At 68.4% G+C, this 57,671-nt stretch carries 47 protein-coding genes (2 of these 47 only partly in view); 26 read left to right on the forward strand and 21 right to left on the reverse strand.

What is annotated here, in order from left to right:
* The 4 genes from WHX56_RS22520 to WHX56_RS22535 form a co-directional block, all read right to left on the reverse strand.
* Positions 1-195: the 5' end (the start) of a tripartite tricarboxylate transporter substrate binding protein gene (locus tag WHX56_RS22520; protein ID WP_338879067.1), read on the reverse strand. It extends 792 nt beyond the left edge of the window; 195 of the gene's 987 nt are visible here — the first part of the coding sequence; it begins with the start codon at positions 193-195; its stop codon lies off the left edge, out of view.
* A 220-nt stretch (positions 196-415) separates the two neighbouring features.
* Complete coding sequence (locus WHX56_RS22525) at positions 416-973, reverse strand: DUF1415 domain-containing protein (RefSeq protein ID WP_129242191.1); 558 nt, start codon at positions 971-973, stop codon at positions 416-418.
* A gap of 69 nt (positions 974-1,042) precedes the next feature.
* Positions 1,043-2,515 (reverse strand): M20 family metallopeptidase, encoded by a 1,473-nt coding sequence (locus WHX56_RS22530; RefSeq protein ID WP_338879068.1) that lies wholly within the window; start codon positions 2,513-2,515, stop codon positions 1,043-1,045.
* A 297-nt stretch (positions 2,516-2,812) separates the two neighbouring features.
* Positions 2,813-4,441: a methyl-accepting chemotaxis protein gene (locus tag WHX56_RS22535; RefSeq protein ID WP_338879069.1), complete on the reverse strand. Its 1,629-nt coding sequence runs from the start codon at positions 4,439-4,441 to the stop codon at positions 2,813-2,815.
* A gap of 212 nt (positions 4,442-4,653) precedes the next feature.
* Between WHX56_RS22535 and WHX56_RS22540 the strand changes: the two genes are divergently transcribed.
* The 3 genes from WHX56_RS22540 (at position 4,654) to WHX56_RS22550 (ending at position 8,650) form a co-directional block, all read left to right on the forward strand.
* The gene (locus WHX56_RS22540) at positions 4,654-5,124 is read left to right on the forward strand and encodes a sigma-70 family RNA polymerase sigma factor (protein WP_244235085.1); all 471 of its coding nucleotides are present in this window, start codon (positions 4,654-4,656) and stop codon (positions 5,122-5,124) included.
* A gap of 5 nt (positions 5,125-5,129) precedes the next feature.
* A complete protein-coding gene (locus WHX56_RS22545; RefSeq protein ID WP_338881819.1) occupies positions 5,130-6,083 on the forward strand; it encodes a FecR domain-containing protein in 954 nt (317 codons plus the stop codon).
* A gap of 170 nt (positions 6,084-6,253) precedes the next feature.
* On the forward strand, positions 6,254-8,650 hold the full coding sequence (locus WHX56_RS22550; protein ID WP_338879070.1) for a TonB-dependent siderophore receptor: 2,397 nt from the start codon (positions 6,254-6,256) through the stop codon (positions 8,648-8,650).
* Positions 8,651-8,719: 69 nt separating this feature from the next.
* On the opposite strand, the gene purL is transcribed toward WHX56_RS22550, so the two are convergent.
* Positions 8,720-12,769: a phosphoribosylformylglycinamidine synthase gene (purL, locus tag WHX56_RS22555; protein ID WP_338879071.1), complete on the reverse strand. Its 4,050-nt coding sequence runs from the start codon at positions 12,767-12,769 to the stop codon at positions 8,720-8,722.
* Positions 12,770-13,131: 362 nt separating this feature from the next.
* Between purL and WHX56_RS22560 the strand changes: the two genes are divergently transcribed.
* The 3 genes from WHX56_RS22560 to WHX56_RS22570 all read left to right on the forward strand — a co-directional run bounded on the left by WHX56_RS22560 (position 13,132) and on the right by WHX56_RS22570 (position 16,089).
* Entirely contained in the window at positions 13,132-13,689 is a 558-nt protein-coding gene (locus WHX56_RS22560; protein ID WP_129242184.1) for a TRAP transporter small permease, read from the forward strand.
* Positions 13,686-14,984, forward strand: coding sequence for a TRAP transporter large permease (locus tag WHX56_RS22565; RefSeq protein ID WP_129242183.1), 1,299 nt, complete (start codon positions 13,686-13,688; stop codon positions 14,982-14,984). The genes WHX56_RS22560 and WHX56_RS22565 overlap by 4 nt, the downstream gene beginning before the upstream one ends.
* Before the next feature lie 76 nt (positions 14,985-15,060).
* On the forward strand, positions 15,061-16,089 hold the full coding sequence (locus tag WHX56_RS22570) for a DctP family TRAP transporter solute-binding subunit (protein WP_129242182.1): 1,029 nt from the start codon (positions 15,061-15,063) through the stop codon (positions 16,087-16,089).
* Between the two features lie 232 nt (positions 16,090-16,321).
* On the opposite strand, the gene greB is transcribed toward WHX56_RS22570, so the two are convergent.
* The 3 genes from greB to WHX56_RS22585 all read right to left on the reverse strand — a co-directional run bounded on the left by greB (position 16,322) and on the right by WHX56_RS22585 (position 18,799).
* Positions 16,322-16,873 (reverse strand): transcription elongation factor GreB, encoded by a 552-nt coding sequence (gene greB / locus WHX56_RS22575; protein WP_129242181.1) that lies wholly within the window; start codon positions 16,871-16,873, stop codon positions 16,322-16,324.
* A gap of 71 nt (positions 16,874-16,944) precedes the next feature.
* Positions 16,945-17,790: a 3',5'-nucleoside bisphosphate phosphatase gene (locus WHX56_RS22580; protein ID WP_129242180.1), complete on the reverse strand. Its 846-nt coding sequence runs from the start codon at positions 17,788-17,790 to the stop codon at positions 16,945-16,947.
* Between the two features lie 73 nt (positions 17,791-17,863).
* Positions 17,864-18,799, reverse strand: a complete 936-nt coding sequence (locus WHX56_RS22585; protein WP_338879072.1) for an alpha/beta hydrolase — start codon at positions 18,797-18,799, stop codon at positions 17,864-17,866.
* Between the two features lie 313 nt (positions 18,800-19,112).
* Between WHX56_RS22585 and cfa the strand changes: the two genes are divergently transcribed.
* Positions 19,113-20,294, forward strand: coding sequence for a cyclopropane fatty acyl phospholipid synthase (gene cfa / locus WHX56_RS22590; protein WP_129242178.1), 1,182 nt, complete (start codon positions 19,113-19,115; stop codon positions 20,292-20,294).
* A gap of 168 nt (positions 20,295-20,462) precedes the next feature.
* Here cfa and WHX56_RS22595 read toward each other — a convergent pair whose 3' ends face one another.
* The 8 genes from WHX56_RS22595 to WHX56_RS22630 form a co-directional block, all read right to left on the reverse strand.
* Positions 20,463-21,437, reverse strand: a complete 975-nt coding sequence (locus WHX56_RS22595; protein ID WP_338878794.1) for an IS110 family transposase — start codon at positions 21,435-21,437, stop codon at positions 20,463-20,465.
* A gap of 272 nt (positions 21,438-21,709) precedes the next feature.
* Positions 21,710-23,368, reverse strand: coding sequence for a GMC family oxidoreductase (locus WHX56_RS22600; RefSeq protein WP_338879073.1), 1,659 nt, complete (start codon positions 23,366-23,368; stop codon positions 21,710-21,712).
* Positions 23,369-23,629: 261 nt separating this feature from the next.
* A complete protein-coding gene (locus WHX56_RS22605; protein WP_129242176.1) occupies positions 23,630-24,610 on the reverse strand; it encodes a Bug family tripartite tricarboxylate transporter substrate binding protein in 981 nt (326 codons plus the stop codon).
* A gap of 38 nt (positions 24,611-24,648) precedes the next feature.
* Positions 24,649-24,981 (reverse strand): carboxymuconolactone decarboxylase family protein, encoded by a 333-nt coding sequence (locus tag WHX56_RS22610; RefSeq protein ID WP_129242175.1) that lies wholly within the window; start codon positions 24,979-24,981, stop codon positions 24,649-24,651.
* 61 nt (positions 24,982-25,042) lie between these two features.
* A complete protein-coding gene (locus tag WHX56_RS22615; protein WP_338879074.1) occupies positions 25,043-25,807 on the reverse strand; it encodes an enoyl-CoA hydratase/isomerase family protein in 765 nt (254 codons plus the stop codon).
* Between the two features lie 11 nt (positions 25,808-25,818).
* Entirely contained in the window at positions 25,819-26,559 is a 741-nt protein-coding gene (locus WHX56_RS22620; RefSeq protein ID WP_338879075.1) for an IclR family transcriptional regulator, read from the reverse strand.
* 11 nt (positions 26,560-26,570) lie between these two features.
* Complete coding sequence (locus tag WHX56_RS22625) at positions 26,571-28,151, reverse strand: class I adenylate-forming enzyme family protein (protein WP_338879076.1); 1,581 nt, start codon at positions 28,149-28,151, stop codon at positions 26,571-26,573.
* 13 nt (positions 28,152-28,164) lie between these two features.
* A complete protein-coding gene (locus tag WHX56_RS22630) occupies positions 28,165-29,145 on the reverse strand; it encodes a Bug family tripartite tricarboxylate transporter substrate binding protein (protein WP_228468488.1) in 981 nt (326 codons plus the stop codon).
* Between the two features lie 209 nt (positions 29,146-29,354).
* On the opposite strand from WHX56_RS22630, the gene WHX56_RS22635 reads away from it, so the two are divergent.
* From WHX56_RS22635 to WHX56_RS22665, 7 genes are all read left to right on the forward strand, one after another.
* The gene (locus tag WHX56_RS22635; RefSeq protein ID WP_338879077.1) at positions 29,355-30,242 is read left to right on the forward strand and encodes a LysR family transcriptional regulator; all 888 of its coding nucleotides are present in this window, start codon (positions 29,355-29,357) and stop codon (positions 30,240-30,242) included.
* A 332-nt stretch (positions 30,243-30,574) separates the two neighbouring features.
* Positions 30,575-33,124, forward strand: a complete 2,550-nt coding sequence (gene nirB, locus WHX56_RS22640) for a nitrite reductase large subunit NirB (RefSeq protein WP_338879078.1) — start codon at positions 30,575-30,577, stop codon at positions 33,122-33,124.
* The gene (gene nirD / locus WHX56_RS22645; RefSeq protein WP_129242169.1) at positions 33,124-33,474 is read left to right on the forward strand and encodes a nitrite reductase small subunit NirD; all 351 of its coding nucleotides are present in this window, start codon (positions 33,124-33,126) and stop codon (positions 33,472-33,474) included. Before nirB ends, nirD begins: the two co-directional genes overlap by 1 nt.
* A 52-nt stretch (positions 33,475-33,526) precedes the next feature.
* Positions 33,527-34,339: a formate/nitrite transporter family protein gene (locus tag WHX56_RS22650; RefSeq protein WP_129242168.1), complete on the forward strand. Its 813-nt coding sequence runs from the start codon at positions 33,527-33,529 to the stop codon at positions 34,337-34,339.
* Positions 34,340-34,351: 12 nt separating this feature from the next.
* On the forward strand, positions 34,352-36,100 hold the full coding sequence (locus WHX56_RS22655; RefSeq protein WP_338879079.1) for a bifunctional protein-serine/threonine kinase/phosphatase: 1,749 nt from the start codon (positions 34,352-34,354) through the stop codon (positions 36,098-36,100).
* A 17-nt stretch (positions 36,101-36,117) separates the two neighbouring features.
* On the forward strand, positions 36,118-36,885 hold the full coding sequence (gene cobA, locus WHX56_RS22660; protein WP_338879080.1) for a uroporphyrinogen-III C-methyltransferase: 768 nt from the start codon (positions 36,118-36,120) through the stop codon (positions 36,883-36,885).
* A 28-nt stretch (positions 36,886-36,913) separates the two neighbouring features.
* Positions 36,914-38,170: a nitrate- and nitrite sensing domain-containing protein gene (locus tag WHX56_RS22665; RefSeq protein ID WP_338879081.1), complete on the forward strand. Its 1,257-nt coding sequence runs from the start codon at positions 36,914-36,916 to the stop codon at positions 38,168-38,170.
* A 52-nt stretch (positions 38,171-38,222) separates the two neighbouring features.
* Here the strand turns inward: WHX56_RS22665 and WHX56_RS22670 are convergent, their stop codons facing one another.
* Positions 38,223-39,284 carry a LacI family DNA-binding transcriptional regulator gene (locus WHX56_RS22670; RefSeq protein ID WP_129242164.1) on the reverse strand — a complete coding sequence of 354 codons (1,062 nt, stop codon included), beginning with the start codon at positions 39,282-39,284 and terminating at the stop codon, positions 38,223-38,225.
* 112 nt (positions 39,285-39,396) lie between these two features.
* Between WHX56_RS22670 and WHX56_RS22675 the strand changes: the two genes are divergently transcribed.
* The 8 genes from WHX56_RS22675 (at position 39,397) to phbB (ending at position 48,785) form a co-directional block, all read left to right on the forward strand.
* The gene (locus tag WHX56_RS22675; RefSeq protein ID WP_129242163.1) at positions 39,397-40,416 is read left to right on the forward strand and encodes a TRAP transporter substrate-binding protein; all 1,020 of its coding nucleotides are present in this window, start codon (positions 39,397-39,399) and stop codon (positions 40,414-40,416) included.
* A gap of 9 nt (positions 40,417-40,425) precedes the next feature.
* Complete coding sequence (locus tag WHX56_RS22680) at positions 40,426-42,306, forward strand: TRAP transporter large permease subunit (protein ID WP_129242162.1); 1,881 nt, start codon at positions 40,426-40,428, stop codon at positions 42,304-42,306.
* A gap of 68 nt (positions 42,307-42,374) precedes the next feature.
* On the forward strand, positions 42,375-42,914 hold the full coding sequence (locus WHX56_RS22685; protein ID WP_338879082.1) for a VOC family protein: 540 nt from the start codon (positions 42,375-42,377) through the stop codon (positions 42,912-42,914).
* Positions 42,915-42,948: 34 nt separating this feature from the next.
* The gene (locus WHX56_RS22690; protein ID WP_338879083.1) at positions 42,949-44,226 is read left to right on the forward strand and encodes a ribulose-bisphosphate carboxylase large subunit family protein; all 1,278 of its coding nucleotides are present in this window, start codon (positions 42,949-42,951) and stop codon (positions 44,224-44,226) included.
* Entirely contained in the window at positions 44,223-45,572 is a 1,350-nt protein-coding gene (locus WHX56_RS22695; RefSeq protein ID WP_338879084.1) for a four-carbon acid sugar kinase family protein, read from the forward strand. The genes WHX56_RS22690 and WHX56_RS22695 overlap by 4 nt, the downstream gene beginning before the upstream one ends.
* A 189-nt stretch (positions 45,573-45,761) precedes the next feature.
* The gene (locus tag WHX56_RS22700; RefSeq protein WP_338879085.1) at positions 45,762-47,501 is read left to right on the forward strand and encodes a PHA/PHB synthase family protein; all 1,740 of its coding nucleotides are present in this window, start codon (positions 45,762-45,764) and stop codon (positions 47,499-47,501) included.
* A 77-nt stretch (positions 47,502-47,578) separates the two neighbouring features.
* Positions 47,579-48,055 (forward strand): hypothetical protein, encoded by a 477-nt coding sequence (locus WHX56_RS22705; protein ID WP_287756148.1) that lies wholly within the window; start codon positions 47,579-47,581, stop codon positions 48,053-48,055.
* Entirely contained in the window at positions 48,045-48,785 is a 741-nt protein-coding gene (gene phbB / locus WHX56_RS22710) for an acetoacetyl-CoA reductase (protein ID WP_338879086.1), read from the forward strand. Before WHX56_RS22705 ends, phbB begins: the two co-directional genes overlap by 11 nt.
* A 63-nt stretch (positions 48,786-48,848) precedes the next feature.
* Here phbB and WHX56_RS22715 read toward each other — a convergent pair whose 3' ends face one another.
* The 4 genes from WHX56_RS22715 to WHX56_RS22730 all read right to left on the reverse strand — a co-directional run bounded on the left by WHX56_RS22715 (position 48,849) and on the right by WHX56_RS22730 (position 53,100).
* On the reverse strand, positions 48,849-50,126 hold the full coding sequence (locus WHX56_RS22715; RefSeq protein WP_338879087.1) for a M28 family peptidase: 1,278 nt from the start codon (positions 50,124-50,126) through the stop codon (positions 48,849-48,851).
* Between the two features lie 86 nt (positions 50,127-50,212).
* The gene (locus WHX56_RS22720) at positions 50,213-51,202 is read right to left on the reverse strand and encodes a Bug family tripartite tricarboxylate transporter substrate binding protein (protein ID WP_129242154.1); all 990 of its coding nucleotides are present in this window, start codon (positions 51,200-51,202) and stop codon (positions 50,213-50,215) included.
* A gap of 121 nt (positions 51,203-51,323) precedes the next feature.
* A complete protein-coding gene (locus WHX56_RS22725; RefSeq protein ID WP_129242153.1) occupies positions 51,324-52,244 on the reverse strand; it encodes a LysR substrate-binding domain-containing protein in 921 nt (306 codons plus the stop codon).
* Positions 52,245-52,380: 136 nt separating this feature from the next.
* Positions 52,381-53,100, reverse strand: coding sequence for a GntR family transcriptional regulator (locus WHX56_RS22730; RefSeq protein WP_129242152.1), 720 nt, complete (start codon positions 53,098-53,100; stop codon positions 52,381-52,383).
* Between the two features lie 127 nt (positions 53,101-53,227).
* Between WHX56_RS22730 and WHX56_RS22735 the strand changes: the two genes are divergently transcribed.
* From WHX56_RS22735 to WHX56_RS22750, 4 genes are all read left to right on the forward strand, one after another.
* Entirely contained in the window at positions 53,228-54,223 is a 996-nt protein-coding gene (locus WHX56_RS22735; RefSeq protein WP_338881820.1) for an Ldh family oxidoreductase, read from the forward strand.
* A gap of 31 nt (positions 54,224-54,254) precedes the next feature.
* The gene (locus WHX56_RS22740; RefSeq protein ID WP_129242151.1) at positions 54,255-55,481 is read left to right on the forward strand and encodes an iron-containing alcohol dehydrogenase; all 1,227 of its coding nucleotides are present in this window, start codon (positions 54,255-54,257) and stop codon (positions 55,479-55,481) included.
* A 31-nt stretch (positions 55,482-55,512) separates the two neighbouring features.
* On the forward strand, positions 55,513-56,961 hold the full coding sequence (locus WHX56_RS22745; protein WP_338879088.1) for an NAD-dependent succinate-semialdehyde dehydrogenase: 1,449 nt from the start codon (positions 55,513-55,515) through the stop codon (positions 56,959-56,961).
* 69 nt (positions 56,962-57,030) lie between these two features.
* Positions 57,031-57,671, forward strand: partial view of an isocitrate/isopropylmalate dehydrogenase family protein gene (locus WHX56_RS22750; RefSeq protein ID WP_129242149.1) — the 5' portion only. Its footprint extends 448 nt past the window's final position; only the first 641 of its 1,089 coding nucleotides appear in the window; its start codon is at positions 57,031-57,033; its stop codon lies off the right edge, out of view.

Consider the following 57,671-nt stretch of genomic DNA (forward strand, 5'->3'; position numbering starts at 1 on the left):
GACCACGCTCTGCTTCAGCGTCTTGCCCATGCGTTCGGCCAGGGCGCGCGCCGCGATGTCGGTCAGCCCGCCCGGGGCGAAGCCCACCAGCAAGCGCACGGGCCGGGTGGGAAAAGTGTTCTGGGCCCAGGCCGGGCGCGAAACGAGGGGCAGCGCGGCAAGCGCGCCCAGGGCATGGCGGCGGGTAAATCGCATACGGCTCTCCGGCAAGGACTACGCCCGCGCGCGCGACCGGCGGCGGGCCAAAGCAATGGAAGGGGAAGGTCCCGCAGCCCCCTCCGCTGAACGGCGGATGGCCCGGGAAAGCGTATGTTGTATGCAATACCAGGGATGGGCTATCTAGGGATATCCCGATACTCCCTGGGAGTCATATTCCGCAGAACGGTATTTGGTATGCGATCTGGCCTTGTCCGGATCAGGACTTGGCCATGAGCTTCTTCCAGCCCTCGATACCCAGGCGGCGCATCGTGTCGATGTTCTTCTCGTAGATTTCGGCGGCGTCCGGGAACGATTCCACCGCGCGGTCGATGCTGTCTTCGCGCAACAGGTGCAGGATGGGGTACGGCGAGCGGTTCGTGTAGTTGGTGATGTCGTCCGGCTCGGTATCCGCGAACTGGAACTGCGGGTGGAACGTCGCCACCTGAAGCTCGCCCACCAGGCGCATGCGCTTTAGCAGGCGGTCCGCCAGGTCCTCGAAGTCGTTGAACTCCAGGAAGTCGTCCAGCGTGTCGGGCAGGATCAGCAAGGTCGTGTCGATCTGCCCGGGATCGGTTTCGGCCAACAGCGCCAGTTCGTCCTGCAGGTCCGTCAGGACGCCTTCGGCGTCGGTGGCGTCGCTGACGGCAAAGCGGATCTGGTCCTTGACCTGAACCGCCTTGGCGAACGGACAGAGGTTCAGGCCGATCACGGCCTTGGTCAGCCAATCGCGGGTTTCGGCAACCACGTTGGCGTAGGCGTCGGAAGTGGAAATCATCGGGTCAGTCCTGAAAAAAGAAAGAGCGCAAGACCGGACGGCCCGCGCTCTGTGGGGCGTGCGCGCCTGTCAGGCGCCCGGCATGGCCGCCATGGTCTGGGCGACCGCCGCGGTCAGCTTCTTGCCGTAGGGCACGTGCAGGAATTCATTGGGGCCGTGGGCGTTGGACTTGGGGCCCAGCACGCCGCAGACCATGAACTGGGCCTTGGGGAAGCCCTTCTGCAGGATGCTCATCAGCGGAATCGTGCCGCCCTGGCCGATATAGCCGCAAGGGGCGCCGTAGTACTGCTGGGACGCGACGTCCAGCGCCTGCGTGAGCCAGGCCTCGGACGCCGGCGCGTTCCAGCCGGTGGCCGCGCCTTCGTTGGCCTTGAAGATCACCTTGGCGTTATAGGGCGCGTCGGCTTCCAGCAGCGCCTTGATTTCCTGCGACGCGGCCACGGCGTCCACCAGCGGCGGCAGGCGCAGCGACAGCTTGAACGCGGTGCGCGGACGCAGCACGTTGCCAGCGCTAGACAGCGGCGGCAGGCCTTCGGCGCCGGTCACGGACAGGGTCGGACGCCAGGTGCGGTTCAGCAGGGCCTCTTCGGGCTCGGTCGTCATGGGCAGCACGAAGCCGCCCTCGGCGCCGCAGCTCCAGGGGAAGCGGCGCCAGACCTCGTCGCCCAGGATGCGCGCGGCGGCGTGCACCTGTTCGATGCGGTCGGCGGGAATGTCGCAATGCAGGCTTTGCGGCAGCAGGCGGCCGGTGCCGCTGTCTTCCAGGCGGTCCAGCAGATGGCGCAGGATGCGGAACGACGAGGGCACGACGCCGCTGGAGTCGCCCGAGTGCACGCCTTCGTCCAGCACCTGGACTTCCAGCGTGCCGGCCACCATGCCGCGCAGCGAGGTCGTCATCCATAGCTGGTCGTAGTTGCCGGCGCCCGAATCCAGGCACACCACCAGCGCCACGTTGCCCAGGCGGTCGCGCAGCGCGTCCACGTAGGGCAGCAGGTCGTAACTGCCGGATTCTTCACAGGTTTCGACGATGCCCACGCAGCGCGGGCGCGGGATGCCCTGCTTGTCCAGCGCCATGATGGCGGTCAGCGAGGCGTACACCGCATAGCCGTCGTCCGCGCCGCCGCGGCCGTACAGCTTGCCGTCTTCGTACTTGGGCGTCCACGGGCCCAGGCCGGCGCGCCAGCCCGAGAATTCGGGCTGCTTGTCCAGGTGGCCGTACAGCAGCACGGTATCGCCGTTGTCGCTGCGGGTGGCGGGCGCGTCGAAGAAGATGACGGGCGTGCGGCCCGGCAGGCGCACCACTTCCAGCTTCAGGCCCGAGACCTTCTGCGCCTCGACCCACTGCGCGGCGTCGCGCACCACGCGCTCGATGAACGCGTTCTTTTCCCAGTCGGCGTCGAAGGCCGGACTCTTGGCGGGAATGGCGATGTAGTCGGTCAGCGCCGGGATGATCTCGTTGTCCCACTTGTCGTCCACAAAAGCCTGCAGAGCCTTCGGATCGAGGGTGGGAGGAAGAGCGTCTTCGGGGATGCGTGCGTTCATGGCGCGGGATCCTGTGCGGGTGGGATGGGCAAACCGCTATTTTATGCCTGCGCGCCGGGGCTGGCATCTTTTGTCCCTGATTGATTCTTGGGGGGGGGGGTGTGGGTGTCAGACACCCGCGGGACGTCGGGGGCAGCCTGGAGGTTATCTCGTACGGGTGTCAGACACTTGGACTGGGCAGGGTATCAGACACTTGGACGGAGCACGTGTCTGTCAGTCCAGGTGTCTGACACCCGTACGAAACGCACGTCCCGCTGACGCCAACCTACCCGGGTGTCTGACACCCCCCCAGTCAAATCAAGCCCCAATCAACGCCGCAGCCCCGCCACGCCCCAGCACCGGCGCCTCGGCGTCGATCACCTGGCCGCCCGTCTGCAGCTTGAACACCGCCACCGCCTCGCGCAGGCGCTGGGCCTGGGTTTCCAGCGACGCCGCGGACGCCGCGGCCTGTTCCACCAGCGCCGCGTTCTGCTGCGTCACGCTGTCCATCTGCGACACGGCCTGGTTCACCTGCTGGATCCCCTGCGATTGCTCCTCGGACGCGCTGGAAATCTCGTTGATGATGTCCGTCACGCGGCGCACGGAGGTAACGATCTCCTGCATGGTGGCGCCGGCGGCCTCCACCTGGTCCGAACCGATCGACACCTTCTGCACCGAATCGTCGATCAAGCCCTTGATTTCCTTGGCGGCGGCGGCGCTGCGCTGCGCCAGGGCACGCACTTCGCTGGCCACGACCGCGAAGCCCTTGCCCTGCTCGCCCGCCCGAGCCGCTTCCACCGCCGCGTTCAGCGCCAGGATGTTGGTCTGGAAGGCGATGCCGTCGATCACGCCCACGATGTCCGCGATGCGGTTGGAGCTGTCGGCGATGCCGCGCATCGTGCCGACCACGTCGCCCACCGCCCGGCCGCCGCGCGTGGCCACCTCGGAAGCGGCCATCGCCAGTTCCGACGCGCTGCGCGAGCTTTCGGCGTTGTTGCGCACGGTGGACGACAGTTCGTCCATGCTGGCGGCGGTCTCTTCCAGGGACGCCGCCTGCTGCTCGGTGCGGGAAGACAGGTCGATGTTGCCCGCGGCGATCTCGCGCGAGCCGGTATGGATCTCTTCCACGCCCAGGCGCACGGCCGACACGGTGCGGGCCAGGCTGTCCTGCATGCGCTTGACGGCGCCGTACAGAATGCCGATCTCGTTGTTGCCGCGCTGCTCGATGCGATTGGTCAGGTCGCCGGCGGCGATGCGGTCGAACAGGCGGCCGGCCTCGTGCAGCGGACGGAAGACCGAGCGCGCGAACACGGCGTACAAGCCCACCACCAGCACGCCCACGACGATCAGCAGGCCGACCAGCACGGCGATCGCGCCGTTGATGCGGGTGGAGGCGTCGCGGGCCACGCGCTGGCCGACCTCGTCGGCGTAGTCCACGTACTTCTGGATGGCCGCGGTGAAGATCAGGCCCAGCGGCGTCACCTTCTCGAGGTTCAGCCGGCCGGCGTCCTGGGCATTGCCCGCGCGGATGGCGGCGATCATCGGAACGATGGCATCGCGCTGGTAGACGTCGTAGGCCGCCAGCGCGGCATCGAACAGCGGCTTGCCTTCGGCCGAGGTCTCGGGCGTCTGGCGCGCCGTCTGGATCAGGTCGCCGGCCTTCTTGGTATAGCCGTCCAGCCGCTGCATGCTGGCCAGATTGGCGATGCCCTTGCCTTCCATCAGCGCCGTCTGCGCCGCCAGCAGCACCAGCCGGGCGCGCAGCAGCTCGGCGCCCGCGCCGTCCACGGCGTTGGCGCGGACCAGGTTGGTGTCCATCAACACTTCGATGGAACTGCGGTTGGAGGTGAGCTGCTGGTGGACCGCGATGCCGGTCGCCAGGAAAAGCGTGAAGAAAACGACTAAAGCGGTCGTCAAGACCGCGCGGATACTTAAATTCTTGAACATGGGGGGCACTCCGGGGGGTTGCGTAAAGCTTCCCCCTATTACGGCGTAATGCAATGAAAAGTTAAATATCTCATTGGGTTACATACCGCCCCTCCGACAAGCCTGATTTCACGGCTTGTCTAACCAAATTAACAACGATTATCATTATCAACCCTTAAGATCAGCGAGACATCATCGTGACGGCGGCGAACCAGCCTGCGGCGCAACATGCCTTGAGCGCGCTTTACCGCGACCATCATGGATGGCTGGCGGGATGGCTGCGGCGCCGGCTCGGCTGCGCGCACGATGCCGCCGACCTTTCGCACGACACCTATGAACGGCTGCTCAGCTCCGGCCGGCTGCCCGAGGCCGGCCAAGCGCGCGCGTTCCTGACCCAGATCGCCAAGGGGCTGGTCATCGACCTGTTCCGCCGCCGCTCCCTGGAAGCCGCCTACCTGGAGGCGCTTGCCCAACTGCCCGAGGCGCACATGCCGTCCGCCGAAGCCCGCGCGCTGGCGCTGGAGACGCTGGTCGCTGTGGACGCCGCGCTGGATGCGCTGCCGGCCCGCGCGCGGCAGGTCTTCATCCTGTCGCGCTTCGAAGGGCTCAAGTATTCCGAGATCGCCCAGCGCCTGGACGTGTCGGTCGCCCTGGTGCGCAAGCACATGCTGCGCGCCGCGCAGGCCTGCATGGCGGCGCTGTGACCGCGATGGAGCACGGCATCCCCGAACCCGCATTGGCGCAGGGCCTGCACTGGCTGGTGGTCATGTGGTCCGGCGAAGTCAGCGACGACGAGCGCGCGGCCTGGCAGCGCTGGCTTGCGGCCCACCCCGACCATGAGCGCGCATGGCAGCACGTGCAGCGCATCGACGCGCGCCTGCTGGGCGTGTCGCCCGAGGCCTCGGCCCGCGCCCTGGCCGTCTCGGGCCGCAAGGCCGGCCGGCGCCAGGCGCTGCGCCTGATGGGGTTCGGCCTGCTGGGCGCCGGCGTCGCCGGACTGGCCGCCCGCCAGGTGCCCTGGTCCGCGTATGCGGCCGACTACCGCAGCGCGGTGGGCGAGCGGCGCAAGGTGGTGCTCGACGACGGCACCCTTCTGATGCTCGGCGGCGACAGCGCCGTGGACATCCATTACGGCCCCGACGCGCGGCGCGTCGCGCTGCGCCGCGGCGAACTGTACATCGAGACCGGCCACGGCCCGCGGGCGCAAGGCCGTCCGTTCATCGTCACCACCGATCTGGGCAGTATCCGCGCGCTGGGCACGCGCTACAGCGTGGACCGCCGCCGCGGCGACGTGGCGGTCGCCGTCTATGAGGGCGCGGTCGAGATCCAGCCGTCGCAGGGCCGCCCGATGGTGCTGGCCGCGGGCCAGGCGGCCTCGTTCACCGCGGCGGGCGCCGAGCCGGCCCGGACAGTGAGCGGGCAACAGCCCTCCTGGCTGAACGATCAACTGGTGGCCGAGCGCATGCGCCTGGCCGACTTCCTGGAGCAGGTCGGGCGCTACCGCCGCGGCGTGATCCGCTGCCACGCGGACGTGGCCGACCTGATCGTGTCGGGCGTTTATCCGCTCGGCGATACGGACCGCATCCTGGCATCGCTCTCCGCGGCCCTGCCCTTGCGGATCGCGCGCTACACGGACTACTGGATCGTAGTAGAAGCGGGGTGAGCCCCCACGCTGCGCACGCTACGCGCGCTTGCTGCCCCCCAAGGGGGCGCTTTTTTGCCTTGGGACGGCCCGGCGGCAAAAAAACTCGCCGCGACCGTAGCACTTTTTCAATCTCGTTCGGGATACGTGAATAACCCTGCTATTCCCACACCCCGACGAGAACTCCCGATATGCAATTCCGCTTCCCCCTCACGGCTACCCGGCGCGCCGTGGCGCTTGCCCTGGCTTCGCTGGCTGTGGCCGCGCCCGCGCCCGGCGCGGCCGCCGACGCGCAGCCGTCCGCTTCGCGCAGCCTGGCTCCGATCGTCTACGACATTCCCGCCGGCACGCTGGACCAGGTCCTCAACGCCTATGCGCAGCGGGCCGGAGTCATGATCACCATCGACGGCTCCCTGACCGCCGGCGCCAGCAGTCAGGGCCTGCGCGGCGCCTATGGGGTGCGCGAAGGGTTCGCCGCGATCCTGGCCGGCAGCGGCCTGGCGGCCCAGCCCCAGGGCGGCGGCTATGTCCTGCGCCGCGTGCCGGTGGGCCAGACCGGCGTGGCGACGCTGGAAGCCGTCACCGTGAGCGGCGCCGGTGTCGCGCCCGACAGCTATGTCGCCCAGGAGTCGCGCGCCGGCACCAAGACGGACACGTCGATCCTGGAGACGCCACAGTCCATTTCCGTGGTGACGCGCGCGCAGATGGAAGCGCAGAATGCGCAGAGCGTGACGGAAGTCCTGCGCTACGTACCCGGCGTGGCGGTCGAGACCTATGGCGTGGATCCGAAAGGCTTCGACTGGGTCATGATGCGCGGCTTCAATGCGCAAGCCACCAGCGACTACAAGGACGGCTTGCGCCAGGCCGCCACCGGCTACACGCTGTTCCGCAGCGAACCCTACGCGCTCGAGCGCGTCGAAGTGCTGCGCGGCCCGTCCTCGGTACTCTACGGCCAGGGCGACGCCGGGGGCCTGATCAACCGGGTCAGCAAGCTGCCTTCGGCCACGCCGCAGTACGAGACCGAACTGGAATACGGCAGCTTCCAGCGCAAGCAGGCCGCGGTGGACCTGACGGGGCCCGCGAACGAAAGCGGCACCCTGCTCTACCGCCTGGTGGGCGTGGCGCGGGACTCCAACACGCAATTCACCTATCCCAACGGCGACCGCATCTCCGACGACCGGCTCTTCGCCGCCCCGTCCCTGACCTGGGCGCCCTCGGCCGCCACGCGTTTCACCCTGCAGACGGAATTCCTGCATGACCGCTCCGGCGGCACCATAGGCACCGTCACGGTGAACGGCAAACCCACCGATCTGCGCAACGGCGATCCCAGCTTCAACCGCTACGACCAGAAGCAGAAGACCATCGGCTACCTGTTCGAACACCGGTTCAACGACACCGTGCAGGTGCGCCAGAACCTGCGCTACGGCCGGGTCGACGCCCTGCTGGACAACGTGCTGGTGGTGGGCCTGGACCCGGCCGGGCTGACGCGCTCGGCGCGCCGCTTCGACGAAAGCATGACCGCGCTGGCGCTGGACAACCAAGTGCAGCTCGACCTGCGCACGGGGCCGCTGTCCCACACGCTGCTGACCGGCCTGGACTTCAACCGCAGCAGCGCGGACGTGTCGCGCACCATGGGCCCCGCGCCCAGCCTGAACCCCTACGATCCGGTGTATGGCGTGGACGTCCCCACGCCCTCGACGCCGCTGGCGAACTATCTGGAGCGCACGCACCAGACCGGCCTGTATCTGCAGGACCAGATCCGGTTCGCCGAACGCTGGGTGGTAACGCTGGGCGGGCGCTACGACTGGTACAGCCAGAAGACCGAGAACCGGCTGCTAAACGACGATACCGACCAGGACGGAACGCGCTTCAGCGGCCGCGCCGGCCTGAACTACGTCATGCCCAACGGCGTGGCGCCCTACGTCAGCTATGCCCAGTCCTTCCTGCCGAATACCGGCGTGTCGGCCCCCGTCAACGGCAGCGCTCCCTTCGCGCCGTCCCGCGCGCGCCAGTGGGAAGCGGGCGTCAAGTACCAGCCGCCCGGCTCGGATTCGCTGTACACGGTGGCGGTGTTCGACATCAAGAAAAGCAACGTCCTGACCAACGACCTGTTCAACCCCGGCTTCCAGGTCGCGTCCGGCGAAGTCCAGTCGCGCGGCGTCGAAGTCGAGGGCAAGTTCAGCCTGGCCGACGGCTGGGACTTCACCGGTTCCTATACTTATGTAAACGCCGAGATCACCCGCGCCAACAATGCCACCCAGGGCAACCGCCCGGCGCTGGTGCCCGAGCACACCGCATCCGGCTGGCTGAACTACACGGTGCGCCGTTCCGCGCTGGCCGGACTGAGCCTGGGCGTGGGCGCGCGCTACGTGGGCTCGACCTACGGCGACAACGACAATACGCTGAAGATCGCGGCCCACACGCTCATCGACGCGGGCGTCTCGTATGCCGTGGACAAGCACTTGACCCTTTCCGTCAACGCCACCAACCTTTTCGACAAGGAATACCTGGCAACGTGCTCCGACCTCACGGATTGCTACCCGGGCAGCCGCCGCAGCGTGATCGGACGGGTCAAGTACAGGTTCTAGGCGGCAAAAGAAAACCCCCATCGCGAGCGATGGGGGGTTTGCAAGGGGCGCCGCCGCGCGCCGCCACACTTATTTCAACCAGACCCGCGCATTGCGGAAAATGCGCATCCACGGGCTGAACGCGCCGCCCGTGTCGGCGGCGCCCCATTTCTCGGGCGCCCACGACATCATGACGTTGCGGGTCACGCGTTCCGGGTGCGGCATCATGACGGTGAAGCGGCCGTCGGCCGTGGTGACGGAGGTCAGGCCGCCGGGGCTGCCGTTCGGGTTGAACGGATAGGCTTCGGTGGCGCGGCCGGCGTTGTCGATATAGCGGGCGGCGGCCAGCACGCGGCCGGCGTCGCCCTGCTGCGAGAAGTCGGCGTAGCCTTCGCCGTGGGCCACGGCGACCGGCACTCGGGCGCCTTCCATGCCGGCGAAGAAGATCGACGGCGACTTGGCCACTTCCAGCATGGACAGGCGCGCTTCGTACTTTTCCGACTGGTTGCGCGTGAAGCGCGGCCAGAATTCGGCGCCCGGGATCATCGGCGCCAGCGCGGCCATCATTTGGCAGCCGTTGCACACGCCCAGCGCGAAGGTGTCGGGGCGCGCGAAGTACGCGGCGAACTGGTCCGACAGCTTGCCATTGAAGCGGATGGTGCGCGCCCAGCCCTCGCCGGCGCCCAGCACGTCGCCGTAGCTGAAGCCGCCCACGGCCACCAGGCCCTGCGCCTGCGCCAGGTCCACGCGGCCGGACAGCAGGTCGGTCATGTGCACGTCGATGGCTTCGAAGCCCGCAGTGTCGAACGCCCAGGCCATTTCGACCTGGCTGTTGCAGCCCTGCTCGCGCAGGATCGCCACACGCGGGCGCTTGCCCGTGTTGATGAAGGGCGCGGCCACGTCTTCCTGGGGGTCGAAGGCGACGTTCGGGCTCATGCCCGGGTCCGTGGCGTCGTTCCAGACGTCGAGTTCGGCCTGGGCGCAGGCGGGGTTGTCGCGGCGCGACATGATGCGGTAGGACACTTCGCTCCAGGCGCGGCCGAGTTCGGCGCGGGGCTGGCTCCAGACCTTCTTGCCGTCGCGGTAGAACTCGACTTCGTCCGCGCCGTTCAGGCCGCCGATGACGTGCGAGTGGGCCGACAGGCCCGCGCCGCGCAGCACCTGCATGACGGCGTCGCGCTGCGAGGCCGGCACCTGGATCACGGCACCGGCTTCTTCCGAGAACAGCGCCTTGAGCGTCAGCTCTTCGCGCTGCACCGCCACCTGCTCGGGACGGATCTTGTAGTCGCCCCAATCCGCCGATTGCGGATCGAAGGTCAGCATGTCCAGGTTCACCGAGATGCCGGTGCGGCCGGCGAAGGCCATTTCGGTCAAGGTGGCGAACAGGCCGCCGTCGGAGCGGTCGTGGTAGGACAGGATGGTGCCGGCCTCGGCCAAGGTGCGGATGGTGACGAAGAACGCGCGCAGGTCCTGCGGGGCGTCGATGTCGGGCACGGTCTCGCCGACCTGGCCGTAGGCCTGCGCCAGGATCGAGCCGCCCATGCGGTGGCGGCCGCGGCCCAGGTCGATCAGGATCAGCACGCTGTCGCCGGCGTCGGTGCGCAATTGCGGGGTCAGGCTGGCGCGCACGTCGGCCACGGGCGCGAAGGCCGTGACGATCAGCGAAACCGGCGCCACCACCTGGCGCTGCTCGCCGTCCTGTTCCCAGGACGTCTTCATGGACAGGGAATCCTTGCCGACCGGGATGGACAGGCCGGTGGCCTGGCACAGTTCGCTGACGGCGGACACGGTGTCGTACAGCGCCGCGTCCTGGCCGTCCACGCCGCAGGCGGCCATCCAGTTGGCCGACAGCTTGATGTCTTCCAGGCGCGCCACGTCGGCGGCGGCCAGGTTGGTCAGGGCCTCGGCCACGGCCATGCGGCCCGAGGCCGGGGCGTCCAGCATGGCGATCGGGGTCCGCTCGCCCATGGACATGGCTTCGCCGCGGAAGCCTTCGTAGTCGGCCAGCGTGACGGCGCAGTCGGCCACCGGCACCTGCCACGGGCCGACCATCTGGTCGCGGCTGGACAGGCCGCCGACCGTGCGGTCGCCGATGGTGATGAGGAAGGACTTGTTGGCCACCGTGGGGTGGCGCAGCACGCGGTAGGCGGCTTCGGTGAGGTCGATGCCGGCCAGGTCCAGCGGCGCGGACACGCCGGGCAGGTGCTTCACGTCGCGCGTCATGCGCGGCGGCTTGCCCAGGATCACGTCGATCGGCACGTCCACCGGGCGCACTTCGGCGTCGCCTTGCGGGCGGATCGTGTCCAGGCCGGGCAGGCCTTCGCCATCCACCACGCGCAACTGGCGTTCCTCGGTGGCCACGCCCACCACCGCGTAGGGGCAGCGTTCGCGGCGCGCGATGGCGTCGAAGCGTTCGAGGTCCTTGGGCAGGATCGACAGGACGTAGCGCTCCTGCGATTCGTTGCTCCAGATTTCGGCGGGCGACAGGCCCGACTCTTCCAGCGGCACGCGCTTCAGGTCGAAGATGGCGCCGCGGCCGGCGTCGTTGACCAATTCAGGGAAGGCGTTGGACAGGCCGCCCGCACCCACGTCGTGGATCGCGATGATGGGGTTGTTCTCGGCCTGCTGCCAGCAGCGGTCGATGACTTCCTGCGCGCGGCGCTCGATCTCGGGGTTGCCGCGCTGGACGGAATCGAAGTCCAGTTCGGCCGAGTTGCTGCCCATGCTGATGCTGGACGCGGCGCCGCCGCCCATGCCGATACGGAAGCCCGGGCCGCCCAACTGGATCAGCAGCGCGCCGGGGGGGATCACGTCTTTGTGCGTCAGGCCGGCGTCGATGCTGCCCAGGCCGCCCGCGATCATGATGGGCTTGTGGTAGCCCCAGCGCGTGCCGCCGGCGGTCTGCTCGAACGAGCGGAAATAGCCCAGCAGGTTGGGCCGGCCGAATTCGTTGTTGAACGCCGCGCCGCCGATGGGGCCGTCGATCATGATGGACAGCGGCGAGGCGATGCGCTCGGGCAGGCCGTGGTGGTCGGCTTCCCAGGGCTGCGGGGCGTCGTCGAAACGCAGGTGCGACACGGTGAAGCCGGTCAGGCCCGCCTTGGGCTTGGAGCCGCGGCCGGTAGCGCCTTCGTCGCGGATTTCGCCGCCGTTGCCCGTGGAGGCGCCGGGGAACGGCGCGATCGCGGTCGGGTGGTTGTGGGTTTCCACCTTCATCAGCGTGTGCACGACGGTGTCGCGGCGGATGTAGCGGGCGCCGTCGGCGCCCTCGCCCGTGACACCGGGCACGCCGGCCTGGAAGCGCTGCGCAGGGCCGCCTTCCATGATGGCGGCGTTGTCCGAGTAGGCCACCACGGTGCCTTCCGGCTGCGCCTTGTGCGTGGCGCGGATCATGCCGAACAGCGTGTTCGGCTGTTCCTGGCCGTCGATCACCCACTGGGCGTTGAAGATCTTGTGGCGGCAGTGTTCGCTGTTGGCCTGCGCGAACATCATCAGTTCCACGTCGGTGGGGTCGCGCCCCAGGTCGGTGAACGACTTGGCCAGGTATTCGATTTCGTCTTCCGACAGGGCCAGGCCCAGCGAGACGTTCGCCTCGGCCAAGGCCTGGACGCCGTTGGCCTGCACGCCCACCGTGCGCATCGGCTTGCCCGCCAGCGGCTGGAACAGCGCCTGGCCGTCGAAGCCGGCGTCCACCACGGTTTCGGTCATGCGGTCGTGCAGGCAGTCGGCCGCTCGCGCCAGCATGGCGTCGTCGAAGGACTTGGCGCCCAGCAGGCCGCGTTCGGGCGTGATCACGTAGCGCACGCCGCGTTCGATGCGGTGGACCGACGACAGCCCGCAGTTGTGGGCGATGTCGGTGGCCTTGCTGGCCCACGGAGAAATCGTGCCCAGGCGCGGAATGACCAGCAGCGACAGGCTCTTGGCCGGCGCATCGGCGGTGGCCGGCGTGCCGTAGTCCAGCAACTGGGTCAGTTGGCGCTGCTGGTCGGCCGTCAGGGCGGCGTCGGTGCTGACGAAGTGCTCGTAGCGGGCGGATATGTCGGCCACCGGCAGGCCGGCTTCCTTCAATTGCGCCAGGAGGCGGTCGCGACGAAAGGAGGACAGGACGGAGGAACCAGGCAGATGCTGAACTAGGGACACGATGCGGGCGCCGTATAAGGGAGAAAAGGGCAAAAAGTGATTTTACCCGTTTAGGGGGTTTTCCCGGGGCCACCGTTCAATCCGGCGGGGAACGGCCGTTTCCGGTCACTGTTACAAAAGAATTCCAGACCGCGGACGCGACGATGCCGCATCGCAGCATTCCACGCTTTCTCCTTACGGAATCTGCCTTTGCACTCAAAGTGTGCGGATGATCCGGCACGTTTATGGTGCATCGCGTCATGTTGCAGCCATCCCGCACCGCGGGAAAACACGAGCTTCCGCTCCCGCGGCGCGACGGTAGGATGCAGCGACCCCATAAATAACAAGCAAAGCGCCGACCCGCGCGCTGGCCGTTGCCTCACATGTCCCGCCCCGAAGCCCCCGCCGAGCCCGTCGAACCGATCATCCCCGCAGAAGCAGATCCCGCCGTAAAAGTGCCGCTGGCCATCGAGGACTGGCTGGCCGTCATCCTGCTGGCGGTCCTGGCCACCATTACCTTCCTGAACGTGCTGGTGCGCTACTTCACCGACCAGTCGTTCGCGTGGACGGAAGAAATCTCGGTGTTCCTGCTGATCGTCCTGACCATGGCGGGCGGCAGCGTCGCGTTCGTGCGCAACCACCACATCCGCATCGAAATCCTGGCCGACAACGGCTCTCCGCGCCGCCAGCGCATCATGGCGCTGATTTCCAACGGCTGCGTGCTGGCGTTCTTCGTGCTGCTGACCGTGCTGTCGGTCAAGCTGGTGGCCGACGAATACATCTACGAAGAAACCTCCCCCGCGATCGGCGTGCCGACCTGGTGGTATTCGATCTGGCTGCCGGTCATGGCCGCGGCCATTTCGCTGCGCACCGCCGGCATCCTCCGCCGGATCGCGCGCGCGCCCCTTTCCGCCGGCGCGGCCCGCGGGGAACAGCCATGATCGCGGGCATTCTCTTCACCGTCTTCATCGTCCTGATGCTGATCGGCGTGCCGGTCGGCGTGGCGCTGGGCATCGGCGGCACCGTGGCCATCGTGCTGTCCAACCTGGACACCCCCTGGTACGGCCTCCTGACCGTGCCGCAGAACTTCTACGCCGGCCTGGCGAAATACCCGCTGCTGGCGATTCCCATGTTCGTGCTGGTGGGCTCGATCTTCGACCGGTCCGGCGTGGCCAAGCGGCTGGTGGACTTCGCGATCGCCATCGTCGGCCGCGGCCCGGGCATGCTGCCGCTGGTGTCGATCGCCGTGGCCATGTTCCTGGGCGGCATCTCCGGCTCCGGCCCGGCGTGCGCGGCCGCGGTCGGCGCCGTGATGATCACCGCCATGTCGCGCGCGGGCTATCCCGGGTCGTTCTCGGCCGCCGTCGTGGCCGCCGGCGCCGCCACGGACATCCTGATCCCGCCTTCGGTGGCCTTCATCATTTATTCGGTGCTGGTGCCCGGCGCCTCGGTACCGGCCCTGTTCGCCGCCGGCATGGTGCCCGGCATCCTGGCCGGCTTCGCGCTCATCGTTCCGGCGGTGTGGCTGGCCCGCAAGCACAAGATGGGCGCGCTGGAAGCCCACCTGCCGCGCCCGCCCTTCTGGGCCAGCCTGCGCGAGGCCTCGTGGGGCCTGGCCGCGCCGGTCCTGATCCTGGGCGGGATGCGCATGGGCTGGTTCACGCCCACGGAAGCCGCCGTGGTCGCGGTGTTCTACGGCCTGTTCGTCGGCGTGTTCATCCACCGCACCATCAAGCTGCGCGACCTGTTCACCATCCTGCGCGAAGCGGCCGAACTGTCCGCCGTCATCATGCTGGTCGTGACCCTGGCCGGCATCTTCGCCTGGGCGCTGTCCACGCTCAGCGTGATCGACCCCATCACGCACGCCATCGTCAATTCGGGCCTGGGCGAATATGGCGTGCTGGCGCTCTTGATCCTGCTGCTGATGACCGTGGGCATGTTCCTGGACGGCATCTCCATCTTCCTGATCTTCGTGCCGCTGCTCATGCCCATCGCCAACGCCTACGGCTGGGATCCGGTGTGGTTCGGCGTCATCCTCACCCTGAAGGTGGCGCTGGGCCAGTTCACTCCGCCGCTGGCCGTGAACCTGATGGTGTCGTGCCGCATCGCGCGCGTGCCCATGGAGTCCACGGTGCGCTGGGTGGTGTGGCTGCTGGGCGCGATGTTCCTGGTGCTGGTCGCGGTGCTGGCGTTCCCGCAACTGGCGCTGTGGCTGCCTCACAAGCTGGGTTATTGAAGGGGCGGGACCCCGCCGGCATTACGGGTGTGCATTACACAACAACAGACAGACTTGCAAAGAGAGGAGACGCAACATGAAATTCCGCAACTTGATCGGCGCCGCCCTGTGCGCCGCGGCGGCGGTGGGCATGGCGCCCGCCCACGCGCAGACCTACAAGCCCGAGTACAAGCTGTCCATCGTCGTCGGAACCACCTTCCCGTGGGGCCAGGGCGCCGAAATCTGGTCGAACCTGGTGCGCGAACGCACGCAAGGCCGCATCAACATCAAGGTCTACCCCGGCACCTCGCTGGTCCAGGGCGACCAGACCCGCGAATTCACCGCCATCCGCCAGGGCGTGATCGACATGGCCGTCGGCTCCACCATCAACTGGTCGCCGCAGGTCAAGCAGTTGAACCTGTTCTCCCTGCCCTTCCTGATGCCCGACTACGCCGCCATCGATTCGCTGGTGCAAGGCGACGTGGGCCGCGAAATGTTCAAGCTCATCGAGAAGGCCGGCGTGGTGCCATTGGCCTGGGGCGAGAACGGCTACCGCCAGCTCAGCAACTCCAAGCATGAAATCAAGAAGCCCGAGGACATGAAGGGCCTGAAGCTGCGCGTGGTGGGTTCGCCGCTGTACATCGACACCTTCACCGCGCTGGGCGCCAACCCCACGCAGATGAGCTGGGCCGACGCCCAGCCCGCGCTGGCCAGCGGCGCCGTGGACGGCCAGGAGAACCCCCTGTCCATCTACACCGGCTCCAAGCTCTACACCGTGGGCCAGAAGTACCTGACCCTGTGGAACTACGTGGCCGATCCGCTGATCTTCGTGGTCAACCGCGAGGTCTGGAATTCCTGGTCCGAAAAGGACCGCGACATCGTGCGCCAGGCCGCGCTGGACGCCGGCAAGCAGCAGATCGTGATCGCCCGCAAGGGCGTGACGCCCGAAGACCCGTCCCTGCTGAAAGAGATCGAGGGCCATGGCGTCACCGTGACCTCGCTGTCGCCGGCCGACCATGACGCCTTCGTGAAGGTCACCAAGCCGGTCTACGACAAGTGGAAGAAGCAGATCGGCGAAGACCTGGTGAACCTGGCCGAGAAGTCGATCGCCAACCGCAAGAAGTAAGCGCGCAAGAACACAGCAAGCCCCAGGGGAAACGGCGGCGCAAGCCGCCAACCGAGGCAGGGACGCCAGATCCCGCCCGCCAACGGGCGCCGGCCAAAAGCTGGCGTCCGTTTTTTTTTGTTGGGAGGGTGTGTCTTTTTGTTGGGGGGTGTCTGACACCCGTACGAGACACCCTCCCAGGCTGACGCCGGAGCACCCGGGTGTCAGACACCCCCCCAACAAAAACCAGCCCCTACCCCGGATAACTCACTTCCAGGATATCCAGTTCCTCGATCCCGCCCGGCGTGCGCAGCACCACCGTATCGCCTTCCTTCGCCTTGATCAGCGCGCGGGCCACGGGGGAAATCCAACTGATCTTGCCTGCCAGGGGTTCGGCCTCGTCGACGCCGACGATGGTCACCCGGTGTTCCGCGCCGGCCTTGTCGGAATACAGCACCGTGGCGCCGAAGAAGACCTGGTCGCGGTTGGGCTGGGCGGCGGGGTCGACGACTTCCGCGATGTCCAGCCGCTTGGTCAGGAAGCGCATGCGGCGGTCGATCTCGCGCAGGCGTTTCTTGCCGTAGAGATAGTCGCCGTTCTCGGAACGGTCGCCATTGGACGCGGCCCAGGACACCACCTGCACGACGGCGGGCCGCTCCACGTTCATCAGGTGCGTGAGTTCGCCCCGCAGGCGTTCGTAGCCGCCGGGCGTCATGTAGTTCTTCGTGCCCGCCGGAAGCGCCTGGGCCTGCGGCAGATCGTCGTCGTCCTCGTGGTCGGACTCTTTAACAAAGGCTTTGTTCATGGCGGTTGCGCCGGTTGGGCGCGGTCACAGTCGATAGCTTGGAGGGCAAGGCGGCGGGGCCGCCGCCCGCGTCAGAACCAGTCGTGCCAGACCGGTTTAAGGTCGGACGGCAGCGCCGGCAGGCGGCCCAGGTCCATCCGGCTTTCCTTCGGGCTATGGAAGTCCGAGCCGCGCGACGCCAGGAAACCGTAGCGGCGCGCCACGTCCGCATAGTGGCGGGCTTCCTCGGCGGTATGGCTGCCCGTGTTGACCTCGATGCCCACGCCGCCCAGTTGCAGGAATTCGTCGAACAGCGCGGCGAACTGCAAGGGCGTGTACTTGTAGCGGCCCGGATGCGCGATGACGGCCAGGCCGCCCGCGCCGCGTATCCAGCCCACCGCTTCCGCCAGCGTGGCCCATTGCATGGGCACGTGGCCGGGCCGGTCGTCGCCCAGATGCTTGTTGAACACGGTCTGCACGTCGGGGCAGTAGCCGGCCTCGACCAGGTAGCGCGCGAAGTGCGTGCGGCTGATCAGTTCGGGATTGCCGGCGAACGGCAGCGCGCCTTCGTAGGCGCCGGGCATGCCCATGCCCGCCAGGCGTTCGCCGATGCGCTTGGCGCGTTCGGCGCGGCCGGCGCGGGTCTTGCGCAGCCCTTCGACCAGGACGGTGTTTTCGGGATCGAAGCGCAGCCCCACGATGTGCACCGTCAGGCCTGCCCACGTCACGGAAATCTCGACGCCGGTGGCGAATTGCATGCCCAGTTCGCGCGCCATGCCGGCGGCTTCCGCCAGCCCGCCCACTTCGTCGTGGTCGGTCAGCGCCCAGACGTCCACGCCGTTGGCGTGCGCGCGCTGCGCCACGTCGCGGGGCGCGAGCGCGCCGTCCGAGACGGTGGAATGGCAATGCAGGTCGATGTTCAGGGTGCGCGCGTTCATGGGCCTATTGTAGAGAAGGCCCGCCAGCGTGGATAGCGCCCTGTCCGTCCCTGGTTTGCAGGGTGGACAGACCCTAGTTCAGCAGGAAGGCCGCCACCGGCTCCACCTGCTCGTCGGCGATCAGCGTGGGCGCGTGGCCCACGCCCCGCACCTCGTGCGCCCGCGCGCGCGGGTTGCGCTCGAGCATTTCCTGGACGGTGGCGCGCGTCAGCAGGTCGGACAGTTCGCCGCGCACGATCAGCGTCGGGCAGTCCACGGTGTCATAGGCGCGCCACAGAATCTGCTCGCCGGCGGCCAGTTCCTCCGGCGTCTGCGCGGCCAGGGCCTGGGCCAGCGCCAGATCGTAGTGCTTCACCCATTTGCCGCCGTACTCGGGATACAGATAGCGCGCCAGATCGGCCCATTGCGCGTCCGTGTGCGGCCCGAAGGTTTCCGAATTGGCCCGCATGGTGGCGACGGCCTCCTCGAACGAGGCGAACTCCCCGGCCTCGCCCACGTACTGGCCGATGCGCGCCAGGGCGCCCGTTTCCAGGCGCGGACCCACGTCGTTCAACACCAGCCTCTCCAGGCGCACGCCCTCGCCGGGCGGCAGCATGCCGGCGTGCGGACGCATCGCCAGCATGGCGCGGGCGAATACCGCCGCGCCGGACAGCGCCAGGCCGACCAGTCCGCCCATGGACGTGCCCAGCCAGGCCAGCCGCGCCGGCCGCAGCCGGGCGATCAGGGTCACCATGTCGGACACGTATTGCGGCACCGTGTAGAACGCCGGGTTGGCCAGCCAGTCCGAACGGCCCCGGCCCACCACGTCCGGGCAGACCACGCGGTACTGCCCGGCCAGGCGGCGGGCCAGCGCATCGAAATCGCGGCCGCTGCGGGTCAGCCCGTGCACGCAGACCAGCACCCGGTCGTTGGCGGGATCGCCCCATTCCCAGTAGGCCATGCGATGCAGGCCGGCCGGGCTGGCGCAGGTGACGAATTCCAAACGGGGTTCCAGGCTGGCGTCCACCATCGATACACTCCACGAATCTGCGCGCGCCGATACGGCGGCGCGCTAGGGCCCGGTAGTGTAATCGCGGCGGGCTTGCGCGCGCATGACAGCCGGACGGGCCGCGGCGCCCGCGCCGCGGGCTGGACTATCGGCCCGGTCGTCGCTACGATCATCCCATCCGGATCGACGCCCCCGCCCCCGGGGCGGACAGGAAATTGCGGTTGCCTATCGGCGCGATCCAATCATTAAATTGGAGTTGCCCACGGTTTCGCGCCACAGTTGACAGTCCCAAGCATTGCCAGATCAGTCTTCCCAAAATTGATATGGAGTCCGTATGCAGCAAAGCAGTCCCGTTTCCCCGCTGACCCCCGACGATTCCGCCGTCGGCACCCCTCCCCCCGTAGCCCCCAAAGTGCTGCAGGATCTCCTGGCCCGCGCCGACGTGCAGATCAACGGCACGCGTCCCTGGGACATCCAGGTGCACGACAGGCACATGTACGACCGCGTCTTCGCGAGCTGGTCGCTGGGCCTGGGCGAATCCTACATGGATGGCGAGTGGGACTGCGACGAACTGGACGAGCTGTTCACCCGACTGCTGCGCGCCGACATAGAATCGGCGGCGCTGGGCCTGGCCCGCGTCAAGCTGATCGCCGAACACCTGCGCCACAAGCTGTTCAACCTGCAATCCAAGCACCGCGCGTTCGAGGTCGGCAAGCAGCACTACGACGCCGGCAACGACGTGTTCGAGGCCATGCTGGACAGCCGCATGATCTATTCCTGCGCCTACTGGGAACACGCCCGGACGCTGGAGGAAGCCCAGTTGGCCAAGCTGGACATGATCTGCCGCAAGCTACAGCTCAAAGAAGGCGAGACCCTGCTGGACATCGGCTGCGGCTGGGGCGGGCTGGCCAAGTTCGCCGCCGAGCGCTATGGCGTCAAGGTCACCGGCGTGACCGTCTCCAAGGAACAGCTCGCGCTGGCGCAGGAACGCGTGAAGGGCCTGCCCGTGGAACTGCTGCTGCAGGACTACCGCGACCTCCAGGGCAGCTTCGACAAGGTGGTGTCGGTGGGGATGTTCGAGCACGTGGGCCCCAAGAACTACGACACTTACTTCACCCACGTGCAGCGCCTGATGGCCCCCGGCGGCGTGTTCCTGCTGCACACCATCGGCATCGCGTCCACCAGCCAGAGCACCGATCCCTGGATCGACCGCTACGTCTTCCCGAACGGCAAGCTGCCCTCGGCCCGCGAGATCGCGACGGCGGTGGAAGGCCGTTTCATCATCGAAGACTGGCATAACTTCGGCGCCGACTACGACCGCACGCTGATGGCGTGGTGGGAGAATTTCGAACGCGCCTGGCCCGAACTGGAACCGCGCTACGGCCCGCGCTTCTACCGCATGTGGAAATACTATCTGATGTGCTGCGCCGGCTTCTTCCGGTCGCGCGAGGGCCAGCTCTGGCAGGTGATGCTGACCCACCCGCAGCGCCAGGACACGTACCGGTCGCTGCGCTGAAGGCACCGTAGCCAGGTGTCTGACACCCTTATGGAATGCCCGTCAGGCTGTAGCGGTGGTTCCGGGTGTCTGACACCAACCGATTTCATAGTTGGTGTCAGACACCCGGGAAGATCGTCTCGTGTCTGGATGACTATCCCGTAAGATACCGTCTTGGCCGTCAAGCGATCAGACGTAGTCTGGTCGGTATCGTGATCGGGTTTTAAGCACGCCGAAGCATAGATGCACCAGCTTTCTCATGGCCGCGCCGAGCGCGGCCATTCTGCTTTTGCCCGCCAGCAGCAGTCGCTCGTAGAGCGCGCGGATATGGGGATTGCGACGAATGCCGACGATGGCAGCCATGTAGAACGTGGCACGCACCCGAGCAGGACCGGCCTTTGACAGGTGCGCACGGCCATTGAGGCTGGTGCCCGACTGACGCTGCACGGGAACCAGCCCCAGATAGGCCGCCAAGGCCTCGGCAGACTCGATGCGTTTGCTATGCATGATCGACAGGATCGCGTTGCTGGCCTGCGGGCCGATGGCCGGGATGCTGGTGAGCAACTCCCGGTCTTCCTTCAAATCGGGATGGCGGTCGATGTGGTCATCGATGGCCCGCTCCAGGCGCTTGATCTCTTCGCGCAGGAACGCAATGGCCTTGGCGATGGAACCTTCGACCAGGACGGGCAGATCACTGAACTGCGTTTTCTCCTGCCGGTTGAGCTCACGCAACAAGTCTTTGCTCAGCGCGTTGCGCCGCGCCAGCAAGGCACGCAACTGCCGCGCATGCAGGGGCGCGGGGTGCCATAGCGCCGGCTTGAGCGCCTGACCGTAACGGGCCAGCACGTAGCTGTCGATCCCGTCGGTCTTGGAGCGCACCGCCAGCGCACCCGCGAAGTCGCGCACCTGGGCTGGATTCACCACGGAGACACTGACCGAAGCGTCATGCAGCGCGGTGGCGGCCTGTTCGTGATACTGCCCCGTCGGTTCGAGTACGGCGTGTAACTGCTGCGGCTGGGCGCCTTGCTTGGCGCACCATTGCAGCAGCGTCTGGATGCCGGCTACCGAATTGGGGACGACCTTGGTCTTGCGTTTGTCTCCTTCACTGCCCAGCAGCGCGCAATCCAGTTTCGCTTTGGAGACGTCGATTCCTAGAAAAAACATGACTTAGCTCCCTTGCCGATTCCAAAGAAGCCCGCTGCGCCCACTTGCCTTGTACATGCAGGGTCCAAATGCCCTAGGCTACCGTCCAGTGTCCAGCCGGCTCAGAGGTGCGGATTCGAGGCTTAATCTTTCGAGCAAAGTCCAAGCTTTGGGTGTCAGAACAAGCTGCTCGAATCCGCTGTGGTGATAGCTAATCACCACGGGGACCAAGATACAAGGGTGTCAGACACTGGCTGCACCGACTGTGTCAGACACTGGCTACATCGGCGGTGTCAGACACTGGCTACATCGACACCGGCATCGGCACGGACTCCGGCATCGGCCTGCGCCGCGTCCTCGCGGATCATTTGCGCCGCGCGCTCCGCGATCATGATCGTCGGCGAATTGGTGTTGCCCGAGGTAATCAGCGGCATCACCGACGCGTCGGCGATGCGCAGGCCTTCCAGCCCGTGCACGCGCAGCCGCGCGTCCACCACCGCGCCGCCGTCCGCGTCGCGCCCCATGGCGCAGGTGCCCACTGGATGGAAGATGGTGGTGCCGATCTTGCCGGCCGCCTCGCGCAGTTCGGCTTCCGTCTGGAACGCCGGGCCCGGCAGCCACTCCTGCGGCCGGTAGCGCTGCAGCGCGGGCGCCGCGGCGATCCGGCGCACCAGGCGGATGGAATCCGCCGCCACGCGCAGGTCTTCCTCGGTGCTGAGATAGTTGGGCGTGATGACGGGCGCCAGGCCCGCGCCTTGCGGGCCCTGCGCGTGCACGCTGCCGCGCGAGGTGGGCCGCAGGTTGCACACGCTGGCGGTGAAGGCGTCGAAGCCGTGCAGGGGCTCGCCGAACGCGCCCAGCGACAGGGGCTGGACGTGGAATTCCACGTTGGCGCGCGCCTGGCCGGGATCCGATTTGGCGAACGCGCCCAGTTGCGACGGCGCCATGCTCATCGGGCCGCTGCGGTTGACCAGGTATTCCAGACCAATGCCCGCCCTGCCCCACCACGTGGAAGCGATGCGGTTCAGCGTCTTGACGCCGTCCACCTTGAGGATGATCCGCAGTTGCAGGTGGTCCTGCAGGTTCTCGCCCACGCCGGGCAAGGCGTGGCGCAGTTCGATGCCGCTTTCGCGCAGGCGCGCCGGCTCGCCCACGCCGGAAAGCTCCAGCAGTTGCGGCGTATTCACCGCTCCCGCCGCCAGCACCACCTCGCGGCGCGCGCGCACCGTGGCCACCGCCCCGCCGCGGCGCAACTGCACGCCGACGCAGCGCTTGCCTTCGAACACCAGTTGCTCGGCCAGCACGCCGGTTTCCACGCGCAGGTTCGGGCGTTTGCGCACCGGGCGCAGGAACGCCTTGGACGTGTTCCAGCGCCAGCCGCGGCGCTGATTCACTTCGAAGTAGCCGCTGCCGAAATTGTCGCCGCGGTTGAAGTCCTGCACGCGCGGGATGCCTTCCTGTTCGGCCGCGGCGGCGAAGGCTTCCAGGATGTCCCAGCGCAGGCGCTGCGGCTCCACCCGCCATTCGCCGCCCGCGCCGTGATGGGCGTCGGCGCCGCGGTGATGGTCCTCGCTGCGCTTGAAGACCGGCAGCACCTGGTCCCAGCCCCAGGCCGGATCGCCCGACAGCGCGGCCCAGGCCTCGTAGTCCTCGCGCTGGCCGCGCATGTAGATCATGCCGTTGATCGACGAGCAGCCCCCCAGCACGCGCCCGCGCGGATAGATCAGCGAGCGGCCGCCCAGCCCCGGCTCGGCGGCGGTGCGGTACATCCAGTCCGTGCGCGGATTGCCGATGCAATGCAGATATCCCACCGGAATGTGGATCCAGTGGTAGTTGTCGCGCCCGCCGGCCTCCAGCAACAGCACCTGCACGGACGGATCCTGGCTCAACCGGTTGGCCAGCACACAGCCGGCCGACCCCGCGCCCACGATGATGTAGTCGTATGTCTCCATAAGCTCTTCTTATCTGCTTGCCGGGACAATGCGTCCGCCGGCGGGGTGAGCCGACCCGGCTGCGGCGGGTGGGCGCGCGCCGGGCATCTGCCGTGACTCTGGCGCAGCGGGACGGAACTGTCCAATGAATTGTTGAAAAACCGTTTATAAGCAACCTTAATAATGGTCGACGGACGACGCTGCCGCGCCACCTTCCCCGCGGTAATGCTCGATGAACCAAAAAAAAGCCCCCGGTTCGGGGGCGGCAGGCATGCGCAGCGGCTAATCCAGCTTGATGCCGGCCTCTTTGACGATACGTCCCCAACGTTCGTAGTCGTCGCGCAGGATGGTTTGCAGTTCATCGGAGGTGCTGGTCAGGGTTTCGACCCGTTGGGCACGCACCTGGGCTTGCAGCTCCGGAGACGCCAGCGCCTTGGCGAGCCCGGCGCTGAGTTTGTCGCGAACGGCCGGCGGCACGCCCTTGGGCGCGATGACCGCCCACCAGAGGTCCTCGCCGGACTTGGCATAGCCGGGCACGCCGGCTTCGTTCATGGTGGGCACGTCGGGCAGGAACGGGCTGCGCTCGGCGCTGGTGACGGCCAGCGCGCGCAAGGCGCCCGACTCGATCAGCGGCATGGAGGTATTGAGGGTGTCGAACATGAAATCCACGTTGCCGGCCACTACGTCGGCCAGGGCCGGGCCACTGCCGCGGTAAGGCACGTGCATGAACCTGGTCTGGGTCAACTGCTTGAGCACCTCGCCCGATAGCTGGTTGGTCGACCCGTTGCCGGCCGAGGCGAAGGTAATGGTGCCCGGCTTGGCGCGGTCAAGCGCCAGCAGCTCCTGCACGTTCCTGGCCGGCACCTTGCTGTTGACCACCAGCACATTGACGAAACGGCCGGCCAGCCCGATGGGCGTGAAATCCTTGATCGGATCGTAAGGAAGGTCCGGATAGATGTGCGGGTTGATCGTCATGTTGCCGACGCTGGACATGCCGATGGTATAGCCGTCGGGCGCCGAGCGGGCGATCGCGGCGATGCCCACGCCGCCGCCCGCGCCCGAGCGGTTGGAGACCACGACGGGAACGCCGAGCACATTGCCCAATTGCCGGGCGATGGGCCGTGAAAACGTATCCATGGAACCGCCGGCCGGAAACGGCACGATGAACGTGATGGGCCCGGCCGGCCAGTTATCGGCGCTGGCCGGCGCGGCGGCGGCCAGCGCGCAGCCGGCGGCCAACAGCAAGCGTGCAAGTCTGGACATTCCCTTCCTCCCCTTGTCGTGTCGAAATAGGCGCGCGGCTACTTGCCGTCGATGGCGTCCATGACGCGCGCCGAGTAAACCAGGGCGGCGCCGGCGTTCAGGGCCACCGCCACGCCAAGCGCTTCGGCGATCTCTCCCTTGGTGGCGCCTTCCTTCAGCGCCTGCTTGGAATGCACGGCGATGCAGCCGTCGCAGCGGGTGGTGACGGCCACCGCCAGGGCGATCAGTTCGCGGGTCTTGGCATCGAGCTGATTGGTCTTCTGGCCCGCGGCCGACAACTGCTGATAGCCCTTGACGGTGTCGGGGCTGGCCGCGGCGATATCGCCGATGCGGGTCATCAGTTCCGAGTGGTATTGGTTCCAGTCCAGCATGAATCGTCCTTTGAATAGGCGGTTGGAAAAAACGACGCCGCCAGGCGGCGGCGATGGAAACTCATCGGCCGTAGCGGTCGCGCGCGGCGGCCGCGTCGGCGGATTGCCCGCACAACATGGCCTGGTCCACGTCCATATGGCTGCCCAGGTGGTTGAGGGCGTTGGCGTAGGCGTTGATGCTTTGCTTGGACATGCGCACCGCGAGGTCGGGCATTTTGCTGATGCGTTCGGCCAGCGCCCGCGCATGGCCGCGGGCCGCGCCGTCGGGCACGACGAAATCCGCCACCCCCCATTCCAGCGCCTTGTCGGCCGACATTTTTTCTCCCAGCAGAACGATCTGCTTCGCGCGCGCCGGCCCGGTCAGGTTTACCAGCCGCGGGATGGTCTGCCAGCCCAGCGGGATGCCGATCTGCACTTCCGGCACGAACAAATAGGCCGACCGGCCCATCACGCGCCAGTCGCACGCCAGCGTGAGGGCGATGCCGCCGCCCACATTCATGCCTTCGACAGCGGCGATCGTGATCTGCGGCATGTCTTCCCACGCTTTGCACAGGCGGGTTCCGCGCAGGGCCAGGGCGCGCTTTTCCAGCGCAGTCCTGTCGTCCTGCTTCCAGCGCGCGGGGTCGCCCAGGTCGATGCCCGCCGAGAACTCGGCGTCATTGCCGCTGAGCACGACGCAGGCGGTCGAGGTGTCCTGCTGGAATTCCAGCGCGATGTCCGTCAGGCGCAGCACCATGTCCTGGGTCAAGGCATTGCGCTTGGCGCCGCGGTCTATCGTGACGGTCGCCACCGGCCCCGCCTTCTCCACCGAAATGATTTCCTTCATGTCCATCCATCCTAGGCGTTCAACAATTCGGCGGCCGCCAGATCCGCGGCCGAATGCAATACCGAGACGATCTCGCGCAGATCGTGCGACTTGAGACGGGCAGCCGGGCCGACCACGCCGATGCTGTACAGGCCGCGCGCCTGCCCGTCCATGACGGGGCAGGCGACGCTCAGGACACCTTCGTCGATTTCGCCGTCGCAGACGGCGAACCCCTGTCGATGCACCTGGTCGAGTTCGTCCATCAAATCGGCGACCCGCAAGCTGGGCGTGCTGCGCGCCAGCGGCTCCAGCAGCGCCTGGATGCGCGGCGGATCCAGATAGGCCAGGATGGCCTTGCTCGACGAACACTTGTCCAGCGGCCGGCTGCCCACGCCGGGATAGATATAGAGCTGGTCCTTGCGGGTGGGCGTGACGGCCTGCACCAGGTCCACCTCGTCGTTCAGCAGCCGCGCGCAGAATGCGGTTTCCTCCAACCGCCCCACCACGAAGTTCAACGCCGGGTTGAACAGGGCCAGCTTGCTGTCCTGCGTCAGGCTCGCGCGCATCAGGCGGACCAGGCCGTCGCCCAGCACGAAATTGCCGGTGGCGTCGTCCACGCCGAGGTAGTCGATTTCGCGCAGCGAAGTGGCCAGCCGGTGGGTGGTGCTGCGCGGCAGGCCGGTAGCCGCGGCCAGGTCGGCCAGCGACAGGCCGAGGGAATGGCCGGAGACGGCGTGCAGGATGCGATGGTATCGGTTCAGGGGATTCGACATGGCGGGTGCTGTCAGGGCTGTTGTCGCAAGGCGATTTTGTCGACCTTGCCTATGGAGAGCATCGGCAGGGCGCTGCGGATGAAGAAGCGCTTGGGCACTTTGTAGTTGGCCATGCGCTCGCGGCACCAATGCGCCAGCTCGGACTCGGACACGGCGCCCTCGGGCTTGAGGATCAGATGGGCGTGGCCCACTTGCTGGTAGAGCTCGTCGTCGACCGCGATCACGGCCGACATCAACACGTGGGGATGCTGTTCGAGCACGACTTCGATTTCGCGCGGGTACACGTTGTAGCCGCCGGATTTGTACATTTCCTTGATGCGGCCGACCAGGCGGAAGTTGCCGGTCTCGTCGCATACCGCCATGTCGCCGGTCTTGAGCCAGCCATCGGCCGTGAAGGCTTCGGCGGTGGCGGCCTCGTCGCGCAGGTAGCCGTTCATGCTGTAGCGCCGGCGCACCTGTAGTTCGCCCTGCTCGCCCGCCGGGCCCGGCTCGCCGTGCTCGTCGACCACGCGCAGTTGGCCATCGGGGATGGCGCGCCCGATGGTGTAGGCGGCCGCCTCCAGGGTGTCGCTGGCCACGATATAGCTGACCGATCCGCAGGATTCGGTCAGGCCGTAGGTCGAGCCTATCCGCGGGCAGTGTTCCTGGACGCGCCGCAGAATGGGCATGGGAATGGCCGCGCCCGAGAAAATGAACCACTCCATCCGGCGCATGATGGCCATGTCGAACGAAGGTTCGCGGATCAGCATCTGCAGCATGGTCGAGCCCAGCATCAGCATATTGACGCGGTGCTTTTCGATCAGGCCCATGACGTCGGCCGGACGATAGCGTTCCTGGTAGACGATGGTGCCGCCGGCCAGGATTTGCGACAGGCCGCGGAAATGCATGCCGCCGATATGGTTGATGGGCGCGAAGTTGATGACCACGGGATGGCTGGCGGTGGCGAAGGTGCGCGCCTGCACGGTCGAACGGTAGATCAGCGCCGTCTGGCTGAGCAAGACCCCTTTGGGCTTGCCCGTGGTGCCCGAGGTGTAGACCAGCATGCTGGGCTGGGCCGGGTCGCCATACGGCGCCGGGCATGCCGGCGGGACGCCTTCGGCGCCTGCCAGGGCGCGCTCCAGGCTGTCGTCGCCCGGCATGTCGCCCTGGTAGAACACCAGCGCCGGGCGCGCCGCGTCAGGCTCCAGGCTGTCGAGCGCATCGCGCAAATCGTCGGCGTAGCGCCGTTCCTCGAACGAAGCGATCGAGATCACCAGTCTGGGGCGGGCATGCCCGATCACATACGCCACTTCGCGCGGCTGGTAGCGCGGGTTCAGGCCCACCCACAAGGCGCCCAGCCGGGCCGCGGCCAGGAACGACACCATCGCTTCGGGCGTGGGCGGGGCCAGCATCGCCACGCAATCGCCCGCAACGACGCCCCGCGCGCTCAGGCCCGCGGCGCAGCGTTCGACCCGGCCCGTCAGTTCCCCGTAGGTGATCGATGCATCGCCGTGCGCCAGCGCGACGCGGGCCGGATGCTGGCGCGCATGCCCCGCGATGACATCCCACCAGGTCGCGCCCGGCACCCGCACTTCATCTTCGTGATAACTCATTGCGTTCATCCGCTCAGAACTTGATGTGCTTTTTTTCCACGATGTCCTTGAACATCGCCGACTGTCCGGCCACGAACTCGCGCGTTTCCTCCGGTCCCTTGAATGCCGCCTCCGTGCGCATGGCCTTGATCTGCTCCAGCACGGCGGGGTCGCGCAGGGCTTCGGCGAAGCCCCGCTGCAATTTGTCGATAATGGGCGCCGGCGTGCCCTTGGGCGCGGCCATGACATAGGAAATGATGTTCTCCGCCGCCTGCGGATAGCCGGCCTCGGCCAGGGTCGGCGTGTCGGGCAGGAACTGCGAACGCTGCCGCTGCAGGACGACCAGCGCCTTGGTCTTGCCGGCGTCGAGCATGGTGCCCGCGGCATTGACGCCGTCGATCATCAAATCCACCTGATTGCCCGCCAGCGCGGTGACCGCCTCCACGCCCTTGTACGGAATGTGGCGGAACTCCACGCCGGTGTCGTTCATGAACACTTCGCCGGCCAGGTGGGTGGACGACCCCATGCCATAGGTGGCGTAGGTGTAGCGGCCAGGGCTCTTCCTGGCCTCGTCCAGCACCGTCTTGAGATCGGACGGCATGGCCTTGTTCGCGGTCAGCACCATGGCCGTCTGCCCCAGCGTGGCCACATAGTCCAGCGACTTCTCCGGCGCATAGGGCTGCGGCGACATGACGTAGGGGATCAGGGTGTAGCTGGTGTTGGTGGACACCAGCAGCGTGTAGCCGTCGGGCGCGGCGCCGATGACCGCGTTGACGCCGATCACCGTGCTGCCGCCCGGCTTGTTGAGGATAGTGATGGGCTGGCCGAAAAGCCGGGACGCGCGCTCGGACACGATGCGCATGAACTGGTCGGTGCCCCCGCCCGCGGAATAGGGAATGACGATCTTGATGGGTTTGTCGGGATAGCTCGCGGCCGAGGCATTGCCGGCATACGCCATACCTGCGCCGGCCATCACTGACGACACAACGAGCGTAAAGATGCTTCGATACATCATTTGTCTCCTGATGTGCAGATTGAGAACCACCCGGGCACGTAGTTGTCCCGCGCCGCGATGGCCACCCATCTTTTTTTATTAATCCCGAATTTCGAGATTCGGTCCCACTCTACGGGACAAAAAAGAAACACGCAAGGCCCGCGTGAAGAATTTCCGCGGCGCCCTGATAGGCTTTACGGTATTGAGTCGATCGATTCCCGGACCCGCCCATGGACCTGAAGCACATCCGCACCTTTGCCGCCGTGGCCCGCGAAGGCAACCTGACGCGCGCGGCCGAGCATCTCCACCTGACCCAGCCCGCGCTGAGCCTGCAACTGAAGAACTTCCAGGAATCGCTGGACCTGACGCTGTTCTCGCGCACCGCCCAGGGCCTGGCGCCCAATGCCGACGGCCGGGCGCTGCTGCCGTCGGCGCAGCGGATCCTGGACGCGCTGGACGATTTCCAGCGCGCCATCGGCGCCCTGCGAGATACCGTCCAGGGCGAGTTGCGCATCGGCACCATCCTCGACCCGGAGTTCCTGCGCCTGGGCGCCACCCTGCAATACATGGTGGAGCACTATCCGAAGATCCGCCCCACCCTGCGCCACGGCATGTCGGGATCGGTCGGCCGGCAGATACGCTCGGGCGAACTGGACGTGGGTTTCTTCCTGGGGCCGCAGGGCGACACCGGCGGCCCGGCCGGGCTGGAGGCGCTGCCGCTGGCCTCGTTCGCGTATTGCGTCGTGGCCCCCAAGGGCTGGGGCGCGCAAGTGGCCGGCCGGGGCTGGGCCGAGATCGCGGCGCTGCCCTGGATCTGGACGCCGCCGGATTCCGTGCACCACCGGCTGCTGTCGGCCCGGTTCGACGCCCTGGGCATCGCGCCCAACGCGGTGGCGGAGGTGGACCAGGAATCGTCGATGCTGGACCTGGTGCGTTCCGGCGTCGGCCTGTCGCTCGCGCGCGACTCCATCGCCCTGCGCGAATCCCAGGCCAGCGGCCTGCTGCTGGTGAAAGAGCTGTCGATCCAGGCGGAACTTTCCTTCATTACCCAGGCCTCCCGGCGGGACGACCCGCTGGTGGCCGCGGCCTTCTCCGCCGTGCGGGCGGCGTTCGGCTAGCAGCCCGCGCCGCGCGGGTTTGCTGCGCTGCGCCAAACGGGTGCAGCGCGCACAGGACTATGCACCGGCTTGACGCAGCGGCCCTTGCGGCCCCGCCCGCCTCGCGGCCCGCCCGCGCGGCCTTTCCCTCTCCCGCTCCCTGGCATGTCCCGGCATTCCGGCCCCTGGCGGCCGCATGCGGAATTCCTGGCACGGACTTTGCTTGATGTCTGGCATGCGGGCCGCAAGGCCGGCAAGACAACTTGAGCAACATCGGCAAAGGCGCCCCGACCGCAAGGTCCAGGGCGCCTTTCGTCTTCCGAAACCTGAATATCCAAGCCCGGGGATATCCCATGAACGTATCGGCCACATCCGATTCCCTGCAGACCCTCGTTGTCATCGGCAACGGCATGGTGGGCCACCATTGCGTCGAGCAGTTGATCGCCCGCGGCGCGCTGGAGCGCTACCGCATCCACGTCTTCGGCGAAGAAAGCCGCCGCGCCTATGACCGCGTGCACCTGTCCGAATACCTGAACGGACGCGACGCCGACTCGATGGCGCTGGGCGACGCGGCGCTCTACGAGACCGAAAGCGTGATCCTGCACCTGGGCGCGGCCGTCCTGGAAATCGACCGGCGCCATCGCGAGATCGTCACCGCGCAGGGCCGCCAGGCCTACGACAAGCTGGTCCTGGCCACGGGCTCCTATCCTTTCGTGCCGCCGATCGCGGGCGCCGAAGGCGCGTCGCGCCTGGTGTACCGCACGCTCGACGACCTGGACCTGATCCGCGAGGCCGCCCACGGCGCGCGGCGCGGCGTGGTCGTGGGCGGCGGACTGCTGGGGCTGGAGGCGGCCAACGCGCTGAAGTCGCTGGACCTGGAGGCGCACGTGGTGGAATTCGCGCCGCGCCTGATGCCGGTGCAACTGGACGAACAAGGCGGCGCCGCGCTGCGGGCGCGCATCGAATCGCTGGGCGTGGGCGTGCATCTCTCGCGCGCCACCCAGGACATCCGGCCCGGCACGCAATACCGCTACCGCATGCGCTTCGCCGAAGGCGCGCCGCTGGAAACCGACCTGATCGTGTTCTCGGCCGGCATCCGTCCGCAGGTCGCGCTGGCGCGCAAGGCCGGGCTGACGCTGGCCGAACGCGGCGGCGTGGCCATCGACGATTTCTGCCGCAGCAGCGACGAACACATCTACGCCATCGGCGAATGCGCGGCCTGGAACGGCAGCGTGTTCGGCCTGGTGGCGCCCGGCTACCAGATGGCGCGCACCGTGGCTGCCGCGCTTTGCGGCGAAACCGCGCAGCCCTTCGCCGGCGCCGACATGTCCACCAAGCTCAAGCTCCTGGGCGTGGACGTGGGCTCGATCGGCGACGCCCATGGCGCGACGCCCGGCGCGCGCAGCTACCGCTACATCGACGAAGCCGGCGCCGGCTACCGCCGCCTGGTGGTGTCGGCCGACGGCAAGCGCGTGCTGGGCGCCGTCCTGGTCGGCGACAACAGCTATTACGACACGCTACTGCAATACGTGCAGAACGGCATCGCGCCGCCCGTCGACCCGGCCAGCCTGATCCTGCCCCAGGGGCAGGCCGCCCCGCTGCTCGGCGTGGACGCGCTGCCCGCCTCGGCCACCGTCTGTTCCTGCCACAACGTAAGCAAGGGCGCCATCTGCGACGCCATCGACGGCGGCTGCGCGGATCTGGCCGCCATCAAGGGCTGCACCAAGGCCGCCACGGGCTGCGGCGGCTGCGCCGGCCTGCTCAAGCAGGTGGTGGAGCACGAACTGGCGGCGCGCGGCGTCGCCGTGGACAAGAGCCTGTGCGAGCACTTCGCCTACACCCGCCAGGAACTCTACGCGATCGTGCGCGTGGGCGGCATCGAAACCTTCGAACAATTGCTGGCCAGCCATGGGCGCGGCCAACTGGGCTGCGACATCTGCAAGCCCGCCGTCGGCTCCATCCTCGCGTCCTGCTGGAACCGCCCCATCCAGGATCCCCGCCTGGTGCCGCTGCAGGACACCAACGACACCTTCATGGCCAACATGCAGAAGAACGGCACCTATTCGGTGGTGCCGCGCATTCCGGCCGGCGAGATCACGCCCGACGGGCTGATCGCCATCGGCGCCGTCGCGAAGAAGTACGGGCTGTACACCAAGATCACCGGCGGCCAGCGCATCGACCTGTTCGGCGCGCAACTGCACGAACTGCCCGACATCTGGAGCGAGCTTATCGCCGCGGGATTCGAGACCGGCCACGCCTACGGCAAGTCCACCCGCACCGTGAAGTCCTGCGTGGGCAGCACCTGGTGCCGCTACGGCGTGCAGGACAGCGTGCGGATGGCGCTGGACATCGAACACCGCTACAAGGGCCTGCGCTCGCCGCACAAGCTGAAGTTCGCCGTCTCGGGCTGCACGCGCGAATGCGCCGAAGCGCAGAGCAAGGACATCGGCGTGATCGCCACCGAGAACGGCTGGAACCTCTACGTCTGCGGCAACGGCGGCATGCGCCCGCGCCACGCCGAACTCTTCGCCACCGACCTGGACGACGCCATGCTCATCCGCGTCATCGACCGCGTGCTGATGTTCTACATCCGCACCGCGGACAAACTGCAACGCACCTCCGTGTGGCGCGAATCGCTGGAAGGCGGCCTGGACTACCTGAAGCAGGTGGTGCTGGAAGACAGCCTGGGCCTGTGCGCCGAACTCGAGGCCCAGATGCAGCTAGTGGTGGACCGCTACGAATGCGAATGGGCCAACGCCCTGAACGATCCGGAAAAGCTCAAGCGCTTCCGCACCTTCGTGAACGACAGCCGCCCGGACCCCGATATCCAGTTCGTGCAGGAGCGCGGCCAGCCCCGGCCCGCCCCCGCCCGCGTCATTCCCATAGCCGAGGAGATCTCCTGATGGACGTCCCAGCCCATGAACCGCAAGCCTGGCGGCCCGTCTGCCGCCGCCAGGACCTGGTGCCCCATTCCGGCGTGGTCGCGCTGGTCGAGGGCGTGCAGATCGCGCTGTTCTACGTGCCGCAGGCCGAGGACGGCGGCGTGTACGCCATCGAGAACCGCGACCCCCGGTCCGGCGCCAACGTCATCGGCCGCGGCATCGTCGGCCACCTGGGCGGCGAACTCGTGGTTGCCTCGCCGCTCTACAAGCAGCACTTCCGCCTGGCGGACGGAAGCTGCGTGCAGTACCCCGACCAGCGGCTGCGCGCATGGCGCGCGCGGCTCAACGCCGACGCGGTGGAAATCCGCTGACGCCCCTGCCTTGCCCCGCAATTGCCCCTCCCTCCAGAAACAGGAAGCCATCATGTCCTACATTGTCCCTGCCGAATTCGTCACCAAGATGGTGGACGCCGGCGAATCCAAGATCTACATGGCCACCCGCGACGCGCTCATCCGCGCCTACATGGCCGGCGCCATCCTGGCGCTTTCGGCGGTGTTCGCCGTCACCGTTTCCGTGCAGACGGGCTCGCCCATCCTGGGCGCCGCGCTCTTCCCGGTCGGCTTCTGCATCCTCTACCTGATGGGTTTCGACCTGCTGACGGGCGTGTTCGTCCTGACCCCGCTGGCGCTCATGGACCGCCGCCCCGGCGTCACGCTCAAGGGCGTGCTGCGGCACTGGGGCGTGATCTTCGTGGGCAACTTCCTGGGCGCGCTGACGGTGGCCTTCCTGATGGCCATCGTCTTCACCTACGGCTTCTCGACGCCGCCCAGCAAGGTCGGCGAAGTCATTTCGCACATCGGCGAGAACCGCACGCTGGGCTACAAGGAATACGGCGCGGGCGGCATGCTGACGATCTTCGTGCGCGGCGTGCTGTGCAACTGGATGGTGTCGCTGGGCGTCGTCGGCGCCATGATCTCCACCACCGTCAGCGGCAAGGTGATCGCCATGTGGATGCCCATCATGCTGTTCTTCGCCATGGGCTTCGAGCATTCCGTCGTGAACATGTTCCTGTTCCCCTCGGCCCTGATCCTGGGCGGCAACTTCTCGATCATGGACTACATGGTCTGGAACGAGATCCCCGTGGTGCTGGGCAACCTGATCGGCGGGCTGTCGCTGACCGGCCTGACGCTCTACACCACGCACATGAAGACCGCGCCCAAGCGCAGCTTCAACTGAGATCCGCCGGCCATGGACAGCTACGCGCCCCGCGAGCGCGCCGCCTCCCTGAAGGTCGCGGCGGGCCAGCACAGCGAGCCCGGCAGGAAGCCCGTCAACCAGGACTTCCATGGCCTGTGCCTGCCCGGCGAACCGCTGCTGGGCGCAAAAGGCATCGCGGTCGCGCTGGCCGACGGCATCAGCAGCAGCGAGGTCGGCCGCATCGCCAGCGAGACCGCGGTCGCGAGCTTTCTGGAGGACTACTACTGCACGCCGGAAACCTGGTCGGTGAAAAAATCGGCGCAGAAGGTGCTGGGCGCGGCCAACGCCTGGCTGCATGCCCAGACCCGGCAGCGCCACGACCCGGACCGCGACCGCGGATACGTATGCGCGATGACGGTGATGGTGCTGAAGTCCGCCACCGCGCATATCCTGCACGTGGGCGACGCCCGCCTCTACCGCCTGCGCCACGGCGCGCTGGAACAACTGACCGACGACCATCGCGTCTGGATCGCGCGCGACAAAAGCTGCCTGAGCCGCGCGCTGGGGCTGGCCCCGCAGTTGGAGATCGATTACCACACCCAGCCGCTGGAACCGGGCGACGTCTTCCTGCTGGCGACCGACGGCGTCTACGAACACGTGGGCGCGCGCGACATGGCCGAGGCCGTGGCAGCGCACTCCGGCTGCCTGGACGAGGCCGCCCGCAAGCTGGCCGCGCTGGCCTATGAACGCGGCAGCGGCGACAACCTGACGGTGCAGATCGTCCGCGTCGACGCCCTGCCCGGCCGCCAGGCCAGCGAGCTGGGCGACTACAGCCGCGACCTGCCCTGTCCGCCGCTGCTGTCGGCGGGCCAGGATTTCGAGGGCTTCCGCATCCTGGACGAACTGCGCGCCAGCAGCCGCAGCCATGTCTACCTGGCGCGCGACCTCGCCAGCGGCGGGCAGGCCGTCATCAAGATCCCCTCGCTGGACTTGCGGCACGACCCGGCCTACCTGGAACGGCTGCTGACCGAGGAATGGATCGCCCGCCGCATCGACAGCCGCCACGTGGTCCGCGCCTGGCCGCGCGACAGGCCGCGCCGCTACCTGTACACCGCCAGCGAGTACATCGAAGGCCGCACCCTGACGCAATGGATGGCGGCCCATCCCCGGCCCGCGCTGGACGCCGCCATCGCGATCGTCGAGCAGATCGCCCGCGGCCTGCAGGCCCTGCATCGCCTGGAACTGGTGCACCAGGACCTGCGGCCGGACAACGTCCTCATTACGCCGGACGGCACGGCGAAGATCATCGACCTGGGCTCCGCCAAGGCCGCGGGCATCGAGGAACTGGCGCCGGCCGGGGACCACCCCGGCCCGGTGCTGGGCACGGCGCAGTACGCCGCGCCCGAGTACTTCCTGGGCGAGGCCGGCACGCCGCGGTCCGACCTCTATTCGCTGGCCGCGATGCTCTACCAGATGCTGTCGGGCCGCCTGCCCTACGGGCCGGACGCGGCGCGGGCCCGCAGCCGCGCCGCGCAATTGCGCCTGAATTACGTATCGGTGCTGGACCGCGACCGCGAGATTCCCGCGTGGATCGACGGGGTGCTCAGCCGCGCGCTGCATCCCGATCCGCGCTCGCGCACCCCGGAGCTGTCCGAATTCACCCACGCGCTGCGCCATCCCGGCGAGGCCGCCCGGCGCGGCGAGCGCCTGCCCCTGCTGGAACGCAATCCGCTGGCCTTCTGGAAAGGCCTGAGCCTGGTGCTTGCCATCGCGCTCGCCCTCGTTTCCCTCCACTCATGAACGCAAGGACACCCATCATGAATCCTGCCGTCTGGCTGATCGGCGCGGGCCCCGGAGATCCGGAGCTGCTGACGCTCAAAGCGGTCAAGGCCCTGGGCCAGGCCGACGTGGCCCTGGTGGACGACCTGGTCGACCCGCGGATCCTCGAATACTGCCCCCGCGCGCGCATCGTGCGCGTGGGCAAGCGCGGCGGGTGCCGTTCGACCCCGCAGAATTTCATCCAGCGCCTGATGCTGCGCTACGCCCGGCAGGGGCTGCGCGTGGCGCGGCTGAAAGGCGGCGACCCCTGCATCTTCGGACGGGGCGGCGAAGAGGCCCAGTGGCTGAGCGCCCGCGGCGTGGCCTGCGAGGTCGTCAACGGCATCACCGCCGGCCTGGCCGCCGCGACCGCCGTCGGCATCCCGCTGACGCAACGCGGGCTGGCCACGGGCGTTACACTGGTCACAGCCCACACCCAGGACGGCGGCGCGCCCGACTGGTCCGCGCTGGCGCGCGGCGGCACGACGCTGGTGGTCTACATGGGAGTCGCCAAACTGCAAGACATGCGCAGCCAGTTGCTGGCGGCCGGCATGGCCGCCGATACCCCCGTGGCGATGATCGAAAACGCCAGCCTGCCCGGCCAGCGCGAATGCGCGTCCACGGTCGCGGCCATGGCCGCCGACGCGGACGCGTTCCGCCTGCGCAGCCCCGCGGTGCTGGTGATCGGCCAGGTTGCCGCCTGCCGGATGTTCGGCATCCCCGAAGCCCCCGCGCTGCCCGACGCCGGGTCGCGCCGAAGCGCCTGAACCACATCCGACCGAGACCGGAGCCCCCATGGCCGAACGCCACATGCCGCCGCCGCTGCGCTTCCTGCTCGCCGCGCGCCGCAGCGAACTCCATGGCCTGGAAGCCCTGGCGCGCAGTTGCGACCTGGTGGTGCGCATCGGCGCGCTGGCGCATGCGCTGCAGAAGGAACGCGGCTATTCCAACCTGTACCTGTGCAGCGCCGACGCGCGCCTGCAGCCGGCGCTGGCCGGCCTGACCGGGGACGCCGAGGCGGTCGAGGCGGAAGTCCGCCAACTGCTGGACGGACTGGCGGCGGACCCGGGCAACGCCCGGGCCCGGCTGCTCAACGGCATCGCCTATTCCCTGTTCCGGCTGGACGAGCTTGCCGGGCTGCGGCGGCTGGTCCGCGACCGGCGCGTGCCGGCCGAAGACGCCGACGCGCGCTTCACCCAGGCCGTGGGCAGCCTGCTGGCCATCGTCTTCGAAACCGCGGACGCCGCGCTGGACCCCGGCGTGGCGCGCAACCTGGTGGCGCTGCTGAATTTCATGCAGGGCAAGGAACTGAGCGGCCAGGAACGCGCCTGCGGCGTCATGGGCTACACCGCCGGCTGCTTCAGCGACGCGCAAAAGGCCCGCATGCTGGGCCTGGCCGCCAGCCAGGAACGCAGCTTCGGCATCTTCGTCCAGTACGCCGAACCCGACGCCCTGCAATGCTGGGAACGGATCCAGCAACAGGGCGGGCAGGTGCGCCGCATGCGCGACGTGGCGCAGCGCACTTCGGCCGGGCAGCCCGTGGACGCCGGCCTGGCCGAACTGTGGTTCGACCTGTACACCGCGCGCATCGACGCCATGCGCGGACTGGAAAGCCTGCTGGCCCAGGCCCTGGCCCAGCGCTGCGCCCAGCGCATCGCCGAAGCCCGCCAGGAACTGGACGACCGCCGCCTGCTGCTCAGCCGCTACGCCGACCATGCCAGCGGCCGCGCGCCCAGCATGGTGTATGGCGTGCACGGCCGCGTCGTGGACGCGCCGCCGCCGGACGGCGTGGGCGGCGAACTGGAACGGCCCATCCTGGACATGATGCGCGAACAGGCGCTGCGCATGCAGCAAGCCGACGACGCGCTGGCCGCCGCGCGCGGCGCGCTGGACGAAACCAGGCGCATCGACCGCGCCAAGCGGATCCTGATCGGCCGCTACGGCCTGACGGAGCAGGCCGCACACGAACGCCTGCAACGCGCCGCCATGGACGGCGGGCTGTCGCTGGCGGACGTGGCGCGGCAGATCGTCGAACAGGCCGGCGACGGCTAGCCGCGCGGGTCCGGCGCGCACTCCATCGTCTTCGCGCGCACCGACACCCGGCCTACGGCAGGTTCTCGCGGAAGATCACCTGGCTGCGGGCCAGTTCCACGCCGTTCATCGCGCTGCGCTTGTCGCGCAGGTTGCCGAAAATGCGCACGCAGCTCATCAGGGCCTCCATCGGGCTTTGCGTGATGACCGCGTCCATGGTCCCGTCGATCAGCAGCGAACGGGTGTCCGGCGTGAGGCCGTGGCCGATGAAGACGACGCGGTGCTGCAGGCCCGCCTCTTTCAGCGCGCGCGCCACGCCGTCGGACGCGCCGCCGATGTTGTAGATGCCGGCCAGTTGCGGATACTGCTCGAGCAACTGCCGCGTCTGCTCATAGTTCCGCTGCGCGTCATCGTAGCCTTCCCGCAGGTCCACCACCTGCATGGCCTGGAACTGTTCCGCGTACAACTGCAGGAAGCCGCCTTCGCGTTCCTCGTGCGCCCGGTAATGGCGCGACCCGGCGATCAGCGCCACGTGCGCCGCCCGCGAACCGATGAAGCGCGCGATCAGGTATCCGGCGGTGCGGCCGGCGGCGCGGTTGTCCAGGCCCACATAGGCCGCGCGCGCGCTGTTGGCGATGTCGGAAATCAGCGTCACCGCCGGCACGCCCCGCTGCGCGAGCGTATTGACGGCTTCGCGCACCGCCGGATGCTCCAGCGCCATGAACGCGATGCCGTCCGCGCGCCTGCCGTGCTTGGCCAGCGCCTGCGCCAGCGCGTCGGGGTTGAAGCTTTCCACGTACTCGACCTGGCACTTGGCGTTCAAGGGCGCGAAGTGCTCCTGCGCGTAGCCGACGGTATCGCCCAGCATGCGCAGATAGCGGTTGCTGCCGCGCGGCAGCAGGAACACCAGCCGCATCGGTTCGGACGCGGCGGCCGAGCGGATTTCCTGCTCGGGCAGGTAGTCCAGTTCGATGGCGGCCCGGAAGACCTTTTGCGCGGTGCTGGCCCGCACCCCGGGACGGCGGTTCAACACGCGGTCGGCCGTGGCGGTGGAGACGCCGGCCCGCGCCGCCACGTCCGCCAGGCGTGCCAGCTTGCGTTCGGAAGGAGTTCGATTCACATCAAAAACCATCATGAATGAAGTTTGACGATGATAGCGCCTATTCACTATTGTCCAGTCTGCCGCATGGGATTGGCGCTTTTGCGGAACATCAAAAAACATCATAACCATGATTATGGAGACAACCATGAAGCTGCTGACACGCCGCAGTGCCCTGCGCCGCCTTGCCGCGGTTCCCGCCCTTGCCCTGACCGGCGGCTTTCCGCTGGTCGCCCGCGCGGCCGACTACACGCTCAAGTACGGCAACAACCTGCCCGTCACCCATCCGCTGAACATCCGCGCCCAGGAAGCCGCCGAACGCATCCTCAAGGAAAGCAACGGGCGCGTGGACATCAAGATCTTCCCGAACAACCAGTTGGGCGGGGACACCGACATGCTGGCGCAGGTGCGCTCGGGCGGCATCGACTTCTTCACGCCTTCGGCGCTGGTGATCGCGACCCTGGTGCCGGTCGCGGCGATCAACGCCGTCGGCTTCGCCTTCAAGGACTACAACCAGGTCTGGAGCGCCATGGACGGCGCGCTGGGCGCGCACGTGCGCGCCGCCATCGCGCAGCGCCGGCTCTATGCCTTCGAAAAAATGTGGGACAACGGCTTTCGCCAGACCACCAGCAGCAAGGCCCCGGTCAAGACGGCCGCGGATATGGAGGGCCTGAAGATCCGCGTGCCGGTGAGTTCCCTGCCCATCTCCATGTTCAAGGGCCTGGGCGCCGCCCCGGCCAGCCTGCAGTTCAGCGAGGTGTATTCGTCGCTGCAGACCAAGGTGGTGGACGCGCAGGAAAACCCGCTGCCCATCATCCAGGTGGCCAAGCTGTACGAAGTGCAGAAGTACTGCTCGCTCACCAACCACATCTGGGACGGCTACTGGTTCATCGCCAACGGCCGCATGTGGGAAGGCCTGCCGGAAGACCTGAAGACGGTCGTGGCGCGCGGCATCAACGAAGCCGGCCTGGCGCAGCGCGAAGACATCAAGAAGCTCAACGCCTCGGTGCAGTCGGACCTGGAAGGCAAGGGCCTGCTGTTCAACCAGCCGTCCGCCGACAGCTTCCGCGAACAGTTGCGCAGCGCCGGTTTCTACAAGGAATGGCAGGGCCGCTTCGGCAACGAGGCCTGGACCCTGCTGGAGCAGGCCGTCGGCAAGCTGGCCTGAGGTCGCGCCATGTCTTCCCTGTCCGCCCCCCACGCCGCGCCGCCCCTGTTGCCGGCCCATCCCTTGCGCCGGGCCGCCGGCGCGCTGGACGGGCTGCTGGGCTGCGTGGTCGAGCACGCGGCCGCGGCCATCGTGCTGGTCGAGATCGCCGTGCTGTTCGCGGGCGTGGTGGCGCGCTACGCGTTCCACAGCCCGCTGGTCTGGTCCGACGAACTCGCGTCCATCCTGTTCCTGTGGCTGTCCATGCTGGGCGCCGTGGTCGCGCTGCGGCGCGGCGAGCACATGCGCATGACGGCGCTGGTCAACAACGTCGGCCCGGCGCGCCGCGCGCAACTGGAAACGGCCGCCATGGCCGCGTCGCTGGCCTTCCTGGCGCTGATCCTCGCGCCCGCCGCCGAATATGCGCATGAAGAACACTTCATCATCACGCCCGCGCTGGAACTGAGCAACGCCTGGCGCGCCGCCGCCATCCCCGTCGGCATGGGGCTGATGGCGGTCGTCGCCCTGCTGCGCCTGGTGCGCACGCAGACCCTGCCCCAGATGCTGGCGGCGCTGGCGGGCGCCGCGGCCGTCGTCGCGCTGTTCTGGCTGGCGCAGCCGCTGTTCTCCACGCTGGGCAAGCTGAACCTGCTGGTCTTCTTCGTCGGCATCGTCGCGGCCACGGTCTTCGCCGGCGTGCCGATCGCGTTTTCGTTCGCGCTGGCCACGTTCTCCTACCTGGCCCTGACCACCAACACCCCCATGCTGGTGATGGTGGGCCGGCTGGACGAAGGCATGTCCCACCTGATGCTGCTGGCCGTGCCGCTGTTCATCTTCCTGGGCTCGCTCATCGAAATGACCGGCATGGCGCGCGCCATGATCCAGTTCCTGGCCAGCCTGCTGGGCCACGTGCGCGGCGGACTGTCCTACGTGCTGATCGGCGCCATGTACCTGGTGTCCGGCATTTCGGGCTCCAAGATCGCCGACATGGCCGCCATCGCGCCGGTGCTCTTCCCGGAAATGCAGAAGCGCGGCGCCAAGCCGGGCGACCTGGTGGCCCTGCTGTCGGCCACCGGCGCGCAGACCGAGACCATTCCTCCGTCCATCGTGCTGATCACCATCGGTTCGGTGACGGGCGTGTCCATCGCCGCGCTGTTCACCGGCGGCCTGCTGCCGGCCGTGGTGCTGGGCCTGGCGCTGTGTTCGGTGGTGTGGTGGCGCTACCGCAAGGAAGACCTGAGCCTGGCGCAGCGCTTCACCCTGAAGGAGATCGGCCGCTACTTCGCGATCGCGCTGCCCGCCGTGGCCCTGCCCTTCGTGATCCGCGCCGCGGTGGTCGAAGGCGTGGCGACCGCCACCGAGGTGTCCACCATCGGCATCGTGTATTCCGCCATCGTCGGCCTGCTGGTCTACCGGCGTTTCGATTGGGCGCGGCTTCGGCCCATGCTGATCGAGACCGCCTCGCTGTCGGGCGCCATCATGCTGATCGTGGGCTGCGCCACGGCCATGGCCTGGGCCCTGACCCAATCGGGATTCTCGGGCGACCTGGCGCGCCTGATGGCCGGCATGCCCGGCGGCGCCTACGGTTTCCTGGCCGTGTCCATCGTGGCCTTCATCATCCTGGGCAGCGTGCTGGAAGGCATTCCCGCCATCGTGCTGTTCGGCCCGCTGCTGTTCCCGATCGCGGCGCAGGCCGGCGTGCACGAGGTGCACTACGCCATGGTCGTGATCTTCTCGATGGGCATCGGCCTCTTCGCGCCGCCCTTCGGCGTGGGCTACTACGGCGCCTGCGCCATCAGCCGCGTCGATCCCAACGAAGGGATCGGCCCGATCTGGGGCTATATCGCCGCCCTGCTGGTGGGCCTGGTCATCGTCGCGGCCTTCCCCTGGTTCTCCATCGGTTTCCTGTAAAGCCCGCGGCCCGGACGCGGGCCGCGCTTTCCCGGCACTCTCCAACCCTACTCCTGCGAAGATCCATCATGAGTCGTTTCCTGGGCGAAATCCGCCAACTCGGTTATGTGGTCCACGACATCGAAGCCGCCATGGACTACTGGAGCACCACGCTCGGCGTGGGCCCCTGGTACTACAACCCGCGCGTGCCCATCGTGAACTACCGCTACGACGGCGCCAGCCATGAACCCCACAACTCGGTCGCGCTGGCCAACTCCGGCTTCGTGCAGGTCGAGCTGATCCAGACCCGCAACGACGTGCCCTCCATGTACCGCGACTTCCTGCAAGCCGGCCGCACCGGCCTGCAGCACGTGGCCTACTGGACCGACAACTACGACGCCGACCTGGAGCGCCTGCTGGCGCAGGGCTTCAAGCCCAAGATGAGCGGCGAAGTGGGCGAAAAGGGCCGCTTCATCTATTTCGACACCGAATACCACCCCGGCACCGTGATCGAGCTGTCCGAAGTGGCCGGCCCCAAGGGCCGCATGTTCGACCTGATCCGGGACAGCGCCCGCGACTGGGACGGCAAGGATCCCGTCCGCCCCTTCCCCGACCTGAGCCGACTCTGACGCATCCCCTTCGCCACCGCCGCATACCGCCACCATGAATTCCCAATCGTTTACCGCCACGTACCTGATCGAAACCCCGCTGGACCCCGCCCGGGTGGCCGAGGTCATGGCCGGCGAGCAATCCTGCGGCACCTTCACGCGGGTCCAGGGCGAAACCGACGAACTGCGCGCCCGCGCCCGCGCGCGCGTCGAATCCATCGACATGCTGGAGCCCGCCGCCGCCCCCAGCCTGCCCAACGCGTGGCTGGCGCGCCAGCCGGGCGGCATGCCGGCGGAGTACCGGCGCGCCCGCGTGCGCATCGCCTTTCCCGTCGCCAACGTCGGCGCCAACCTGCCGACGCTGGCGGCCACCGTCGGCGGCAACCTGTACGACCTGGGAGAAGTCACCGGCCTGCGCCTGGAAAGCCTGGAACTGCCGGCGAACTACCGAGCCCAGTTCGATATGCCCCGCGCCGGCATCGCCGGCACGCGCGAGCTGACGGGCGTGGCCAGCGGCCCCCTGGTGGGCACCATCATCAAGCCGAACGTGGGCCTGTCGCCCGAGCAGACCGCGCACCTGGCGGCCCAGCTTTGCGCCGCGGGCGTCGACTTCATCAAGGACGACGAGGTCTGCGCCAACCCGTCCCACGCGCCGCTGGCGCAGCGCGTGGCGGCCGTCATGGCCGTCGTCCGCGCGCACCGCGAGCGCACCGGCCGCCAGGTCATGGTGGCGTTCAACATCAGCGACGAAACCGACGCCATGCGCCGCCATGCCGATCTGGTCGAACGCGAGGAAGGCACCTGCGTCATGGCCAGCCTGAACCACTGCGGCTACTCGGCCATCCAGACCCTGCGGCGCGGCACGCCGCTGGCGCTGCACGGCCATCGCAACGGCTACGGCGCGCTGTCGCGCCACCCCATGCTGGGCGTGGGGTTCCAGGCCTACCAGACACTGTGGCGGCTGGCCGGCGTGGACCACATGCACGTGCACGGCCTGCAGGGCAAGTTCTCGCAGGACGACCGAGAGGTCGTGGACTCCGCGCGCGACTGCCTGGCGCCGCTCACGCCCGGCATCGACGACGCCGTGATGCCCGCCTTCTCGTCCGGCCAATGGGCCGGCACCGTGCCCGCCACCTGGTCGGCCGTGCGCAGCGACGACCTGCTGTTCATGTCCGGCGGCGGCATCCTCGCCCACCCGGACGGCCCGGCCGCCGGCGTGCTGAGCATCCGCCAGGCCTGGCAGGCGGTGCGCGAGGGGCAAAGCCTGGACGACTACGCACGCCATGCCCCCGAACTGCGGCGCGCCATCGAGTTCTTCGGAAACCGCGCATGAACGGCGGCGAACGCGGCCCCGCGGCGCCGCGCGTGGCCTGGTACGGAGACGATTTCACCGGCGCCACCGACACGCTCGCGGAGGTGTCCCGCGCCGGCCTGCGCAGCCTGCTGTTCCTGGGCGTGCCCACGGCGGAGCAACTGCGGCGCGCGGGCCCGCTGGACGCCATCGGCATCGCGGGCGCGGCCCGCGCCATGGCGCCTTCCGAGATGCAGACGGAACTGGGCGGCGTGGGCCGCTTCCTGGCCGGCGCCGGCATCCGCGTGCTGCACTACAAATGCTGCTCCACCTTCGACAGCGCGCCCCACGTCGGCAGCATCGGCGCCGCCGTCCGCGAACTGCGCCGCCACATGCCCAATCCGCTGGTGCCCATCGTCGGCGGACAGCCCAGCATCGGGCGCTATTGCAGCTTCGCCCAGTTGTTCGCCCGCGCCGGCTCCGCCCCCGACATCCACCGCATCGACCGCCACCCGGTCATGAGCGCGCATCCCGTCACGCCCATGCACGAAGCGGACCTCCGCCTGCACCTCGCGGCGCAAGGGCTGCCGGCTATCCGCTCGGTGCCGCACACCGCCTACCCGCGCTTGCGGCAGGCCTCGGACGCGCCCGCCGTGGAGGACTGGATCGACCGGACCATCGAGTCCGCCGACGGCCCCCTCTTGCTGGACCTGGTCGACGACGAACAACTGGCCGTCATCGGCCGCCTGATCTGGCGCGCCGCGTCCCGCCTGCCGGTCCTGGCCGTCGGCCCCAGCAGCGTGCAGCAAGCGCTGGCCCGCGCCCTGCCCGACGCACCCGCGAGCGCCGCCCCGGCCCCGCTGCCGGCGGCCCGGGGGCCGGTGCTGGTGGTGGCCGGCAGCCTGTCGCCCGTCACGGCGCGGCAGATAGCCGCCTGCCGGCACTACACGCGCCAGCCGCTGCGCGTGGAACGCCTGCTCGCGGATGCCGCCTACGCCGCCGAACAGGCCCGGCAGGCCGCCGCCACGCTGGCCCAGGGCCGGAACGTGCTGGTGCATACCGACCGGCCGGCGCAGGCGCCCTCCGCCGAGCACACCGCCGCCACCGCCCGCGCCACCGCGCGGCTCGCCGCCGCGATCGTGCAGGGCAGCGCCCAGGCCGGCACGCGGCTCGGCCGCGTCGGCATCGCGGGCGGCGACACTTCCAGCCAGGCCACCCTGGCCCTCGGCCTGTGGGGCCTGGCGTTCCGCTGCGTGCTCGCGCCCGGCGTCGCCGTCAGCATCGCCCGCAGCGACGACCCGCTGACCGATGGCCTGGAACTGATGCTGAAGGGCGGCCAGATGGGCGGCGACCTTCTGTTCGACGATTTGGCGCTGGGGATGGGCTGAGGGGGTGGCGCCATCGGCCGCCGGCTTATCTGCCACGGTCTTGATCTCCGTCGAGGAAGTCCCAGTCGGTTTTGGCCGATAATCATCTGGCAGGCGAAAGAAATCCGCCCGCAATCCAGACACAATCGAGTTAATCCTGCTTATCAAGCGGCGCTCCCCCCGCGCCGCAACGAAAAAGGTGGCAGATAGATGAGCAAGCGCGCGCCCCCCTCACCGGACAATACCGCCCAGGCTCTGGACACGGCGGCCAAGGCGGCGCTGGCGCGCTGGACCGCGTCCTTCTCGCCCGCCGCGGGGCTGCTTGCCTGGACGGACTGGGCCGCGCACCTCGCCAATGCCCCGGGCAAGCGCCTTGCCCTGACCGAATTGGCCCTGCACCAGGCCGGCATGCTGGGCCAGTATCTGCTGGCCCAGTGCGCCGGCGACGGATCGGCCCCCTTGCCTTCCACGGACCGGCGCTTCGCCGACGCCGCCTGGCAACGCTGGCCCTTCAATGTCTATCACCAGCAATTCCTGCTCGCGCAGCAATGGTGGGAGACCGCCACGAGCGGCGTGCCCGGCGTCGATCCCCACCATGCCCAGGTGGCCGCCTTCGCCGCGCGGCAGTGGCTGGACGTGCTCTCCCCGGGGAACATCCCGCTCACCAATCCGGTGGTCATCCGCCAGACGTGGGAAGAAGGCGGCGCCAACCTCGCGCGCGGCGCGCGCAACGCCGCCGAGGACGTGCTGCGCGAAATGGCGGGCCAGCCGCCGGCGGGCGCCGACCATTTCCGCCCGGGCAAGGAAGTCGCCATCACCCCCGGCAAGGTGGTGCTCCGCAACCGCCTTATCGAATTGCTGCAATACGAGCCCGCGACCAAGACCGTCCATCCCGAACCGATCCTGGTGGTGCCGGCCTGGATCATGAAGTACTACATTCTGGACCTCTCGCCGCACAACTCGCTCATCCGCTACCTGGTCAACCAGGGCTACACGGTGTTCTGCGTGTCGTGGAAGAATCCGGACGCGTCCCACCGCGACCTGGGCATGGACGACTATCTCAGCCTGGGCATCGGCGCGGCGCTGGACACGGTGGCCGCCATCGTGCCGCGCCGCCGCGTGCATGCCACCGGCTATTGCCTGGGCGGCACGCTGCTGGCCATCGCCGCGGCCGCCATGGCGCGCGACGGCGACGACCGGCTCGCCAGCCTGTCGCTGTTCACCGCCCAGACCGATTTCAGCGAACCCGGCGAACTCGGCCTGTTCATCGACGAAAGCCAGGTCAGCATGCTGGAAGCGCAGATGGCGCGCACCGGCTATCTGCGCGCCGGCCAGATGGCGGGCGCCTTCCAGATGCTGCGCTCGTACGACCTGCTGTGGTCGCGCATGGTCAACGACTACCTGCTGGGCAGGCGCCGCCCCATGTCCGACCTCATGGCCTGGAACGCCGACGCCACGCGCATGCCCGCGCGCATGCATGGACAATACCTGCGCCGGCTTTTCCTGAACAACGATCTTGCCCAGAACCGCTACGAAGTGGGCGGCCGGCCCGTCATGCTCGGCGACCTGCGCCTGCCCATTTTCTCGGTAAGCACCGAGACCGACCACGTCGCGCCGTGGCGTTCGGTCTACAAGCTGCACTACCTCAGTCCCGCGCCCCTGACCTTCCTGCTGACCACCGGCGGCCACAACGCCGGCATCGTGAGCGAGCCCGGCCATCCGCGCCGCGCCTACCGCATCCTGTGCCGGCCGGCGAACCAGACCAGTCTCACCGCCGATGACTGGCTGGCGCAGGTGCCGCAACAGGAAGGCTCGTGGTGGCCTGCCTGGCTGCAATGGCTGGACAGCCAGTCGGGGCCGGCCAACGCCAAGCCGCCCGCCATGGGCGCGCCCCGCCGCGGCCTGCCGGTATTGGATCCCGCGCCCGGGACTTACGTGCTGGAGACGTAGCCTGCGTTTTCGCTAGACCCTCGGCCAGTCCGCCTGAACGAGAGCCCTCCTTTTCACACACTTTGCAAGGACGGATCATGAAGAAAGCCATAGCAGCCCCCGCCAGTCCTCCCGCGGCCCCGGCCTCGATGCTGGGCGCCAACCTCGCCTTTTGCCAGCGCCTGGCCTCGCTGGCCCAGGAAAGCCAGGCCCGCTGGGCCGAGCTGGGACAGCGGATCTGGGACGAACACGCCCACTTCTGCCAAGCCGCGTTCGCGCCCCTGCCGGAGACCCCAAGCTGGAAAACCCTGGCGCCCGCCCTGGGCGAAGCCGCGCAGCGCCAATGGCAGGCGCGCCTGAACGCCGCCGAAGCCGTCACGCACGCCGCCTTGTCGGAACAGGCCACGCTCGCCGCGGGCCTGTCCGAAGCCATGAATACCTGGCAGCACGATAGCGCCTGCGCCTGCAACGCGCTGATAAACGTTCCCGCCGAGAATATCTGGACCGCCATGGCCCAACAAATGACCTCCTCCGCCCAGCCGCAGCAAGCTTCGGGAGAACGGCATGGAAGCTAAGCACACCGCGCTTGTCACGGGAGGCATGGGCGCGCTGGGCCAGGCCGTGGCCCATGCGCTCCATGACGCCGGCCACAAGGTCATCCTTACCTGCCACCGGCACAGCCCCAAGGTACAGGCGTGGCTGGACACGCAGAAAGCCGCGGGGCGGGAATTCCTCGCCTATCCCGTGGACGTGGCCGATTACGACTCATGCCGGCAACTGGCCGCCGCCCTCGCCGCCGACGGGCATGCCATCGACATCCTCGTGAACAATGCCGGCGTCACGCGCGACGCCAGCCTGCGCAAGATGCCCCACGACGACTGGAACGCGGTGCTGCGCACCAATCTGGACTCCATGTTCAACATGACTCAGCCCTTGCTGGACGGCATGGTGGAGCGGGGCTGGGGACGGATCGTCAACATTTCCTCGGTCAACGGCTTCAAGGGCGCGTTCGGCCAGACCAACTACGCCGCGGCCAAGGCCGGCATCCATGGCTTTACCAAGTCCCTGGCGCTGGAAGTCGCGCGCAAGGGCGTAACCGTCAACACGGTATCGCCCGGCTATCTGGATACCCCGATGGTGGCGGCCGTGGCGCCCGATGTCCTGCGCGACAAAGTGCTGCCCCAGATCCCCGTCGGCCGCCTGGGCAGGCCCGAGGAAATCGCCGCGCTCGTCGCTTTCATCTGCAGTGACCTGGCGGCCTTCATGACGGGAAGCAACGTCGCCATGAACGGCGGCCAATACTGAGGCCGAGGCGGCCTGGGGCCGGCATGGTCCGCCGGCCCGGCTCGCTGCCCGCCCTCGCCGCCCTTATCTCGACGCCAGGGACTCGAGCTGGGCGTCGCTCATGCGCAGCGCCGCGTCGGCCATCGCGCAAGTGACCGCCACGGCCTGGCGCAGTTCGGCTTCCTCGATGATGCCGGGCACGTCGCCCGCCGACAGGATATTGTTGACCCGCGACTCCGGCTTGCCGAATCCCGCCAGCAGGCGCAACGCCGGAATGCCGTGGCGCGCGAAGTTGGCATGGTCGGAGTTCGGCATCAGCGGCAGCCACGTGGCCACCGGCACGCCGCTGGCTTCGGCGGCCGCCTGCACCATCGGCGCCAGCGCCGGGAAATCGCTGATCAGCGCGGTCAAGGCCGCATCGCCCGCCACCGTATCGAGGTTGATGTCGAGCTTGATGCGCGCCCGCTCCGCGGGAGCAAGGTCCGCCAGGTAGCGCGCCGAGCCGGTCAACGCCCATTCCTCGGCGCAGAAAAAACAGAGCCGCAGGCTGGGCGTATCCGGTCCGACGCGCGCCGACAGGGCCCGGAACGCGGCCAACGCCGCCGCCACGCCCGTGCCGTTGTCCAGCGCGCTCGTGCCCAGGTCATGGCCGTCCATATGGGCGCTGATGACGATCACGCCGTCGCGCCCGCCCGCGATTTCCGCGATACCGACACTGGCGCGCGCATCGTCGATCTCGCTGCCCCTGGCCACGATGCGCACGCGCGCCGCGCCGGCCGCGCAGGCCGCCGCCAGCGCCGCGCCGCCTTCATGATCGATATACATGGCGGGGATGCCGGCGCCGCCGCGCGGCCTGCCCGAGGAACCCGACAGCACGCCTTGCCCGGGCACGTTGTTGGCGATCAGGAACGCCGCGGCGCCCGCCTCCACCGCCATGTCGTACTTGCGGCGGCGATGCACATGATCGCCGGTGAACGGGTATTCGTGGCGCACGAGCACGGCGCGGCCGCGCGCGGCGGCGCCAAGCCGGGCGAAATCGTCGGGGCTGCCCGCTCCCGCGTCAACCACCTCCAGTTCCAGCCCGCCGGCCGGCGTGGACGCCGAACGCAACAGCGGGCGGCAGGCCAGGGGCTGCGGCGCCGCCCCCAACAAGTCGAGGCTCGCCAGTTCGCAGCGCCAGCCGTCATAGGGCACTGTCAGCAACTGCGCGGTGGACGCGGCCTGCCGCGCCCGGCCCATGGCCCACTCCATGGCGGCGTCATCCTGCCCGCTGCCGGACATGCGTCCGCCAAAGGAGCAGACCGTCTCGAAATCACTCATCAGCGCCGCGTCATGGGCGGCGGCATGAAGCCAGGGTTCCATCTTGGATGTCTCGTGTTCTGGCGCCGGCGTCCGTCGGGACGGCGGCGACCGCATTGGGGGAAGGCAACGGGCGTCGGGCCCGCGCGTCACTCGAACTTGATGCCCGCGCGCTGGACCACGTCCTGCCAACGGTCGAAGTCGGCGTTCAGCAACCGGGTCAGCGCCTCGGCGCCCGCGTCGGGCGGCGCCGCCACGCCGACGCTGCCCAGCCGCTGCTTGACGGGCGCGGACTGCATGACGGTCTTCATGGCGCTTTCCAGCTTGTCGAGCACCGGCTTGGGCGTGCCTGCCGGCGCCATCAGGCCCCACCAGCTTTGCACCGTCAGCTTCGGCAGGCCCAGTTCCTCGAAAGTCGGCACATCGGGCGTGGCGGCCTCGCGCGCCGGCGAGGACACGGCGATCGGCGCGATCTTGCCCCCCTGATAGAGCGCGGCGGCCGTGGGCATGGTGGTGAAGCTCACCTGGATCTGGCCGCCCGCCAGGTCATTGACGGAAGCCGACGCCCCCTTATAGGGAATATGCACGAGCCTGCTGCCCGTGTTCAGCATGAACAGCTCGGCCATCAGATGCGTCAGCGAACCGTTGCCGCCGGAACCGATGGAAATGGACCCGGGCTTGTCCTTGGCGGCCGCGATCAACGCCGGCACCGTCTTGCCCTCGAAACGGGGATTGACGAACAGGTACATGGGGGACAGGCCCAGCAGCGAGATCGGCGCGAAGCCCTTCCGCGCGTCATACTTGACGCGGTCGCCATACAGCGCGGGCACGATGGTGAACGGCACGTCGGCCAGCAGCAGCGTGTAGCCGTCGGCGGCTTCGCCCGCCACGTAGGCGGTGCCGATCATCGATCCCGCGCCCGCGCGGTTCTCCACCACGACGGGCTGGCCCAGGGCCGCGCTCAGTTGATCGCTGATGCCGCGCGCGATGACGTCCGAACTGCCTCCCGTGGCATAGGGCACGATCAGGCGCACGGGTTTGTCGGGATACTCGGCCTGCGCCGGCGCGCCGGCAAAAAGCGCGGCCACGGCCAACGCGGGCAGGATGCGGGCGATGCGCGGGAACTTGGACATGTTCATGGTGTGGATCGAACCAGTAGGTCGCTAGGGTCCGGCCATTCTGGCGGCTCCCGGCCGGCCCGCGCAAAGGACATATGCGCATGGGGCATTCCACAGTGGAATACCGGCGACCGCTGCCCGTTCAGCGCGCCAGATACGCCCGCACCTGCGCGTTGAACGCCGCGGCCCGTTCCGCCACCCAATCGCAGAAGGCGTCGGCATAGGCCCCTCCCACGTTGGGACGGGGCTGCATCAGGTAATAGCCGTAGCGGCCCTCGACCGATTCGCCCAAGGGGCGCGCCAACTGCCCCGATTCCAAGTGCGAAAGGACCATGCACACCGGCACGATGGCGGCGCCCAGCCCGTGGAGGACGGCGGGCAGCAGCACGGAAAACCCTTCGTACTCGGGCGCCGTGGCCGGCGCGCCGGCCCAGAGCGGCGCCACGTCGGCGCGCCACTCGTCCCAGCTATAGCCGCGCTGGGCGCGCTTCAGCAGCGGCACCCCGTCGAGGTCCTCGACGGTGCGCACCGGATGGCGCGCCAGCAGGGAAGGCGCGGCCACGAGCGTCATCTCGCGGCCGCACAGATATCGCGCCGACATGCCCGCCACGTGGCCGGTATGCAACTGGATCTCGGCATCGAAGCGCTCGGCCTGGTCGCGGCCATACAGCAGGCGCGGCCTTACGTTGACCCGCACTTCCGGGTGCAGGGCAAAGAATTCGGCCAGCCCGGGAATCAGGCAGAACTGCGCGAACGACGGAGACACCGCGACGTTCAGCGCCACGCGCGACATGGGATGCGCCACCAGCGCGTCGGCCTCGTCGATCAGGCGCACGGCGGCGCTGATCCGTTCCAGGTAAAGCGCGCCGGCATGCGTCAGCCGCAGCCCGTTGGGCAAGCGCTTGAACAGCGCCGTGCCCAGGCGGTCTTCCAACGCGCCGATGTGCTTGCTCACCGCGCTCTGGGTCAGGTGCAGTTCTTCCGCGCTGCGGCTGAAATTGAGGCTGCGCGCCGCGGACAGGAAAATCCGCAGCGTAACCAGCGAATTCCGGGATCCCTTCATGCCGCAAGCGCCGGCCGCGGCCGGACGTTCTCCACCGCTTCTTTTCCGTTGCCCATCATGCGCGCGCCCCTGCCTGGCTTTTCAAAGAAGGGAAATATGACACAGCTTCGGCCCGCCGGCGACGGCGTGCCATGCCTCAATCCAGCATTTCGAAGAATGGCGCCATGCGTTCGCGCGACCGCAGGATATGGTCGCGCATGGCGGCCTGGGCGCCGTCGGCATCGCGCCGGTCCAGCGCCTGCACGATGCGCGCATGTTCGGTCACGGCCTCTTCCGTCACCCGGGAATGGAAGCGCAGCCGGAACAAATGCGTGTGCGCGTACAGCCGCGCAAGCGCCTCGGCCAGCAGTTCATTGCCGCTTTGCTCCGCAATCCAGGAATGGAATTGCGCGTCCAGCACGGCGAACTTGCCGTAGGCCACGCGCGCGTCGTCGGCGCTCGGCGCGCTCATCGCGGCCGACAGCGCCGCCAATTGCTGGCGCGACGCATCCGTCATGCGTTGCGCGGCCAGGCTGGCTCCGAATGGTTCCAGTTGCAGGCGCAGTTCATACATCTGCTCGAAGCGGCGGCGCGACGGCATGGGCGCGGCGCTGTAGCCCACGTGGTGCGTCTTCACGACCAGGCCTTCCGTTTCCAGCCGGATCAGCGCGGCGCGGATCGGCGTTTGCGACACGCCCAATTCCCGGACCAGCGCATCCACCGCGATCCGCATCCCTGGCGCGATCTTCAAGGAAATGAGCTGCGACAACAGCGTTTCGTAGACCTCATCGCCCAATGAGCGCACGCGCTCGCCCAGGCGCGGCCCGCCGGGCGCGGCCGAGGACGCGGCTGTGGAGCCGAGGGAGAGAGTCGTCATGGTTGTCCCCTAGGTTTGCCAATAATCGGTTGACGTCCAATTTGTTACGAGGTTAGCATAAATCAGATCGTATTTCAGATCCGATCTGATTTAACCACTTACCGAGACTATGACGACAACGATAAAAATGGGGGAGGCATGGGAGGTCTGCATGCGCGCGCTGGAACAGGCCGGCACCCCCGCCGGTCATGCCGCGACGCAGACCAACCTGCTGCTCGAAGCCGAACTGCGGGGCCGCGCCTCGCACGGGCTATTGCGCCTGCCGCGCATCATCGAACGCATCCATAACGGCGTGGCGGACCCGAAGACCCGCGGCAAAGCCGTCTGGCGCTCGCCCGCCTTCCTGGACCTGGATGGCGAGCGCGGCCTCGGCCCCGTCATCGCGCTGGCGGCGCTGGACCAGATCCGCGAACGCGCCCGCGAGACCGGCATCGCCATCGCGGCGGTCAGCAACAACAACCATATCGGCATGTTGGCGCTGTATGCGGAACAGGTCGCCCGCGAAGGCCAGATCCTGCTGGCCCTGTCGACCAGCGAAGCCCTGGTTCATCCCTGGGGCGGCCGCCGCGCGTTGATCGGCACCAACCCCATCGCGATCGGCGTGCCCACCGAGGACGAACCCTTCGTGCTGGACATGGCCACCAGCCAGGTCGCCATGGGCAAGATCCACGATTACGCCAACCATGGCCGGGCGCTCGAGCCAGGCTGGGCGCTGGACGGCGCCGGCAACCCCACCACGGACGCCGCCGCCGCCAAGTCCGGCGCGCTGGCGCCCTTCGGCGAGGCCAAAGGCTACGCGCTGGGCCTGGCGTTCGAACTGCTCGTCGCCAGCCTGACGGCCTCCGCGCTCGGCACGGCGGTCAAGGGCACGCTGGATTCCAGCGCCGCCTGCAACAAGGGCGACGTCTTCATCGTGGTCGAAGCGGGATCCGGCGCGGTCGCCGCCCGCATTTCCGCTTACCTGGACGAGATCCGCGCCTGCCCCGCCCTGCTGCCCGGGCGGTCCGTCGCGGTGCCGGGCGACCGGGCCCGCGCCGAACGCCGTCAGCGTCTGGAAGCCGGCATCGAACTGGCCGATGACGTCTGGCACCGCATTCTCGACCTGGCGCAATGCGCCGCCTGAACTCCACACGACTCCTCCTCAAGGATCCGCAATGACCGATTTGTTTGGAATCATGCGCACGCCGCGCGCCGTGCTGTTCGGCAACGGCCAGCGCCATGCGCTGGGCCGCGTCGCCGCCGCCCTGGGCCGGCGCGCGCTGATCTGCACCGACGAGCGCTTCGCCGGCACGCCGGAAATGGCCGGGCTGCTCGCGGCCCTGGAAAGCGCCGGCGTGCGCGTCCAGGTGTTCGACCGCACCCAGCCCGACTTGCCCGTCGAAGGCGTCTACGAATGCGTCGCCGCGCACCGCGCGTTCCAGCCCGACACGATCGTGGGGCTGGGCGGCGGCAGTTGCCTGGACATGGCCAAGCTCGTCAGCCTGCTGCTGGCGCACGGCGGCGAGGCCGCCGACTATTACGGCGAATACAAGGTGCCGGGCCCCACGATCCCGGTGATCGCCCTTCCCACCACCTCGGGCACGGGTTCCGAGGTCACGCCAGTGGCCGTGCTGGCCGACAGCGCGCGCGATCTGAAGGTCGGCGTGTCCAGCCCGCACCTGATTCCCCACACGGCCATCTGCGATCCGGAACTGACGCTGACCTGCCCCCGGGGGCTGACCGCCATCGCCGGGGCCGACGCGCTGACCCACGCCATCGAAGCGCTGACCGCGGTGCGGCGCAGCCCGGATCCCGACATCGCGCAGACGCGCGTGTTCGTCGGCAAGAACGCCTTCAGCGACCAGCAGGCGCTGATCGCCATCCGCGCGCTCGCTTCCCACCTTCCTCGCGCGGTCGAAGACGGCTCGGACCTGCACGCCCGGGGCCAGGTCATGGCCGCCGCGTTGGCCGCGGGCCTGGCCTTCGGCGTGGCGGGAACGGCGGCGGCCCACGCCATCCAGTATCCCATCGGCGCCCTGACCCACACCGCGCATGGCGCGGGCGTGGCCACGCTGATGCCCTACGTCATGGATTTCAACGCGCCGGCCTGCGCGGACGACTACGCGGACATCTCGCGGGCCATGGGCGATCCGGAAACCGACCCCGGCCGCCTGGCCGCCAACGCCCCCCGCCACGTCTACGAACTGTTCGCGCGCATCGGCATCCCCGCCACGCTGGAAGGCCTGGGCGTGCGCGCGGACCAGCTCGACTGGATCGCCGGGCAGTCCCTGCTGGCGGCCCGCCTCGTCACGAACAATCCCCGCCCGCTGGACCAGGCAGGCATCGCGGCCATCGTGGCCGCCGCCCATGCCGGGCGGGGTTCGTTCCGCGACGCCCGATAACCCCCCTACTTCCCCTACCCGGAGCTGACACATGACCACCGAGGCCAGCAAGCTGTCCACTGACCTTTACATCGACGGCGCCTGGCGCGCCTCGACCTCGGGCCGCCGCATCGACGTGCTCGATCCGTCCAGCGAGCAGACCATCGCCAGCGTGGCCGACGCCACGCTGGAAGATGCCGCCGCCGCCGTGGACGCCGCCTCGCGCGCCGCCGCCGGCTGGGCCGCGACCCCGGCGCGCCAGCGCGGCGAGATCCTGCGCAAGTGCTTTGAACTGATGATGCGCGACGCCGAGAGCCTGGCCCGCCTGATCTCGATGGAGAACGGCAAGGCGCTGGCGGATGCGCGCGGCGAAGTCGCCTATGCCGCCGAGTTCTTCCGCTGGTTTTCCGAAGAAGCCGTGCGCATCAATGGCGACATCAGCGTATCGCCCAGCGGCGCCAGCCGCATCATCGTGCAATACCAGCCGATAGGCGTCGCCCTGCTGATCACGCCGTGGAACTTCCCCGCCGCCATGGCCACCCGCAAGATCGCGCCCGCCCTGGCCGCCGGCTGCACCTGCATCCTCAAGCCGGCCACGGAAACGCCCTTGACCGCCTATGCCGTCGCCCGCCTGCTCGAAGAAGCCGGCGTGCCTCCCGGCGTGGTGAACGTGGTGACCACCTCCTCGGCCGGCAAGTTCGCCAACGCCGTGCTGGACGACCCGCGCGTGCGCAAGCTTTCCTTCACCGGCTCGACCGAAGTCGGCCGCGTGCTGCTGCGCAAGGCCGCCGACTCCATCATCAGTTGCTCGATGGAACTGGGCGGCAACGCGCCGTTCCTGGTGTTCGACGACGCGGATATCGACGCCGCGGTGGAAGGCGCCATGCTCGCCAAGATGCGCAACGGCGGCGAGGCCTGCACGGCCGCCAACCGCTTCTACGTGCAGCGCGGCGCGCTCGAGGCGTTCAGCGCCCGGTTCGCCGAGCGCATGGCCGCGCTGAAGACCGGCGACGGCGTCGGCGCGGATACGCAGTGCGGCCCCCTGGTCAACGCGGGCGCGGTGGACAAGGTGGCCTCGCTGGTGGAGGACGCCGTCTCCAAGGGCGCGCGGATCAGCACCGGCGGCGCGCGGCTGGACCGGCGCGGCTACTTCTACGCGCCTACGGTGCTGGTGGACGTGCCGCCCGACGCCGACCTGCTGGGCGAGGAGATCTTCGGCCCCGTGGCGCCCATCGTGGCCTTCGATACCGAAGACGAAGCCGTGGCCCTGGCCAACGCCACCGAGTACGGCCTGGTGGCGTATGTGTACACCCGCGATCTCGCGCGCGGCATGCGGGTATCGGAGCGCATCGAGAGCGGCATGATCGCCCTGAACCGGGGCCTGGTCTCCGATCCGGCCGCGCCCTTCGGCGGCGTCAAGCAAAGCGGATTGGGCCGCGAAGGCGCGCACCACGGCCTGCTGGAATTCATGGAAGCCAAGTACATCGCCACCAACTGGTAGCGTGCCGCGCGCGGCCGCGCCCCCTGGCGCGGCCCCCATCCCAAGTTTCACCTCAGGAGACAGCCAGACATGGCTACATATGAAATCGCGACCATCGACGGCGATGGCATCGGCCCCGAAGTCTGCCAATCGGCGATCACCGTGCTGAAAGAAGCCTGCGGCGCCGACCTGCTGGCGTTCAGCAGCTACGACGGCGGCGCCGACCACTACGTCAAGTCGGGCCACGTGCTGCCCGACGACACCTACGCCGCCTGCAAGGCGGCCGACGCCATCCTGCACGGCGCGGCGGGCATGCCCGGCGTGACCTACCCCGACGGCACCGAAGTCGGCAACGACCTGCACCTGCGCCTGCGCTTCCGGCTGGACCTGTACGCCAACGTCCGCCCGATCCGCCTGTACCAGGGCGTCGACTCGCCCCTCAAGCACTTCAAGCCGGGGCAGATCGACTACGTCATCGTGCGCGAAAACACCGAAGGCCTCTACGCAAGCCGTGGCGGCGGCATCGTGCTGCGCGACGAAGTGGCCACCGACACCATCGTCGTCACCCGCAAGGGCATCGAGCGCGTCGCCCGCTTCTCGTTCGATCTCGCCCGCCAGCGCAAGGGCGCGCCGCGCGACGGCAAGCGCCGCGTCACGGTCTGCGACAAGGCCAACATCCTGCGCACCTACGCCTTCTTCCGCAGCGTCTGCGACGACGTGGCGGCGGCCTA

Source organism: Achromobacter veterisilvae (genome assembly GCF_037619525.1).
In the GTDB taxonomy this organism is placed as follows: domain Bacteria; phylum Pseudomonadota; class Gammaproteobacteria; order Burkholderiales; family Burkholderiaceae_B; genus Achromobacter; species Achromobacter veterisilvae.

Excerpts from the sequence above, each read along its gene's own strand:
- WHX56_RS22635 (WP_338879077.1), top strand. The coding sequence starts at position 29,355 with ATGGACCTGAAGCACATCCGCACCTTTGCCGCCGTGGCCCGCGAAGGC.
- WHX56_RS22620 (WP_338879075.1), bottom strand. The coding sequence starts at position 26,559 with ATGTCGAATCCCCTGAACCGATACCATCGCATCCTGCACGCCGTCTCC.
- WHX56_RS22610 (WP_129242175.1), bottom strand. The coding sequence starts at position 24,981 with ATGCTGGACTGGAACCAATACCACTCGGAACTGATGACCCGCATCGGC.
- WHX56_RS22740 (WP_129242151.1), top strand. The coding sequence starts at position 54,255 with ATGACCGATTTGTTTGGAATCATGCGCACGCCGCGCGCCGTGCTGTTC.
- WHX56_RS22550 (WP_338879070.1), top strand. The coding sequence starts at position 6,254 with ATGCAATTCCGCTTCCCCCTCACGGCTACCCGGCGCGCCGTGGCGCTT.
- greB (WP_129242181.1), bottom strand. The coding sequence starts at position 16,873 with ATGAACAAAGCCTTTGTTAAAGAGTCCGACCACGAGGACGACGACGAT.
- WHX56_RS22695 (WP_338879084.1), top strand. The coding sequence starts at position 44,223 with ATGAACGGCGGCGAACGCGGCCCCGCGGCGCCGCGCGTGGCCTGGTAC.
- cfa (WP_129242178.1), top strand. The coding sequence starts at position 19,113 with ATGCAGCAAAGCAGTCCCGTTTCCCCGCTGACCCCCGACGATTCCGCC.
- WHX56_RS22630 (WP_228468488.1), bottom strand. The coding sequence starts at position 29,145 with ATGATGTATCGAAGCATCTTTACGCTCGTTGTGTCGTCAGTGATGGCC.
- WHX56_RS22595 (WP_338878794.1), bottom strand. The coding sequence starts at position 21,437 with ATGTTTTTTCTAGGAATCGACGTCTCCAAAGCGAAACTGGATTGCGCG.
- WHX56_RS22535 (WP_338879069.1), bottom strand. The coding sequence starts at position 4,441 with ATGTTCAAGAATTTAAGTATCCGCGCGGTCTTGACGACCGCTTTAGTC.
- WHX56_RS22545 (WP_338881819.1), top strand. The coding sequence starts at position 5,130 with ATGGAGCACGGCATCCCCGAACCCGCATTGGCGCAGGGCCTGCACTGG.
- WHX56_RS22685 (WP_338879082.1), top strand. The coding sequence starts at position 42,375 with ATGAGTCGTTTCCTGGGCGAAATCCGCCAACTCGGTTATGTGGTCCAC.
- cobA (WP_338879080.1), top strand. The coding sequence starts at position 36,118 with ATGAATCCTGCCGTCTGGCTGATCGGCGCGGGCCCCGGAGATCCGGAG.
- WHX56_RS22625 (WP_338879076.1), bottom strand. The coding sequence starts at position 28,151 with ATGAGTTATCACGAAGATGAAGTGCGGGTGCCGGGCGCGACCTGGTGG.
- WHX56_RS22600 (WP_338879073.1), bottom strand. The coding sequence starts at position 23,368 with ATGGAGACATACGACTACATCATCGTGGGCGCGGGGTCGGCCGGCTGT.
- WHX56_RS22525 (WP_129242191.1), bottom strand. The coding sequence starts at position 973 with ATGATTTCCACTTCCGACGCCTACGCCAACGTGGTTGCCGAAACCCGC.
- phbB (WP_338879086.1), top strand. The coding sequence starts at position 48,045 with ATGGAAGCTAAGCACACCGCGCTTGTCACGGGAGGCATGGGCGCGCTG.
- WHX56_RS22745 (WP_338879088.1), top strand. The coding sequence starts at position 55,513 with ATGACCACCGAGGCCAGCAAGCTGTCCACTGACCTTTACATCGACGGC.
- WHX56_RS22560 (WP_129242184.1), top strand. The coding sequence starts at position 13,132 with ATGTCCCGCCCCGAAGCCCCCGCCGAGCCCGTCGAACCGATCATCCCC.
- nirB (WP_338879078.1), top strand. The coding sequence starts at position 30,575 with ATGAACGTATCGGCCACATCCGATTCCCTGCAGACCCTCGTTGTCATC.
- WHX56_RS22655 (WP_338879079.1), top strand. The coding sequence starts at position 34,352 with ATGGACAGCTACGCGCCCCGCGAGCGCGCCGCCTCCCTGAAGGTCGCG.
- WHX56_RS22565 (WP_129242183.1), top strand. The coding sequence starts at position 13,686 with ATGATCGCGGGCATTCTCTTCACCGTCTTCATCGTCCTGATGCTGATC.
- WHX56_RS22690 (WP_338879083.1), top strand. The coding sequence starts at position 42,949 with ATGAATTCCCAATCGTTTACCGCCACGTACCTGATCGAAACCCCGCTG.
- WHX56_RS22735 (WP_338881820.1), top strand. The coding sequence starts at position 53,228 with ATGGGGGAGGCATGGGAGGTCTGCATGCGCGCGCTGGAACAGGCCGGC.
- WHX56_RS22530 (WP_338879068.1), bottom strand. The coding sequence starts at position 2,515 with ATGAACGCACGCATCCCCGAAGACGCTCTTCCTCCCACCCTCGATCCG.
- WHX56_RS22700 (WP_338879085.1), top strand. The coding sequence starts at position 45,762 with ATGAGCAAGCGCGCGCCCCCCTCACCGGACAATACCGCCCAGGCTCTG.
- WHX56_RS22585 (WP_338879072.1), bottom strand. The coding sequence starts at position 18,799 with ATGGTGGACGCCAGCCTGGAACCCCGTTTGGAATTCGTCACCTGCGCC.
- nirD (WP_129242169.1), top strand. The coding sequence starts at position 33,124 with ATGGACGTCCCAGCCCATGAACCGCAAGCCTGGCGGCCCGTCTGCCGC.
- WHX56_RS22570 (WP_129242182.1), top strand. The coding sequence starts at position 15,061 with ATGAAATTCCGCAACTTGATCGGCGCCGCCCTGTGCGCCGCGGCGGCG.
- WHX56_RS22705 (WP_287756148.1), top strand. The coding sequence starts at position 47,579 with ATGAAGAAAGCCATAGCAGCCCCCGCCAGTCCTCCCGCGGCCCCGGCC.
- WHX56_RS22730 (WP_129242152.1), bottom strand. The coding sequence starts at position 53,100 with ATGACGACTCTCTCCCTCGGCTCCACAGCCGCGTCCTCGGCCGCGCCC.
- WHX56_RS22675 (WP_129242163.1), top strand. The coding sequence starts at position 39,397 with ATGAAGCTGCTGACACGCCGCAGTGCCCTGCGCCGCCTTGCCGCGGTT.
- WHX56_RS22715 (WP_338879087.1), bottom strand. The coding sequence starts at position 50,126 with ATGGAACCCTGGCTTCATGCCGCCGCCCATGACGCGGCGCTGATGAGT.
- WHX56_RS22650 (WP_129242168.1), top strand. The coding sequence starts at position 33,527 with ATGTCCTACATTGTCCCTGCCGAATTCGTCACCAAGATGGTGGACGCC.
- WHX56_RS22665 (WP_338879081.1), top strand. The coding sequence starts at position 36,914 with ATGGCCGAACGCCACATGCCGCCGCCGCTGCGCTTCCTGCTCGCCGCG.
- WHX56_RS22680 (WP_129242162.1), top strand. The coding sequence starts at position 40,426 with ATGTCTTCCCTGTCCGCCCCCCACGCCGCGCCGCCCCTGTTGCCGGCC.
- WHX56_RS22720 (WP_129242154.1), bottom strand. The coding sequence starts at position 51,202 with ATGAACATGTCCAAGTTCCCGCGCATCGCCCGCATCCTGCCCGCGTTG.
- WHX56_RS22615 (WP_338879074.1), bottom strand. The coding sequence starts at position 25,807 with ATGAAGGAAATCATTTCGGTGGAGAAGGCGGGGCCGGTGGCGACCGTC.
- WHX56_RS22580 (WP_129242180.1), bottom strand. The coding sequence starts at position 17,790 with ATGAACGCGCGCACCCTGAACATCGACCTGCATTGCCATTCCACCGTC.
- WHX56_RS22605 (WP_129242176.1), bottom strand. The coding sequence starts at position 24,610 with ATGTCCAGACTTGCACGCTTGCTGTTGGCCGCCGGCTGCGCGCTGGCC.
- WHX56_RS22670 (WP_129242164.1), bottom strand. The coding sequence starts at position 39,284 with ATGATGGTTTTTGATGTGAATCGAACTCCTTCCGAACGCAAGCTGGCA.
- WHX56_RS22725 (WP_129242153.1), bottom strand. The coding sequence starts at position 52,244 with ATGAAGGGATCCCGGAATTCGCTGGTTACGCTGCGGATTTTCCTGTCC.